The organism is Cohnella ginsengisoli, from assembly GCF_029525555.1.
Classification (GTDB): domain Bacteria; phylum Bacillota; class Bacilli; order Paenibacillales; family Paenibacillaceae; genus Cohnella; species Cohnella ginsengisoli.
In genome coordinates this window covers 92,789-150,459 of the sequence record NZ_JAPDHZ010000002.1, presented here as the reverse complement: position 1 = coordinate 150,459, position 57,671 = coordinate 92,789, and the positions used below count along the sequence as shown (strand labels likewise).

Genomic DNA, 57,671 nt, shown 5'->3' with positions numbered 1-57,671 from the left:
CACCGCGTCGGTCAACCGCCCGATCTGGCCGGCGTGCGCGCGCGCATCGGCCGCCTTCGGGAAGCCGCGCCGCTGCGCGCGCTGCTGTCCCCGATCAAGCAGAAGGAATACGAGGCATACCTGCAGTCGCTCGAGACGTCCTTGTCCGAGGACCGCAAGACGATCGAGTCGCTTCTTTTTCATTTTCTCCAATGGGTAGGCACGAGTCTGTACAATGACGGACAAAATGAAAAGACGCTGCTCATGAACGTCACGGGACAGCTCGAGGAGGCGGATTCGCTGCCCGAGATGCTCGATTGCGTATCGGTTTTTTTCGCGGAAATCGTCGAAGAGACGCGCAACCGCCTGCATATGAGCAGCGACATCACCAAAGCGATTCAATACATCAAGCAGCACTACAAAGAAAATATCAGCCTGCAGGCCGTCGCCGATCACGTGAACCTCAGCTTCAGCTATTTGAGCTTTTTGTTCAAAAAGGAGCTGCAGATTACGTTTATCGATTACCTGAACCGGTACCGGATCGAACGGGCCAAGGAGCTGATGGCGGCTACGCAGATGAAGTCCTACGATATCGCGGTCGAGGTCGGTTTTTCGCCGGAGTATACGTACTTCAGCAAGGTTTTTAAAAAAGTGACGGGATTGAACCCGAACGATTACCGCAGGCAGCGGACGAGCGGCCAGGCGGCCGCCGAATGAAGCTGCCGCACGCCTTCCGGAGCCTTCGCTCGCAGCTCGTGCTGTCGTACATGCTCATCAGCGTGCTCGTGCTGTCCGCCGGCACGTACTATGTGTATTCCTTTATGCTGAACCAGATTCGGGCGCAAAACGAACGCCTGCTGCTTCAGCAGTTCCAACAGGTCGATCACAACGTCCACGGCGTCGTCAGCGAAGTGGATCGGCTGTCCAACCTGTTCTGGGTTGACGAGCAGATTCAGTACTTGCTCCAGAATATCTCCGACAAGCGCAACGTCGACTTCGTGAACTATCAGAACCTGCTGCAAAACCGCATCGAGACGTTTATTTTTAACTACAACTACATCCACTCGATCTACCTAACCGCGGAACAGCAGGGCGTCGTCGGCGGCAATGCGGGGCAGACGCTCGTGCAGACGGAGGAGGAGTGGGTGCGGCTTTTTTTCAAGTCCGACGCCTACTTGCGCTCCCAACGCGAATTCCCGAAGCTCATCGTGCAGGGCAACGTGAAGGAATCGTATTACAACCCTTACAAGACGGGTCCGAACGACGCCACGCTGGTCAGCATGCTGCGCGGCGTACGCAGCATTTACGAGCCGCGGACGAGCGGCACGCTGATTTTCAACATCGACGAGCGCTATCTCGCCTCCATGTACGCGTCGGATCTCAGGCCCGAGGACGGGGACATGTTCATCGCGGACAAAGACGGCGTCATCGTCTCCAGCAACAACAAGGAGAAGATCGGATCGGCCAGCCCGTTCGTGCCGCAAAAGGAGGGCGCTCCCGCTTACGGCAGCCGCGACGAAAAGGGAGGCAGCGTCCAGACGGTCTATTACAAGCTGCAGGATGCGGATTGGTACATTTTGAAGGAAGTCCCGCTCGGGCTGTACGCCGACCAGATTTACAAAATGCAGCGGGCCGTCGCGCTCTTTTTTTATCGTCAGCCTCCTCATCATGTTCGCGCTCTCTTACGTTTGGCTTCGCAAGATCATGAACCCGCTGCAGGTGCTGTCGGGCAAAATGAAGGACATGAGCCGGGGGGAGCTGGGCGTCACCTTCGACCGCGTGCCTGACAACGAGCTCGGGACGGTCATCCGGCGGTTCAACGAGATGTCGCTCAGCATCGTGGAGCTGATCGACAAAAACAACAGCATGCAGGAGCAGAAGCGGGAGACGGAGATCGAATCGCTGCAATACCAGATCAACCCGCATTTTCTGTACAACACGCTGAATATGGTCCGCTGGATGGCGAACATGAAGAAGACGGACGATATTGAACGCAGCATCGTGGCGCTGGGCAACCTGCTCCGCCCGGTATTCTCGAACAAGGATCCGATGTGCGAGCTGCGCGACGAGCTGGCCTACTTGACGCACTATATCGGCATCATCAACATGCGGTTCAACGACAGCGTCCAGTTCGACATCGACGTCGACGAGACGACGGCCTCGTGCCTCGTACCCCGTTTCATCCTGCAGCCGCTCGTGGAAAATTCGATCGCGTCCGGCCAACGGGAGGAAGAGCAAGAAATTTTTATTTCCATTCACGCCGAGTCGGACGGGGGCGAGCTGCGGATCGTCGTCAGCGATTCGGGCACCGGCATCCCGCAGGACCTGCTGGAGGAGCTCAATCGGAGATTCGAAACGGGCGAAGCTTACGAATCGGCGGGCGGCGGCAGCGGCATCGGGCTTCGCAACGTGAACAAGCGGATCCGTCTCTACTTCGGCGATCGATACGGCTTGCGGTTCGTCCCGCGCGACAAAGGGGCGGAGGTCGTCGTCCGCTTGCCTTCCCTTCAGTCCCAAAAGAAGGATTAAGCCAATGAATGATCTCGCCCATCCGGGCGGGGTCATTTGCTTTTAATGCAGGGACTTGAACGAATTTAAAAATCGTTCAACCTGCGCCGGCTGCGTTTATGCCGTTTTTTCAAGCGGATCGCGAGATCGTTCATATGAACCGGCATGCGAAGCGATTATGTTGAAAAAGTCGGGGAGCCGGCAAGCGCAACCAGGCCAACGTCGAGTAGCGGAGGTGATCGGGCGGCACGAGTTGTAAGCGGTTACCGTTCATACACACCCTTTAAAGGAGCGATTCTGAGGATGATGATCAGGAAATCCAGGTTTGGCGCGCTTGGAGCCGCAACGCTGCTGCTATCCGCCCTGCTGCCGGCCGGCGCGGGCACGGGAAGCGCCGTTGCGGAGGAAACCGCGGCGGCCGAGAGCGTCACGGTGAGCATCGATACCGGCAACGTCATCAACGACGATTTTCTCGGCGTCGGCGTGAACGTCATGCCGCTCGCGCTAATGCCGAAGTCGGCAAGCTACGGCTACGACGGGCCCGAATGGGAGATCGACAAGAAGCGGATCGGCACGATCAAGCCGAAGGTCGCGAGGCTTTGGTTCCAGGTCGATTGGGTGGAAAAGGAGAAGGGCGTCTACGACTTCGACAGCGAGGAGATGGAGGCCGTCTATCCGTACCTGGACGCGCTCAAGGCGGCGGGCACCGAGATCGAGCTCAACTTCGGGTGGAAAAACGGCGAGGAAATTCATGACTGGTTCGGCTTGCCGGGCGTCGATCCGTGGACGAGCGCGCCGGCGGACGTCGACGACTTCGCCGAATCGGCATCGAATACCCTCCAGGCGCTCATCGACGAACGCGGCTACGACAATATCAAGTATCTGACGTTTTACAACGAACCGAACGGCAGCTGGGATTTCGAGACCGGCGGCGACAAAGCGAATCAGCAGCAGTACTACGCCAACATCGTCACGAAGGTCAGCCAGCGCCTCGCGGCGGACGGCTTGCGCGACCGGATCGGCATCTGGGCGCCGGAAGAGACGAGCGCCACGGACTGGACGACCGCGTTGCATACGCTGGCGGACGCGCATATCGACGGCTACAGCTTTCACATGTACGGCGCGTCGTACGAGAGCCTGGGCGCCGAGATCGCGGCCCGCAAGGCGGCGGTCGGACCGAAGAAGGTTCAGATGACGGAGTTTGGCTGGTCGGCGGACGACGCCAGCGGCTGGAACTCGGGCTTTGCCAACTACGTCATTCGCGGCGCAAACGAAGGGCTACAATCGGCGCTCGTCTGGCAGCTGAACGGCGTCTGGAGCACCGACCCGCTCGGCGACGTCAACGGCAACTACACGATGTGGGATTCGGTCGTGCAGGGGCTGACGGCGAAGCGGACGTTCTATTCGGCCGGACTTCTCAATCGGTACGTCCCCGCGCACAGCGACGTCGTCGAGGCGCTGTCGAGCTCGCCGGACGTGCGCGCGGCCGCCTTCAAGACGGACGGCGGCGACTATGCGATCCTCGTCGAGAGCAAAGCGGGCGCGCCGAAGGACATCACGTTCGACTTCGGCGGCGCCGCGATCGGCAAGACGTTCGTAAAGCACGCGTATAGCGATGCGGTGGCCAGAGACGGCAACGCGCTGCTGCCTCCTGCTTCGGGCAGCTTTGCCGCCACGGATGCGTTCCGCGACGAGAACGTCGGCGCCGACTACAACTTCGCGATCTATACGACCGAAGCGTCGCAGACGCAGGTCGAGCTGACGCCGGTCGAAGCCAAGGTGACGGGCGGCGATACGCTGCAGCTGTCCGCGGACGTCATCGACAACGCGGGCGGCGTAAACTGGAGCGTCATCGGAGCCGGCAACGGCACGATCGACGCGAACGGCTTGTATACGGCACCCGACGTGGACACGGAGCGCCAGGTGGCGATCAAGGCGGTCAGCCAGGCGGATCCGGACGGCTACAATATCGCTAGCATCACGGTGACGCCACGGTCCATGGCGACGCGCGTAGACGCGCCCGTGCTAAGTTTGCCTTACGGCGTATACGATTCTTCGGAGGCGGTGACGGTCACGACGGGAACGCCGGGCGCCGAGATCCGCTATACGATCGACGGCAGCGCGCCGACCGCGGCTTCGCCGCTGTACGAACGGCCGGTCATTTTGAAAACGTCCACGACGCAGCTTTTCAAAGCCAGGGCCTTTAAGGCCGGACTTGAACCGTCGGGCACGACTTCGGCGTTCTACCGCATTCTCGACGTGAGCGTTGCCCCGGACGGCTATCAGTTCTGCGCTTACGAAGGCGGCGAGTGCTACTACGAAGGCGAGGGCATCGTCGCGTACGGGGCGGACGGTCTCTTCAACTACAAAGTGGCGACGAACGGCACGGATTGCACGGTCGCGGTTTTCGGCGATCCGAACCCTGGCGCGGTCAAGCGCTGCTATTACAGCGCGGATGTGCCGGACGAACTGCCGCTGGTCACGTTTTACAATGCCGGCTTCGAAAAGCCGGCGGTAGCGAGCTACCGGAACGGACCGTTCACGAACGGCTGGGTGTTCAGCGACCATACGGGCGTGCACAGCAATACGAGCGCGTTCGCGCCGCCGCCCGCGCCGCAAGGATTGCAGAGCATGTACCTGAAAACCGACGGCGGCATCGACGGAAACTTCTACCAGGAGATCAACTTCAAGCCCGGCGAATACCAGGTTTCCTTTAAAGCCGCCAACCGAACGAGCTTCGGCGGGCAGCAGACGTTCGGCGTTTACTTCGACGATGAATTGATCGGCAGCTTCGCGCCCTCGGGCTCTTACACGACGTTCCGCACCGACAGCTTTGAAACGACAGGCGGCAAGCATAAGATCAAGTTCCAGGCCACCTCGCATACGGGCGACAATACCGCCTTTATCGACGCAGTCGAGATCGGCCCGCCGAAGCCGCCGGAGCCGGCGGCGCTGCTCAACGCGGGCTTCGAATCGCCGGCGGTCACGGCGGCGAGCGGCGTGAAGGCGGGCGCCTTCGCGGACGGCTGGTCGTTCAACAACCGGTCCGGCATCCAGAAGAACGGCTCGGCGTTCGGGGCGAAGGACGCGCCGGAAGGCGTTCAGACCGCGCTGATTCAGACGAACGGGGGGACTTGCGGGCGAGATCAAGCAGACGCTCGGCTTCCCCGCGGGCCGCTATAAATTGTCCTTCCAAGCTGCGCGCCGCGGCTACGGCGGCCAGCAGAGCTTTGACGTCTATTATGACAATGCGGTTATCGGCTCCTATTCGCCGACGTCGCAGGACTTCAAGGCGTTTAAGACCGGCGGCTTCGAGGTCGCGACGACCGGCAGCCATACGATCAAGTTCGCCGCGACGACGACGACCGGGGACAATACGGCGTTCATCGACGACGTCAGGTTGATCCTGGTCGAGGAGGTCGCCGACCAGACAGCGCTCGCCAGCAAGAAGAGCGAGATTGCGTCGGAAAACCTGCAGGCGGCCAACTACACGGATGCCAGCTGGACGGCGCTGCAAAATGCGCTGGGGGCGGCTGATGTCGTGTTGGCAGACGCGTATGCGACGCAAGCCGACACGGATGCGGCTTTGTCGGCGCTGATCGCGGCGCGCGAGGGACTTGAGTCGTTCGTGCCTGCGCTCGCGAACGGCGGCTTCGAGTCGCCTGCCGTCACGAGCTACCGCGTCGGACCGATGACGTACGATTGGACCTTTAACGGACTCGCGGGCGTGCAGAAAAACGGTTCCGTATTCGGCGCGCCGACCGCGCCGGACGGAACGCAGACCGCGCTGCTCACGTCCAAAAACGGCTCGCAAGGCGAGCTGTCGCAGACGATCCGCTTCGCGGGAGGCACCTATAAGCTCGCCTTCCAGGCCGCGCGACGGGACTTCGGCGGGCAAGTCGCCTTCGACGTGTATTACGATACGACACTGCTGGCCTCCTTCTCGCCGGCGAACAAGACAGGCTTCGCGGCGTTCGAGACGCCGATTTTCGCAGGAGCCGCCGGCAATCACGCGATTCGCTTCGTCACGACGAACGCCTCGGGCGACAATACGGCGTTTTTGGACGGGATCGTCGTGCTGCAAGCCGTGCCGCCCGCGGACCGGACGCAGCTGCAGGCCAAGTATGAGGCGATTGCGGCCGAAGGCTTGAACGAAGCCGCCTATACGGCAAGCAGCTGGTCCGCGCTGCAGACGGCGCTGAACTCGGCAGCCGCGGCGCTCGCTGACGAATCTTCGACGCAGAAGCAAATCGACGCAGCGCTCTCCGTGCTGACGACGGCGCGCGAGGGTCTGGCGGCCGAACCGCCGGCGGCGGCGAAGCCGGGCGTGCCGGTGCTGTCCAGCGACAACGGCTACGACACCGGGCTGCTCGACGGGGATTACAAGATCTCGATGAACCTGTGGTACGGCGAGAACGGAACCGTCTACAAGCTGTACGAGAACGACACGCTGATCGATACGCAGCGGCTCGCGAGCGCGTCGCCGGCGGCGCAGACGGCTTATACGCAGCTCTCGGGACGCGCGGACGGCACTTACCGTTACCGGGCCGAGCTGATCAATGCCAAGGGGACGACGTCAAGCGAAACCCTTGCCGTCGTCGTCAAGGACGCGAAGCCGGGCAAGCCGGTGCTCTCCGCGAATAACTGGGACGGCGACGGCAGCTACGACGTGTCGATGAACATGTGGTGGGGAACGAACGGAGGGACGTATCGTCTGTACGAAAACGGCACGTTGATCGATACCCAGCAATTGACCGTCGGCACCCCGTCGGCGGAAGCGGCGACGACGGCGATCTCGGGCAGGACGCCAGGCAGCTATGAATACCGTGCCGAGCTGTCCAACGCGGCCGGCACGACGACTGGCGACACGCTGATCGTGCAAGTGTCGAAGTAAGTTAAGGAAAGATCATAATAACGAGACTTTAACAGCTCAAGCAAACGAGCCGCTTTGGCACGCCGGCGTACCCGGTGGCCAAGGTGGCTTTGTGCATTCACCTACCAGAGTAAGAGGTCGCTCGAACCGCGCAAACCTCGCTAACAGCCCGCGATCCGCCGAATTGGCCCGCTGTAGCGGTGAATTTCTCGCATCCTGCACGCTCGCTAAGCGCCATCCCCGCGCCGTACAGCAAAAACTGCGGCTCCAGACACCAAAACTACCTTGCCCAGGGCTGTAACCGCATGTTTGCGGTTTCAGGCTCCGAATCTACTAATCCGCCTCCATGCTTTTGTTCAACCCGCCGCAAAATCGTTCAATCCGCCCGACTGCGCGCCTCTATATATTTCAACGAGATCGAGAGATCCTTCATTCGACCCGGTTCCGAAGCCTCCTATAATGAGGACATCACAAGAGAGAGATTACTGGAGCAAAGGAGAACCGCTATGGAAATCACGACCGCGAGTCAGACCGGCAAAAAGCGGCGCTTCAAATCGAGCCACCGGCGAAAGGACGGATACAAGCTGCTGCTTGCGGCGCTGCCGTTCGTCCTGATCGCCTTCGCTTTCAGCTATGTGCCGCTGTTCGGCTGGATTTACGCCTTTTTCGACTATCACCCCGGCATCCCGCTATCCAAAACGCCATTTTCCGGACTCGACCGGTTCCGAGAGATGTTCAGCGATCCCCGGATGGGGCCAGTGCTGATGAACACGCTGGCGCTGAGCTTTCTCTCGATCCTGACCGCGCCGATCCCGATGCTGTTCGCCATCATGGTATCCGAAGTGCGCAGCGGCTGGTTCAAGCGGCTCGTGCAGACCGTCTCCACGCTGCCGCACTACATCAGCTGGATCATCGTATACGCGCTGGCGTTCAGCATGTTCAGCACGGAGGGGGGCGGTCAACACGTTCCTGATGAAACTCGGACTCGGCGGCGCGCCCGTCGACGTGCTCGGCAACTACGAACGCGTGTGGACGGTGCAGACGCTGCTGCTCCTGTGGAAATCCGTCGGTTGGAGCGCGATCATCTATCTGGCCGCCATCGTCAGCATCGACAGCGAACAGTACGACGCCGCCAAGGTCGACGGCGCGGGCAGACGGCGCACGATCTGGCACATCACGCTGCCGAGCATCATGCCGACGTTTATCGTGCTGCTGCTGCTCTCCATCAGCAACCTGCTATCCGCCGGCTTCGAGCAATACCTCGTATTCAGCAACGTGATGGTCGCGGACCGCATCGAGGTGCTCGACCTGTACGTCTACCGGCTCGGGCTGGTCACGGGCGACTACTCGTACTCGACGGCCGTAGGGATGTTCAAGTCGATCATCAGCATCGTGCTGCTGTTCACCGTCAACCTGCTGTCCAAAAAAATTCCGCGGCCAAGGGATCGTCTGACCGGAAAGGAGCTTCCTCATGAATACGCACACCGCATCCAAGCCGGCGGCCGTCGCTTCGAAGCCGGAGCGGCGAAGGCGGCCGATCGACTACAAGGATCTGACGTTCAACTTTTTCAACTATTTGATTCTGACGCTGCTCGTGCTCGGCACCATTTATCCCTTTTACTACATCTTCATCTATTCGATCAGCGATTCGATCGAAGCGCAGAAGGGCGTCACCTTCTGGCCGGCGGGCTTTTCCCTGGAGGCTTACCAGACCACGGTGAAGCTGCCGGGCATTATGGACGCCGCCATCGTCTCGCTGTCGCGGACCGTCGTCGGCACGCTCATTACCGTTTTCTGCTGCTCGTTCTTCGCCTATCTGATCACGAAGGAAGAGCTTCCTTTTCGCAAAACGATCTACCGGTTCGTCCTCGTCACGATGTACTTCAACGCGGGCTTCATTCCCTGGTACCTGACGATGAAAACGTACGGCCTGCAAAACAGCTTCCTGCTGTACGTGCTGCCGACCGCGCTGGCGGGGTTTAACGTCATCCTGATCAAGACGTTTATCGAACAGCTGCCGGCCTCGCTCGAGGAATCGGCCAAGATCGACGGCGCGGGCTACTTCAAGATCTACACGAGCATCATTTTTCCGCTGTCGATGCCGATCATCGCGACGATCGCCGTGTTCGCCGCCGTCGGGCAGTGGAATACATGGTTCGACAACTACTTTCTCGTCGAAAACCCGAAGCTGCAAACGCTTCAGCTCGTGCTCTACAACTTCCTGAATCAATCGAGCAACCTGTCCAATGCGACGACGGAGCAGCTGAACCGCGGCGACCTGGTCCGGACGCTGACGCCGCAGTCGATCCGGATGGCGATCACGATGCTCGTGACGCTGCCGATCGTGCTCGTGTACCCGATGCTGCAGCGCTATTTCGTCAAAGGCATCATGATGGGCGCGGTCAAAGGCTGACCGGGGCGCAATGCCTTCCAACCCTAAAAAGACAAGCTTGGATTATCCGGCTTTATCGCCGATAATTATAAATCTCGACCATTCATAGGAGGGTTACAATGAGAAAGAAAGCTACCCTTAAGCTGGGGGCCATGATGCTGGCGACGACTTCGCTTCTGCTGTCCGCCTGTTCCGGCGGCAACAACGGCAATAACGGCAACAGCGCTTCGCCTTCCGCGACCGCGTCGGCAAGCGCAGGCGCAAGCTCGGCCGCGGCAAGTCCCAGCGCATCGAGTGAAGCAGCCAAGGATCTGGTCACGCTCCGCGTGCTGGTCATGGAGCCGGGCACCAAATGGAACAAGTACAACGAAAGCCCGGTCGCCAAAGCGATCGCCGACAAGATCGGGGTCAAGATCGAATACGTCGAAGCCGACGAAAACAAATTCAACGTCATGCTGGCCAGCGGTGACCTGCCCGACATCGTCCGCTCTGACGTCAACAAATACCAGAAGCAGCTGATCGAAGGCAACTTGATCGTCCCGATGGACGACCTGCTCGCCGATCACGGCAAGGACATTACCGCGAACATCCCGACCGTCGTCGACTTCAGCAAGAAAAACTGGAGCAACGGCACGGGCAAGCTCTACTTCCTGCCGCCGCAAGTTCAGGCGAAGTCGGGCAAGTTCGTCCGTCCGATCACGATCGGCCCGACGATTCGCTGGGATTGGTACAAGGAAGCCGGCGCGCCCGAGGTCAAGACGATGGACGACCTGCTGAACGTCGTCGATCAGATCGTGCAGAAGCATCCGAAGACCGACGACGGCAAAAAAGTATACGGCGTCTCGATGTGGCAGGATTGGGGCCTCTGGCCGTATACGATTCCGCCGATCATTTTCACCAACATCGCCGGCGTGACGAGCGACCTGACGATGCACGAGACCGGCAGCACCAAGTTCATCAGCACGCTGACCGACGAGACGTCCAACTTCTGGACGGCGATGAAGTTCTACTTCGACGCCAACCAGCGCGGCCTGCTCGATCCGGACAGCCTGACGATGAAAAACAACGATTATATGGCCAAGGCGACTTCCGGCCAAATCGTCGTCGGACCGGCTACGTGGGCGATGGGCGACTTCAACGCGCAGCATACGAACGACGGCAAAGGCTTTATCGTCATCCCTGCGGGCAAGTACGCCTGGACGGGCGAGATTCGCCCGCTCGGCTGGCAGGACAAATCGTACAGCATCTCCAAGAGCTCCAAAAATCCGGAGAAAGCGATGGAGTTCCTGAACTACATTTATTCCTACGAAGGCGCGAGAACGATGTACAGCGGCGTCGAAGGCCAGAACTGGAACCTGACGGACGGCAAGCCGACGCTGACCGAGGATTCGCTGGCGCTCAAGGCGACGGGGGGCATTCCGCTCGAGTCGTCCGGCATGTCGCTCGACCTGAACATCATCGGCCTCGGCGGCGACGTCGCCAATCCGCAGGACGGCCAGCCGCTCAACCTGTTCAATACCGAAGAGGCGCTCGTCAAGGCCGCGACGCCGCTTGAAAAGGACTTCGCCCAGCACTATGGCGCTTCCTACTCGGGCGAAGTATTCGGCAAGCTGATCAAAGAAGGTAAGCTCGTGTCCGCTACGACCTGGATGGACAACATGAGCGAGGATCAAGTGCTGAAGGAAAACACGGTGCCGGGCGTAACGCTGACGGACGACTGGAAAAAGAAAGAGGCTTCGCTCAAGGAGCTGGCCACGCGCCAGGCGGCCAAGATCATTCTGGCGAAGGACGAAGCGGCCTACAACAAAGCGAAAGCCGAAGCGCTCGACGCCTTCAAGAAAGCGGGCGCGGACGACTTCACGAAGTTCTACAACGACGAAGTCCAAAGACTGAGAGCGGAGCACGGCCTGCAATAAAGGCCGCCGCGCGCGGCATAGCCGCCTTGACAGGGAGCCGGGGGCCGAAAGGCGCCGGCTCCCTGTTTGCTCGAAAAACGAATTCGGAAGGGAAGCGGGACGGCATGACGGAACGATACTTGGACGACGTGCAGGACGAGGCGTACCGCAAATCCTCGTTATATGGGGACGCGGCCTGCGAGGCGGAGGCGTCTTTGCCTGCGCGAAAGTCGGCTGCGGAGGTACTCGACGGCGATGGAGAAGGAGACTGCGAGATTGACGGCCACGGGCCGGAGCGCATTTCTTTGTCGGGCAGCTGGCGCATGCAAGACAGCGAGCCCGCCGACCCTGGCGATCCGGCGCCGAATACCGGCTGGTTCGGCCGGAAGGCCAAGGCAAGCCGCGGGATGGCGGAGAAATGGTACGCGCCGGGCGCAGATCGAAGCGGCTGGCGCGAGGTGACGGTGCCGACGACGGTGCAGCGCGCGCTCGTCGGGCTTGGCGAGCTCGCGGATCCGTATTGGGACACGAATACGATCGACGAGCTGGAGACTTACGGCCAGCCGAAGGAAACGCCCGTTTGGTTCCGCCGGACGCGGGCGGAGCGCAGCGACTGGTGGTTCGCTCGCAGCTTCGAGGCGCCGGCCGACTGGCGGGGGCGCCGGCTCACGATGCGATTCGAGGGGATCGATTATTCAGGGACCGTGTTCCTGAACGGCATGTCGCTCGGCCATCACGCGGGCATGTTCGGCGGCCCCGACCTCGACGTCACGCAGCTCGTCGACTTCGACGGACCGAACGAGCTGGTCGTCCGCATCGATCAAGCGCCCGAGTCTTGGAACGGCATCATGAAAGGAAGCCCTGGCTTCGGCTGGCACTACGGTCATCTGATCTCGCTCGGCATCTGGAAGGACGTATGGCTCGTGGCCGAGCCCGACGTCGCGGTCTCCCAGCCGTATGTCGTGACCCGGTCGATCGGTCCGGAAGGCGCCGTGCTGGAGATCGCATACAGCGTAGACAGCTCGCTCGAAGAGCCCGTCCCGCTCGAGGTCCAGGCCGAGATTCGTTTGCGGGCGGGCCATGCAGAGAAGGGAGACGCTGACAAGGCTGAATGCTTCAGATTTGTAAGCAACGTTGAAGCGCCGCACGGACGCAGCCGTTATAAGACCGAGGTGACGCTTCGTAACCCGTCGATATGGTGGCCTGCGGGGTACGGCGAACAGCCGCTCTACCGGTTAAAGCTTGGTGCCAAGCGTGCCGCAGCGACCGATGCGGAAGGACGGGGCCGCGCGACGGTGAATGGGGCGCCTTATAGCGGAGGGGCAGCCAACGCGATCGCCGCCGCCGGCACGGAGACGACGTTCGGCGTGCGCACGATCGAGATGGCCGCCGCACCCGGCGCCCGCCCGGAAGTCGATTACCGCTGGCAGTTCGTCGTCAACGGCGTGCCGATGTTCATCAAGGGCGCGAACTGGTGCTGGCCGGATCCGATGCTCGAGCAGCGGGAGGCGCTGTACGCGCGTCTGATCGGATTGGCGCGGTGCGGACACGTGCAGATGCTGCGCGCATGGGGCGGCGGCATCGTGGAGGAAGACGCGTTCTACCGGTTGTGCGACGAGGCGGGCATCCTGGTGTACCAGGAGTTCCCGCTATGCTGGGGACCGATGGATGCGCCGCATACCGATCTTGGCGTCCTCGACCGGCAAGTGACCCGATCGGTGAAGCGGCTGCGCAACCATCCGTCGCTCGTCATGTGGGGCGGCGGCAACGAAAACGGCGAGCACGGCGGCGCGGACGAGGCGCTGCACCTGGTCGGCCGCCGCTGCCGCGGTCTCGATCCGTACAGGCCGTTCCACCGGACCGACCCGTGGGGCGGGAGCGCGCACAATTGGAACGTGTATCATGGCGGGGAGCCCCTCGATGCGGCAACGCTTGCGATGCCGTCGGTATTTTACGGGGAATACGGCGTTCCGAGCATGCCCGCGCGGTCGAGCTGCGTCAGATTCGTGCCCGAGGAGGCGCTGTCCGCTTGGCCGCCGACGGAGGAGAGCCGGGGCTGGCTGGCGCATTTCCATCAGTTCTCGCTGAAGGACGTCATCAAAGTCATGCGTTACGGCTCGTACGGGCCGATTCGGGATTTGGACACGTATATCGCGTATTCCCAGGCGGCGCAGGGCGAATCGATTCGTTTTGCCGCTGAAATTCAGCGTGCTGGCGCGTCGGAGGGGAAGACCGGCTTTTGGTATTACAAGTTCACGGATTTGTTTCCCGGCCATTCCTGGGGCATCGTCGATTTTTACGGGACGCCTAAACTGTCCTACTATCAGGCGAAACGAGCATGCAGTCCAAGGTCGGCGTTCGCGACCTATGACCGGATCGGCGGTTGGCGGGCGGGCGAGACGTTCGTGGCGGAGCTTCACGCGGCAAACGACACGCGCGATGCGTTGCGCGGCGCGGCGGCGGACGCGACCTTGTACGATAGCGGCCTATGCGAGCTATGGTCGGGCCGCTATGACGTCGAGCTGGAGGCGAACGGCCGGGTTAAGCTGGGCCGGATCGCGTTCGCGCTGCCCGGCGAGGCCGAGCGACTGACGCCTTTTTTGCTGGCGGTAAGGCTCCAGGACGAAGATGGCGCGGCGATCTCCGATCAGTGGTACGAATTCAATGCGCAGCCGAAAACGAAAGACCTGATCGCGTTCGAGCAAGCGCATCTGCATGACGGCAACGAGTATCCGGGCGCGGCCGCCGAGGAGGCGTTCGCGCTGTACGCAGGGCTGCCGGACGCGCCGATGCGCCGTCTTCCGAAGACATCGCTTGCGCTGTCGGCCGAACGTTACGACGGGGGAGGAATCATTCGCATCCGCAATACGGGCCTCGTGCCCGCGGTTCGCGCGACGATCGAAGGTTTCCCGGTCGATTGGGACTGCTACCTCGCGGACAATGAGATCGGGCTGCGCCCCGGCGAGGAGGTAACCATTCCGTACGAAGCGCCGGAAGGGACTGCGCTTGCCGGATTGACGGTTCGCGCATGGAATGCGCCGGCTGTTCCGGCTGACTTTGCGCCGGAAGCGACAGCGGCTGAGTCGCCGAATGCTAACAACCAGGGAGGTCACGGCCATGTCTAACCAAACAAGCCGAACCGCATTCGAAAAAGCGGTTTGGATCGCCGCGCCGGTCGCCGATCATCGAACGTGGAACGAATTTGCGATCGAATTCACCGTTGTTCCGGAGTCCGGCACGCTGGAGGTGCTGTTCGGCGTTCAGTCGGAAACGCGATACAGCGGCTGCGCGCTGGATGCCGCGTCCGGCAGCGTGACGTTGTTCGCGTTTGCGGACGGGGCGCGGCAGCCGCTGGCGCAAGCCATGGCGCCAGAGCTCGCGAACCGCGCAATCTCCATTGGGGTCAGGCTTGAGCGAAGCGCGGAGGAGGTCGCCGTCTGCATAGGCGGACGCACCGTCCTCTCTGCGAGCGAATCCGGGCGCACGCCCGGCACGATCGGATTCAAGACAGAGACGGGCGGGTCTGCCGTATGCCGGGACTTGCGCGTTTACTCGCCGGACGGACGCATCCTGTACGTCAACCGGTTTTACGATCCCGCCGCGATTCAGTTCGGCGGCGGACGCATCGACGGTTCGGGGAGCGGCTTGCGGATGGACGAGAATGTCCTGGCCATCTGCGAGGCGCCCGTCGCGCCCGACAGCCCGCTGCTGCGCAAGGACTTCGCCATGCCTTCGCCCGTCGCCCGGGCGGAGCTTCGCGTATATGCCCTCGGCTGGTACGAGCTTAGCGTCAACGGCGCCAAGCCCGATTCCCGCGTGCTGACGCCCGCGAACTCGCCTTACGACCGCAGGCTGCTGTATGACGTTTACGACGTGACCGGCATGTTGAAGAAGGGGACCAATGCGATCGGCCTGTGGCTCGGCAACGGCTATAATATGAATTATTCGCGTTGGGGCTGGAAGTGGAAACGAAGCAAGGCGGTCGCTTTGGAACTGACGGCGACGCTCGAAGACGGTTCGACGCTGACGGTAGCGACTGACGAGAGCTGGTTGACCAAGCCGAGTCCGCTGCTCGCGAACGACATATACGACGGCGAGACGTTCGATGCCCGTCTCGCGCAGCCGGGATGGGATTCGCCGGGATTCGCGGCCGAAGGCTGGATATGCGCGGCGCGCGCCGAGCCGCCCGAAGGCGAGCTTGCGCGAAGCGAGCAGCCGCCGGTTCGGGCATTTGCGCCGCTGCAGCCGGTTCGCGTCCTGCGTCCGCGAGACGGCGTCGCCGTTTACGACTTCGGGCAAAATATCGCCGGCTGGGCGAGAGCGGTCGTCCGGGGACCCGCCGGATCGCGGATCGCGCTACGCTATAGCGAGCTCATCGGCGCGGACTGCGCGATCGACCCGTGGACGAACCGCAACGCGAAGGCGACCGATACCTACATTTTGGGCGGCGGCATGGAGCGGGAGACGTACGAGCCCCGTTTCACGTATCACGGCTTCCGCTATGTCGAAGCGACCGGGGATGCCGAGCTGCTGGAGCTGTTCGCGGTACCGGTGCATGCTGCCGTCGCGGAAGCCGGTGAGTTCGAATGCTCGGACGAGACGGTGACCCGTATCCAAAGCAATCTCCGATGGTCCATCCTGAACAATCTGTACAGCATCCCGACCGACTGCTGCCAGCGGGACGAGCGAACGCCGTGCCTGATGGATTCGGCCGTCGTCGAGGAAGCCGCGATTCACAACTTCGGCATGCAGTCCTATTACCGCAAATGGCTCGGCGATATTCGCCACGATGCCGGCAATCCCGACTGGAGCGGAGACAAGGTGACGCTGCCCTGGTATTTGTACATGTACTACGGAGATCGCGAGACGCTGGAGACTTCTTATCCAAGCATGTCCGCTTACGTGGATACGCTCGCCGCGAAGTGGCCTGCCGGCATCGTCGAAGAGGGCTTCGGGGACTGGTGCGCGCCGAACGACGACGGCTGGGAAAATTACTTCAATGAAGTCGCGATCGTGAATTCGGCGCTGTACTGGCGCTTCGCGCGCATCGTATCCCAAGCGGCGGACGTTTGCGGTCATGCGGACGATGCTTTGCGCTTCTCGGCGCTTGCGGACCGTCTCGTCGACGCGTTCGAGTCACGCTTCCATGGAGGCAACGGTATCTACGGCAGCGGCTCGCAGACCGCGCAGCTGATGCCGCTCACGTTCGGGATGGTGCCGCCGTCCCGCGTCGGAATGGCGGTCGAGGGGCTGATCGCCGCGATCGAGGCGAAGGGCCGGCGTTTGGACACGGGCATTTACGGCACGCGTTATTTGATGGACGTGCTCGCGGATCACGGCCATATCGATCTGGCGCTGGAGCTGCTGACGCAGCCCGAGTATCCGGGATTCGGCTTTCAGATCGCGCAGGGGGCGACGACGCTGTGGGAGCAGTGGAACGAAAAGGGCGGCATGCACTCGCACGACCACGCCATGTTCGGCGGCATCGGCGCGTCCTTTTACACGCGTCTTGGCGGCATTGAGCCGCTCTCGCCCGGCTATGAAACGATCCGCATCCGTCCGCGCGTGTCATCGCGCCTCGAATGGGTACGGACCCGGTTGAAGACGGTAAAGGGCGAGATCGTCTCCGATTGGAGGAAGGAAGGGGACGCGCTCAAACTCGAAATCGAAATTCCGGAAGGCGCGACGGCCGTGATCGTCCTGCCGGAGCTTAGCCCAGGCGCCGCTTCGGCCGCGGATGAACGCCGGACCGGTCCGGGGCGCCATGCTTTTGTCGTCGCGGCGGTCCCCGAGGTGACAGATTAAACTTTACAAGACGATTCGATTCCTTTACGCTTGATTGCAAGAGCTGGCAATCGCACGGGAAGACGGGGATGCATGCCGCCCCGTCTTCTCCTTTTTATGGCCGGATAAGGAGGAGCGAGCATGGCATTGGAATATCGCAAGATCGAATCGATCGAGGATCCGTATTTTTTCAAGATGCATGATTTGATGGGGCGCGTGTTCCCGCCGGAAGAGGTTCTGGCGTTCGAGCTGTGGCGCGAGCCGCTGCTGGATCCGACGATCCAGGTATTCGTCGCCGTGCTGGACGGCGAGGTGGTCGGCGCGACCGAATACCGGTACCGGCCCGAATTCGCCGTGGCGATGACGGATTTTACGATCGTCGGGCGCCCGGGACTCGGGATCGGCCGGTTTTTGCTCGTGCAGCGCGAGGCGCACCTGAAGCGGCTGGAGGCGGAGAGCGGCGTGCCGATGCTGGGCATGTTCGCCGAGATTTACGATCCGGCGCAGCTGGACGAAGGGGAGGCCGCCGGTCCTGTCGGTCCGATGCATCCCGCGGTCAGGCGCGAGGTGCTGTCGCATCTCGGCTTCAAGCGTCTCGATATCCCGTACGTGCACCCGTCCTGGGATCACGAGGGCAAGGCGGTAGAAGGTCTCGACCTTTGCTTCCGGCCGGCGGACGATGCGCTGACTACGCTGCCTGCATCGCTTGCGGCGGGTTTTCTGCGCTGGTATTACGCCGCGCTGCCGAACAAGCCGGAAGCCTGGGAGACGATGGTCTCGCGTCTCGAGGCGATGGACAGCGTCGAGCTGCTGCCGATCTAAGCGGGTCCGCGCAGCGCGGAGGAACCGCTGTATAAGTCTGCGACATACAGAAAGAAGGTAAGCGAGTTGTCCGCATCTCATCATCAGGACTTGATCATCAAGGTGCTGGGGAACGGAGATTCCCTGGGCACGCCTCGCGTATACTGCGAGTGCGCAGTCTGCGAGGAGGCGCGCGGCGGCGGCCTGAACGTCAGGCGACGTTCGTCCATTTGGCTGAATACGGGCGAAGAAGCGCCGCTCCTCGTCGATTGCGGGCCGGACTGGCGCCATCAGATGGAGCGGCTCGGGGCGAGGCGTGTGGAGCGAGCGTTGCTGACGCATGCGCATGTCGACCATATCGGGGGCCTTGCCGAATGGGCAGACGCCTGCCGATGGCTGGAAATGACGGCCGAGCTGTTCGCGCCCGCCGAGGTGCTGCACGACGTGGCCACCCGGTATCCGTGGATCGGCGGACGGCTTCTTCATCGGCCGCTCGAGCAGGCTGGCGACCTGTTTTACGGCAGCTGGGCGATCCGCGCCTGGAAGGTGAACCACGGCAAAAACGGCTATTCGTACGCCTACCGCTTCGACCATCCTGACGGCGGATCGTTCGCGTATTGTCCCGATTCGATCGACCTGTCGGACGAGCAGAAGGAGCCGCTGCGCGGCTTGTCGCTGCTGATTCTCGGCACGAGCTTCTACGAGGAGCCTTATCCGATGTCGACGCGTTCCCTGTACGACGTCAAGGAAGGACTGCAGCTGACCGAGGAAGTCGGAGCGCCGTCAGTCGTGTTCACGCATATGTCGCACGATATCGACGCTAGGCGGGATTATGGCTTGCCCGCATGGGCGCGCTTTGCCGCCGAAGGCATGGAACTGCGGGTGTCCGCAGCAAAAAGAGGGGTCTAGTTCAAGACTAGCCCCTCTTTTTTGTTCGCCGTGAAACCGGCAATCCTGCGCCCCGCTTAAGAATCCAAGGCTGCGATCGCTTCGGCGGCGGGGCGGCTGCCCGACGCCACTTCGCCTGCCGTCTGTCCGAACATGCCAAGCGTCATGAGGAAAAGGTCGATGACATGAAGCGCGTCGAGCTCAGGCAGTTTGTTCCCGGCGCCGACGGCCCATACGTAGCGGTAATACAGCTCCCCCGGCGTCATTCAGGCTGAAATGTCCGAGCGGGAGACGGCTGTTGACCGCCATGAGCAGCTCGGCCAGACCTGCCCGAGCTTGCGATGCGACGACAGGCGCGACGACGGTGTAAATCTGCAGCAGGCGGATATCGCCGATATCCTCGTCATCGAGCGGCACGAAAGTAAAAGTCAAATAGCGTTCGCCGCTCTCGTCGTCGGCGTCGGGCGCGGCGAGGAGGGCGGGAATCGGCACGTCCCCGGTCGGTTCGAGCAGACGGCAGGGCAGGCCGGCTTCCTCCAGCGCTTGCTGCAAAAAGCCGAGCTCCGCCAGGTCGCGCGCATTCGAATAGTTGTCCATAAGCTCACCCTCTCGATTGGTGTTTATTGCAGATTAAATGGCCAGTGGCCGCCATGGCGCCCGATCAGCGCTGTTTCATGCCACCCACGAGCAGCTCGCGCTGCTTTTCGACGTTGCCGTTCAGGCGGTACAGCTCGGCCGTCGAGACGCCGCTCGCCGAGATGAAGTTTTCGACGCGCTTGTATTGCTTGAGGATGCTCTCGTCGCCTGGGCGGTATTCAGGCAGCGCGGCGACCATCTCCAATATCAGGTTGCTGTGCTGAATTCGCTTGGCCAGCTTGGCGGAGGAAGACTTGTCCGCGTTGAAAACGGCCTTGGTGACGCTCCAGGCCCCCCGGCTTGGCGGCGCGGTCGCGGCCCATCTGCTTGACCGTACGCGCCACCTTCATCGTCGCGCCGGCGCCTCCGGCGGCCGCCTTCAGCGGGATGCCGACCTGCGCACCAACGCCCGTGAGCGTCGCGATATCGCCGGCGATGTTGGTCATCTCCAGCCCGATCTCGATCGTGCCGCGAATCTGTCGCTTGCGGTTGATGTACTTCATTTCCTTGGCAAGCTCGTAATCCTGAATATCCTTAAGCTCCTGCACCTCGTCCGGCGATGCCGCCGTTCCAAGCGCGGTCAGCTCGTCCTTGCGCTGCTTGAGCTTGGCCGGGTCGGTGCCCGCGTTCGTCGTCCACAGGTGAACGCCGCCGAGGGTGCGCTTTTTGCCCGCCGTGACGTAATCCTTGTTTTTGCCGCCGGCGCCGTAAGCGGACTTGAACTCCCGCTTGGCCGTCGTCATCTTCATGGCGGATACGGTCGCCTTGACCGCATTGTACGTCTTGATCGTAATGGAAATGCCGCTGATGGCGATGCCGACGGCCGGAATGGCAGCGGCGAGGCCGGCGGTACCCATATCCAGTATATCCTTGATCGCCTTGACGGTCTTCAGGACGCCTTGAGCCGCTTGAAGGCTGTTTTCCAACGCGTCCAGCGTGCCGGCCACCGCTTCGTCCTTGCTCAGTCCTTCGTCGCTCATGCCCTTTTTGAACATCTCGTAGATGCCCTTGACGACGCTGAACGCGCTCTTGATGGCGGCAATCGCTTCTCCGACCGAGCCAGCCCAGTCGCTGACTGCGCCCGCGTCGCCGATATCGCCCGTGCCGTGGACGACGCCCGCATCGTTAATGAGGCCCGAGCCGCTTTCGACCATCTTCGTTCCGGACGCAGCGGTGTCGATGACGCCTTCGGCGACGTCCATTTTGGATTGCTCGGGATCTTTGATCGCGCCGATCGTTTTTTTCATGGCGATGAGGCCGCTCACGCCGGACATGGCGAATTCGAGCGGATTGGTGCCGACGTCCAGGTGGCTCTTCTGGTTTTCGAGCGCTTCCTTCTGGTCCTCAGCGCCCTCGACGCCCTTCAGATTGTCGATCGCGTCTTCGAGCTGTTCGGATTTGGTGCCTGGGACGAGGGTGCCGAGCTCTTTGAGGTTATCCGCGGTCTCGACGCGTTCTTCCGTTCCTTCTTCAGCTTGGGGATTGGAACCGATGGAGGACAGCGCCGCTCCGGATTGCTGCGCCTTGATGTCGGCCAGCTTGTCGCGCGCGCCGGCGATGCCGCCTAGCGCCTTCACTTTGTCCTTGCGGATAAAGCCGTAATCGGAGCCGAACTTCGCGAGCTTCCAGCCGCCCGTCTTGTCGTACACTTCGTATACGTCCAGCTCGCCGCGATACTTGATCTTGCCGCCGACCATCGTGCTCTCGTCGACCTCGAACGACTCGCCGCCGCTGGCGTCAAGCTCCTTTTTGAAGCTGCGCAGATGCGCGCCGGCGAGCGAAGTCTGCTTCGAAGCGTTCGGAGACGGCATCGAGGCGGGAAGCTTGGCCGGATCGGTCAGCATCTGGATCAGGGCGGCGTTGCCGAGAGCGCGCTGGAGCTGCAATATGCCCGCGGGCGATTGCATGCGTTGAAGCGTCGCGGCGGCCGGCGCGGCGGACGAACGCGAGGGGACGGACTTGGCCTGCGCGGCCTGCGAGGTCGCGGGTCCCGCGGAGCGGGACGCGGCTTGAAATGAGCTCATGAACGCACGACTCCTTAGCGATGGGCGAGTGGAAAAGAAAGATTGAAGCGGCAGATCAGGGTCGATTCCGAAGTAAAAGGACGGCTTTCACGAATGCTGTACCGGCGTAAAAGGGGCGACATGCTCGGGCAGCCCGGGCGTCGGGCGGTCGGCCATCCGTTGGATCGTCGGCGCGGCTTGATCCGGCGTCGCGGCAGCGCGCTCGCCAAGATCGTCCGCTTCCTTTTCAAGGGCGGGATCGTCGTTCAGGCGCATCCCGCTCTTCAGCTGTGCGGTCGGCAGCACGCGCCCTTGGCGCTGCTGAACGACGTGGGCGAGCTCATGGCCGATGATTTTCTGGCCGCTCTGCGTGTCGGGGCTGTACTGCCCGGGCGCGAAATGGATGTCGTTGCCCTGCGCGTATGCAAGCGCGCCTACGCTCGACGCCTGCGAGGAGTTGGCGTGGACGTTGACGTTGGAAAAATCGGCGCCCATCACTTTTTCCATCTTGGCCTGGACATCGAGCGGCAGCGCGCCGGGACGCTCCTGCTTGCGCTGGGCGGGGACTTCCGACTCTTCCGGAGAAAGCTCGCCTCCGCGCATCATCTGCAGGACGGCCCGGTTGCCGACGGCCCGCTGCATCGCGAGCATCTGGATCGGCTTGCCCTGCTGCGGCTTGTCGGCTTGGCCGGTGCGGGAGGCGGCGGGCTTGCGGTTATGGGCATAAAGGCGGCTCAAGGTCGCGACCTCTTTTCCGTTCTGAGATTTGTTTTCTATTATAGCTTAAAATTTCCCGCGTAAATACGATTCGTTTGCCATAAACGGCTATTTTTTTTGTCGGATTATGGTATGATACGCGTGAATAATAACGTCTTGGCATCGCCTGACGGCGGACGGAGGGAAGCCATTGACCGCTTGGAACGACATGGCGCACGAGGGGGGCGGACGCGGACGGTAGCAGCGCGATCGCGCTGGATGAAGGTTTGTCCGCGATCGATACGCTGCATCGCTTCATGGAGTCGGCCGGCGACCGGCTGGGCTGGTCCGAGCGCACGAAGCTTCAATTGACGCTTGCCTGCGAGGAGCTTCTGACGAATATCGTGTCCTATGGGTATCCGGACGGCGGCGATCCCCGGATTCGGCTGATCGTCAAGCCGGTTGCGGGCGGCGCGAGGCTCGTTCTGGAGGACAACGCCGCGGCGTTCGATCCGCTGGCCAAAGCCGATCCCGACCTGACGCAGGACCTGGACAGCCGCCCGATCGGCGGGCTCGGCGTTTATTTCGTCAAGCGGCTGATGGACGAGCTCCGGTACGAGCGGCTCCCTACGGGCAACAGGCTGACGATGATTAAATACGAATAGACGAGGTGCGACGGATGGAATTGAAGTCAGCGGTAATGGACGGCGTCGCCGTTCTTACGATAGAAGGACGTCTCGACGGACAAAACGCATCGGAGGCCGAAGCGGCGTTCGTCGGTCTGGCCGGCGAGGGGCATACCCGGTTCGTGCTCGATTTTGCTTCGCTCCAGTATATTAGCAGCGCGGGGCTGCGGGTTGTGCTCGTGGCCGCCAAAAAAACGAAGGCGCTCCAAGGAAGTTTGATTTGCGCCGGCATGAGCGAAGCGGTACGGGAAGTGTTCGAGATGTCGGGGCTGCTCGGCATCCTCGAGACGGCGGATACGGCGGCGCAGGCGACGGCGGCGCTGGCGGCCCGATAACGGCCGGCGTCGCAAACGGCGTCCGCCGGCCGGGGGCCGACGGATGCGGAGGGGGAGAAGACGATGGACATGCTGTGGGCGGCGGTCGTCCCGGCGCTTGCGGCGGGCGGACTGGCCGGCGGCGCGGCCGTTTATTTGGCGTGCCGCTCCCGCGTGCGGCAGGCCCGTACGCTGCTCGATATCAGCTTGCAGCTGAACTCTACGCTGAGGCGCGGCGAGCAAATCGAGCTGATCGTCGAGCGGGCCAAGACGATATTGCCGGTCGAAGCGGCCTCCGTGCTGCTGCTGGACCGGGACAGGCAGGAGCTGTTTTTTGAGGTCGCCACGGGCGGCAAAGGGGATGAAGTCAAGCGCATTCGCCTGCCGGTCGGCGAAGGAATCGCGGGCCTCGTCGCGCAATCGGGCGACAGCATCGTCGTCAACGATCCGGGCGCGGACCCGCGCTGGTCGAGCCGGGTGGCGAGCGCGACGGGCTTCGAGACGCACAACCTGCTGACCGTGCCGATCGTTAAGGGCGGCCTGGTGGAGGGCGTGCTGCAGGTCGTCAACAAGCGGGGCCGCCAGCCGTTTACCGACCGCGACCGGCAACTGCTCGAAGCGGTCGCCCAGCCGATGGCGGTCGCGCTCGAGAATGCCAGGCTGTACGAACAGCTGGAGAGCTCGATGCACGCGCTGGCCGCGACGACCAAGATCAAGGATCGGCTCGAGAGCGAGCTGCAGATCGCCGGCGGCATTCAGATGAGCTTTTTGCCGCGCACGATGCCTTCGGCCCAGGAGCCGTACGACGTGTGCGCGCTGCTCAAGTCGGCCAAGGAGGTCGGCGGCGATTTTTACAACTTTTACAAGATCGACCAGAGCCGTTTGTTTTTCACGCTGGGCGACGTGTCGGACAAAGGCATACCCGCTGCGCTGTTCATGGCGGTCGCGCTGACGCTGCTCAAAGGCAAGATGAAGCCCGACCTGTCGCCGGGCGAGCTGCTGCGCATGGTCAACGATGAGCTGGCGGCGGACGATCCGATGCTGTTCGCGACGATCGTATGCGGCGTGTTCGACGCCGACACCGGCGAGACGACGCTGAGCGAGGGCGGACACTGCACGCCGTACCTCGTGCGCGCGACGGGCGAGGTGCAGCCGATCAAGCTGAGGAAAAGCCTTCCGCTCGCGGCGATGCCCGAGTCGAGCTACTACGATACGGTCGTGACGCTGGCTGAAGGCGATCGGCTCGTGTTATATACGGACGGCATTACCGAGGCCGAAAACGGTACGCAGGAGCAGTACGGCGGCGGAAGGCTGCAGCAGTTTTTGCGGATGACGCCGGGGATGTCGAGCGCCGAGGTAATCGACGCGCTGCTGATGGACGTTTTCATGTTCGCGGACGGCGCCCCGCAATCGGACGACATCGCGGTGCTGAGCCTGATGCGGCGATAAAGAAGGAGGAGCGGTCTTGAGCGGCAACGGAACATATCGGGACGGCGCGCAGCTGCTCGCGGACGAGCTGCTGCTTCTTGAGGAGGGGATGCGGACGCTGCTCGGCCCGTCGGGAGAGGATCCGTTCGCCGATCCGCTGGCCGCGCTGCGGGGACTCGTCGTAACCCCGGAGGAACTGCTGCGCGATACCCCGGAGGACGAATCGGCTTCGGCGGGTTGGCGCGCGTTTGCCGCCCGGCGGCGCGAGACGGAGGCGGACATGACGGATCGAGAGCGGCAGAGCGCCGACGAGGGGATCGCGCTGCCCCTGGCCGTCCTGTCGGACAGGCTCGGGCTGTCTCGCTGGGAGCGGCGGCTCGTCGTGCTCGCGATCGCGGGCGAATGCAGCCGGCGCTATGAAAAGTGGTTCGGCTACCTGAACGACGACGTGACGCTGAAGGCAGCGACGCCGGATCTGGCGCTGCGGCTGTTGTGCGACACGGCGGCCGAGCGCGCCGAGGCGCGGCGCTCGCTCGCGAGTCCGCGGCTGCGGCGCCTGCTGCTGGATGCCGCCGAGGAGCCGCACGCGCGGACGCCCGGCTTCCGCGATCCGCTGCGCCTCGATCCGCGCATCGTCAGCTTCGTATTGGAGGCGGAGGCGCTGGACGCGCGGCTCGACGGCATCGCACACTGCTACGGGCCGGACGACGCCGGGCTGCCCGAGCTGCCGGAGGGAGACGAGGCATGGCGGATCCTGGCGCCCCTGTCCGAAGCGGGAGAGGCGCGAGCGCACGCGCACTGGCCGATGGTGCAGCTGTGGGGGCCGGCCGGCGCCGGCAAGCGGCTGCGCGTCCGCCGGCTGGCGGACGCGCGGGGACAGGCGCTGCTCTGCGCGCAGGTCGAGCGGCTGCCGGCGGAGCCGGCCAAGCTTGCCGCCGCGCTCGCCCGGCTCGTCAGGGAAGCGCTGCTGGCTGGGGCGGCGCTTTGCTTCGCCGAAGGAGAAGGCGCGAAGGCGCCCGATCCGGCGCTCTTGGGCGTTTACGGCGATGCGCTCGAAACCTATGCGGCACACGCCCGCCAGCCGCTCGTTTGCTGGTGCAGCCGCGAACGGAGGACGCCTCACAGCCTGCCTTCGGGCGACGGGCGGATGTTCTGGCAGGCGGAGGTCGGCCTGCCGGATGCCGCGCGGCGCGAGGCGCTGTGGATGGCGTCGGCGAAGGGAGGCCGCGAAGGCATATCGGGAACGATGCCCCGCCGGTACGAGGACGGCCTGTTCGAGGCGCTCGCCGACAAATACCGGCTCTCGCCGGGCCAGACCGAACAAGCTTGGCGCCAGGCGCGTACGTTTGCCGCGGGCGCGGGACACGCATGGCCCGAGGCCGGGGAGCTGGAGGAAGCCGCGCGCGGCCAGTTCCGCCACCGGCTGTCGGAGATGGCGGAGCGGATCGCGCCCAAGCGAAGCTGGAGCGACCTGGTGCTGCCCCCGGAGCCGCTCGCGCTGCTGCGGGAGGCTTGCGGGCGATTCGCGCATCGCGGGCGCGTGCTCGAGGAGTGGGGATTCCGCGACAAGCTGCCTTACGGCACCGGGCTTCACCTGCTGCTCGCGGGGCCGCCGGGAACGGGCAAGACGATGTCCGCCGAGATCGTCGCCGGGGAGCTGGGGCTCGACATGTACCGGATCGATCTGTCCCGCATCGTGAGCAAATATATCGGCGAGACGGAGCAGCGTTTGAGAGAGCTGTTCGCCGAAGCCGAGCAGAGCGGGGCCATCTTGTTTTTCGACGAAGGCGACGCCTTGTTCGGGAAGCGCACCGAGGTCAAAGACGCCCACGACAAGTACGCCAACATGGAGGCCGCTTACCTGCTCCAGCGGATCGAGGCTTACGACGGAGTGACGATATTGGCGACGAACCTGCTGCAGAACATGGACGAGGCGCTGTTGCGGCGGATGAGCGCGGTCATCAAGTTTCCGGCACCCGACGCCGCGGACCGCGAGCGCATTTTCAGGACGCATCTGCCGCCGTCCGTGCCGACGGCGGACGATCTGGACTTGGCTTTTTTTGGCCGCCAGATTGGACGTGGCGGGCGGCCATATCAAAAATATCGTGCTCACCGCCGCCTTTTTGGCGGCAGGCGAAGATCAGCCCGTCGGGATGCCCCACTTGGTGCGCGCGTCGGCGCAGGAATTGCGGAAGATGGGAAAAATCTGGGTCAAGGATAATTTTGCTCCCTATGACGGCGATTCCGACGCAAGTTTTGGATAGCCACTGCGCGCAAATGCCGATATAATGAATTTATTGGCGAAAAATGTAGCAATCTGCTTTTCGGCCAATGTTATCATTCTATCGCCTTCGAGAGGGGTGTCATCCATCGGCTCCTATACCGCGATCGCGGAGGTCGGCGCAAGTCTGTTGAAGCTGCTCCGCGAGCAGCTGTCGCCCGATCCGATCGCCCGTCCGGACTTAATCGGCCTGGCTTCGCCGGCGGACAAAGGAGACCTTAGCTTGTCTCTATATCTCGTCGGCGTACGCGAGAGCGGGGATGCCCGGAGAAACGCGATGCAGGCGCAGGGCGGCCAGCTCCGCTATCCTCCGCTGGCGCTCGATCTTACATATCTGGTCACCGCGCATTCGGCTGCGGAGCCGCTCGCCCGAACGTTGGACGAGCATCTCATGCTGGGCAAGGCGATGCAGACGCTGTACGACAATGCCGTACTTCGGGCGCCTTATCTCGAAGGTTCGCTCGCGATGTCCGGCGAGGAGCTGCGCATCACGGCGGAGAACATGGACACGGATCAATTGGTACGGCTATGGCAGTTCGGCGATCTGCCCTACAAGCTGTCTCTCGTCTACCGGGTCGGGCCGATTCTGCTAGAGTCGACCCGCGTGAAGCCGGGACCTCGCGTCGTCGAGCGGCGCATCACGCTGCGCGACATCGGCGAGGGAGAGCCGCGATGAGCGCCGGATCGACCTTCGTTTCGCGCTGCTCGCTGGTCGTGTATCCGGTCGACGCCTGGACGGGACGGCCGCTTGCCGGAGCCGAGGTGGCGGTGCGGCTCGACGGGCTTCCTTGCAAGCCGCTGCGTACGCCGGACGGCGGCTATGCGTTCATGGACGTGCAGGCGTCCGTTTGCAGCTTGACGGTGTCCGCGCCGTTGCGGCTGACCTCGCGGAGGACCGTCGATTTGGCAGCGCTCCCGAAGCGATCGCCGGTTGTCGTCGCGCCGTTGCTGCCGGGCTCGAGGTTCCCGGCGCCGCCGGGAGCGACGGGGCTCGGCCTGCTAGTGGCCGACGCGGACGGCGGACCTCTGCCGGACGTCGGGATTTACGCTTGGGTCGAAGAAGAGAGCTGCGGCCGGGGCCGGCTGGCGGACGATCTGCCAGCCGGCTCGGACAGGCTTCGCTGCGCGCCGGAGGGCGGGCGGCTGCTGCCGGGCGATCACTTTATCCTAATGGAGCGCGGCGGGCGGGCGACGGAGCGGTGCCGCGTCGGTCCGGACACGGGGCAGCCGGGACTGCTGTCGCTAGAGAAGCCGGCCGTACGCGATTGGCGGCGCGGCGCGCTGCTGCTGCCGGCTGCCGAGGCGCTCACCGACGGCGACGGCGCCGCGACGCTCGCGCTGCGCGGCGCTTATCCGCAGCGATTCCGCGTTCACGCGGAGCTTGCGCTCGGAGGCAAGCGCACGCGCGCCGAATGGTTCGCGACCGGCGGGACGATGACTCGGCAGGACCGAATCGTATGGCCCGCCGGATGAAGGCGGCGCCATGGCGGCCGAAGCCGGCGAGTAAGGCGGCGGCCGCGCAGACAATGGGCATGACGATGCCGCGCACGCGGCTACGGCCGCGTCGCGCGGCGGCGATTGTTATAGATTTTCGTAAGGCTGCGGTCAAGCGGGCATGCTTCGGACGCCGGCAGGGAGTCGACGTTCGTTAGATTCGGGCCGGCTGACGGAGTGGCCCGTTTGTCCCGCAGCGATTAACCCACCAGCAGAGAGGAGGAACTGGCCGCTGACGGATGCCGCATCAAAGACCGACATCAGGATGCATCCGTGAGGGAGCCGGGGAGTATGGCAGATTATTTGTCGCCTGGGGTATATGTAGAGGAATTCGAGAGCGGGTCCAGACCGCTTGAGGGCGTCAGCACCAGCACGGCCGGTTTTATCGGCCTTGCCCAGCGCGGCGCGGTAGAGGGGTTGCCTTTGCTCGTGACCGGCCCCGCCGATTTCCAGCGCGCGTTCGGTTCGTACTTGTCCGAGAGCGCCTTCGGCAGTTATCGCTATTTGGCTTACGCGGTCGAACAGTTTTTCATGAACGGCGGCTCGCGCTGCTATGTCATGCGGGTAGCGCCTTCGGACGCCAAGCCTGCTACGGGCGGCGATCAGCTGGCGGACGTGCTCTCCATCTCCGCCAAGAATCCGGGCGCTTGGGGCAACCTCGTCAGCGTTTCGCTGGCGCCGGCCAGCAAGGCCAAGACGCAAATTTACGAAGTGACCGACAAGCGATACCGCGTTAAAAACGCGAACGGCTTTTATGCGGGCGACGTCGTCTCCTTCGCGGCCGGCGGCGAAGTCCAGCTGGCCCGTATCGTCAGCGTCCAGGACAACATCATCGAGCTGGCGGAGCCGCTTGACGGCGACGTCGTAGATACGGCGCTGCTGCCGACGAAGGTGCTGTCGACGAGCGAATTTACGCTGAACGTCGTGTTCGGCGACGAAGTCGAGATTTTCGAGAAGGTATCCCTCAATCCCGAAGCGCCTTCGTACGTAGACAAAGTGGCGAGCCGTTCCAACCTGGTCGACGTATCCGCGCTCGTCACTTCGACGACGGCAACGGCTCCATTCGAACAGCTGACCGGCGACGCAGAAGGCGTAGTCCAGTTCGTATTGTCGGGCGGCAGCGACGGCACCGTCGGCAACCTGTCCGCCGCCGATTTCATCGGCGAGGACCGCGGACCGGGCCGGCGCACGGGCATCCAGTCGTTCATCGACAACGACGTGGTCAGCATCATGGCCATTCCCGGCGTGACCGATCCGAACGTCCAGCTGTCGCTCGTCGCGCACTGCGAGAATCTCGGCAGCCGCTTCGCCATTCTCGACATTCCGCGCGAAAAGACGAAGGTAGCCGACGTGCTGACGCACCGCGATCTGTTCGACTCCAGCTATGCCGCGCTTTACAATCCGTGGCTGTCGGTGTTCGATCCGCTCGACAAGCGGAATATTTTCGTGCCTCCGTCGGGCACGATGGCGGGCATTTACTCGCGCTCGGATACGACGCGCGGCGTACAGAAGGCGCCTGCCAACGAAGTGCTGCGCGGCGTCGTAGGACTCGACGTTCAGTACAATACCGGCGAGCAGGACATCCTGAACCCGGCAGGCGTCAACCTGATCCGTTCGTTCACCGGACAGGGCATCCGCGTGTGGGGCGCCCGTACCGCGTCTTCCAACTCGCTTTGGAAGTATATCAACGTACGCCGCCTGTTCATTTTCCTGGAAGGCTCCATCAAAGCCGGCACGAACTGGGTCGTATTCGAACCGAACAACGATCAGTTGTGGGCCCGCGTGCAGCGCACGATCGACGCTTTCCTGACGCGCGTATGGCGCGACGGAGCGCTCGTCGGCTCGAGCCCGTCCGAAGCGTTTTTCATCGATATCGGCCGTTCTACGATGACTCAGGACGATATCGACAACGGCCGCCTCATCTGCGTCATCGGCGTCGCGCCGGTCAAGCCGGCGGAGTTCGTCATCTTCCGCATCACGCAGAAGACCGGCTCCGAATAAGGACGGCAAGCAGCATAGCGCCGTCCGCCGCCCGGAGGCGCGCATGATATTCACGGAAGGGGATACCCATGACAGGAGAACGTACAGATCCGTACCGCAATTTTAGATTCCGCGTTGAGCTCGAAGGCTTGCAGCAAGCCGGCTTCAGCGAAGTGTCGGGCTTCGACGCTTCGTTCGACGTCATCCAATACCGCGAAGGCAACGAAGTCATCACGCCGCGCAAGCTCCCGGGGTTGGCGCGTTACGGCAACATCAGCCTCAAATGGGGCGCGACCGACTCCCTGGAGCTGTGGGAATGGATCCAGGACTGCGTGAACGGCACGGTCGAACGCAAGACGGTCACGATCATCGCCATCGACGAGGAAGGTACGGACGTGGCGACCTGGCAGGTCATCGAAGCTTGGCCGGTACGCTATACCGCGCCGAACTTCAACGGCCAAGGCTCCGAAGCGGCGATCGAGCTGCTTGAGCTTGCGCATGAAGGCATGACCCGCACGCAATAACGCAAGTCCCACGCCCCTTCGGGGACGGCTGGAGAGCTGACCGGCAGGTGCGATGTATCTGTCGGCAGCTTTCCCGCATTTAAGCCGAGCGATATAGGCTTTGCACGGTCCGTGTCTATTTATGTAGGCCGGTGCGGCGCATCGCTTATGTAGCCGGTTGCCAGAAGCGCAGGTCGCGTTTTTCGACCCGCTTTTCTTGCAGTCCGCCGTTACCGCCAGATGCATGCGCGCATCCGCGGACGATGCCGTCCGCATGGCTGATCGCGAATTTGAATTTATGACTGGAGGAGCATCATGGCCTTTCAAACCGAATATGAATTCGAACTTCCCCGCGGCTACGTCGACGAAGCCGGCAATTTGCACAAACGCGGCGTCATGAGGCTGGCGACGGCCGCCGACGAGATTTTGCCCATGAGGGATCCTCGCGTCCAGCAAAATGCCAGCTATCTGACCGTCATTCTGCTCGCGCGCGTCGTGACGCGTCTCGGCGAGCTCAAGCATATCGATACAAAGGTGATCGAAAAGCTGTTTACGGCAGACTTGTCCTATCTTCAAAATATATACCGTCAGATCAACGAGCTTGAAACACCGAAATTGCAAACGGCATGTCCGAAATGCGACCACGAGTTCGAGGTGGAAGTGGATTTTTTGTCCGTAGCGGAGGGCCTCTCGTAACGTACGCCGCAGACCGGTTGTACGAAGAGGTCGGCTTTATCGCTTATTACTTCCATTGGCCGCACGACGACATCATGAACATGGAGCATCGCGAGCGAAGACGGTGGTGCGACGAGATTTCGAAAATCAACAAGAAGCTGAACGACGAGCCCGATAAAAACAATCCGTTCGACGTATTCGGCAGGAGGTGACCGGCTCTATGGGGGCGAACGGCAATACCCGCGACGTGCTCGGCAGCTTCCGCTTCGACGTCGAGCTGGACGGGATGCTGGTAGCCGGCTTCTCCGACGTACAAGGGCTCGAATCGCAGACGGAGTACGAGGAATATCGCGAAGGCGGCGTGAACGGCTATACGCACCGTTTTCCAAAAGGGACGCGTTTCGCCCAAATCGTGCTTCGTCGCGGCTTTTCCTCGTCGTCGGCGTTATGGGACTGGTACGATCAGACCGTTCGCGGCTCGGTGACGCGCAAGAGCGGCTCGATCATCTTGTACCGTCAGGACGGCGAAGAGCTGTGCCGCTGGAATTTTTTCGAGGCTTACCCGGTTAAATGGACGGGACCGGCGCTCGATGCGAGGTCGAGCGATGTCGCGATCGAATCGGTAGAGCTGGTGCATAACGGCATCAAGGCGATATTCTCCAAGAAATAGAAAAGGCGTTCGCGTCATGCGGCCGCGCCGCTCGCAGGCGTTCCGCGCGGAAGGAGGAGGAGCATGAAGCGAATCAAAGGCGGGCTTCGCCGCATTTCGGCGGCCGGCGCGAAGCCGCAGAACGGCGCTTTCGCCGCTGCGATCAAGCGCAAATACGTTTCGCTTCGCGGTCAGGCGCAGTCGACCCGGCCCGCTCTTGTTTTCCGCGCGGTTCCGACTTCGACCAAGCGTGCGCGGCCGGGCCATGCGCCGCTCGAACAGAAGCGTTCGCGTTCGGCTCCTCCTTCAGTGCAGCCGTACGGATCGCCCATGCGCAGCGAGGTCCGCACGATCGTCAAGGAACGCGTCGTCGAACGGCATACCGTCGTCGTACGCGAAGTCGAACGCCTCGTAAGAGAGCAGCGGATCGTGCGGGAGCAGGCGGTCCAAGTGCCGTATACGCCTGCGCAGCCAAGACCGGATGCCGGACGGCTCGCGCCGGCAACGGATTTGCGCGCGCATGGACGACAAGCAAACGGGATGGAAGCAAGTGTCCCCCGGCATGGCGATCAGGCGCGGCCGTCAGAAGCGGAACCGCGCGAGCAAGGTAAGCGGAAGCGATTGCCGGTGGATGGTGGACGCGAGCGCGAAATGCAGAAGCGCCGGCCGAATTCGGACATACGCGAGCAGGGACATCAATGGAAACGACCTAACGCTAAAAGCGATGAGCCCCGGCGGCAGAATCGACTGGCTGCGCCGGACAGCCGCGATCGGGAGCGGAAGGAGCGCGTAAAGGACCTGCAGGACCATGCCGAATGGGATGAGGCATTGCTTCCGCAATCGGAGCGTACGCTTCAAGACGATCCGCTGATTGCGGCTGAGAATGGCGTGCGCGAACAAAAGTCCCAGGCAGTCGATGGCAGTCGCATCGGCGAGCGGCATGCCGACAAGAATACGGAATTGTCCAAGTCGCCGCTCCATCGCGACGGGGATGCCGCTTCGAACTCCAGTGCGTCGGAACGCGATTCGCCTATACCGGGCGTTCCACATCGCGGGAGTCTTGGTACATTAAAAGCCGCTGCCGACGCAAGGCGATTGCGTGCCCGGTTTTTACAGCGGTCTTCTGCGAAAAACTTCGGCTTGCCGAATGCCGATCGCCGCAAGCCGGTTCCGGTCAAAGGAAGCATCGCGTTATCGGCGCCTGCCGTGCGCCAGCTGCTGGCCCGTCTGGCTGCCGGTCCTGCGGGATTGGACTTTTCCGTTGTCAGACAGATGACGTTGTCCACGCCGGGTTTTGTGCATGCACAGGTCCGTCGGCAGCCGCGGGGCGCTAATCCTTCTCAGGATCGAACATCGGCAGTACCTTCCCGTGCGAGCACGGGACAACCGGGTAAGCCGGCTTCTATCGAAACGGGACAGCGACGAGACGTGCAGCCTGCTCCATCCGATGACCGGCAGTCTACTGGCTTCTTGCAGGCACGCGGTCAGAGCCGGAGGAGCGAATCGGCGCCCGTTCATCACCATGAGCCCGAACGCCAGGAGACGGCAGATCAGCCTTACGTCGGCCAGAGCGACTTGCATCGTTCGTTTGCGAAGAAGAACGGATCTATCGAGGAAAACGCACGCGAGGCGTCGAAAGCTGGCGACGTCGGGAATCGCGCAGAAGCTGACCGTGACTCGAATTCCGATTTCGCTGCCGGCGATCGGCGGGTGAAAAGTGCCGGGGGGCGGGCGGTCGAGCGCCATGTGGAGACCGGGCGTCACCTGCAGGACGACGACTTTGAACAGAAACTGCCGGAATCGCAGGGACCACCTGCAGTTAAGCGAGGTGATCTCCCTGCATGGAAGGCTGATGATCACCTTCGCGATGGAAGATACGTTCACGGCAGCGGCAGGCATGAGAGCGACCGCCGTCACGAGCTGTTTCCGGGCAATCGCGAGAGCGGGGAACCGTGGATTGACGGGGGCGAGTCCAGCAAAGCTTCGTTTCCCCTGGCAGCGCAGCCAGGCTCGGAACAATCGCAAGCATCGGATTCGATGCGCGAAAATAACTTGCCAGACATGCGTATGGCGCCTGTTTCTAACGAATCTCTCTATCATGAAACGCGAATTCAAGCGCCCCCCTTCCTCGCGGCCCTTTCGACTATCGTTGTCCGCGAGAGCGATTGAGAGAGAAGAGGCGCCGCGGCTGGGCGTATTGGTGCACAGCGTCGCGCGACGGGCGTTCGTGCCGGGGGCGACGTCAACCCGATTGAATCGTGGCTACGCTTCCCGTTGGCAGTCCGCTGAGGAGGGAGCGACGGCAATTCATTCCGGCGAGACGACGGCAGGGACGGGTCATTCCGATAGAGAGAACGGGCAGAAGCTGCGTGGCCGCGAATCCATGTCGGATTCGTCGGATCCTACAACGCGCAACGTTCATGAAAAGGCTGGAGGGCAAGAGGCGAACAGCCGCCGATGGGGCGGCATCCTTGCTACGCGGCATCAGGCAAACCAAGCGAACGAGAGCAGAGAACGGGAGGCGCGTATGCACCGCGGCGCGAAGCAGCTTCTCCGATCTTCGAGGCAGCTGTCGGTCGAAGCGACGAAGCAATTAAAAAAACGATGCGAATGCGAAGCTGCCTAGCGGCCGCCAAGTGCGCATGCAGACCGCAAGCCTTCGCAGCTTGGGCCGAACCCTTTCCAAGGAAGGCGGGCGCATAAATTCGGTGCCGGCGTTGGTGCTTAAACGCAATGCGCGGTTTGGTCTTCCTGTCGAAGGGCGAACCGTGGATGTCAGGCGCATCGATAGAAAGGACTTTATTAACGGGGCTAGCCCGCCACAAACAGCTAACCGCCGTGCCGCAGCCGTTCGTGATCCGATCGGCGAAAAGGCGCTTCCGCCTGAAGGTCCAAGTTCCTCCAACCGTGCATCGGGGGGACAGGCTCGCGCAGGTAAGGCGATTGAAGCGCCGCGGCTCGTCTTCAAACTCGGTGCCGTTCGCAGCCTGTCGTCCGATCGCGCCGGTCAAGCAAAGACGAGAGCGGGGCGCTTCGCAGCGGTCGGTTCGCCGGGCGGAACGGCCGATTCGCCGAGCGAAGCAGCCGAAAAGACCAGGCGAAGTGAAGGCGCGCTCGGAATGTCCAGTTTGCGGATTTCGGATCTGTGGTCCATGCATCGAGGCCGCAGCGTTCAGGCCGGCGCCCGTCTAATAAGATCGGGGATCGAACATCTGCAGCTTATAACGAACGCGGACGGACGTAATTCGGGGATACGCGATTCGCTGAGGATTTATGGCTCAATGAGGTCCTGGAAATCCGGTACAGCCGAAAAGACGGCTGACCGAACGCAACTTTCGATTCAGCGGCAGAAGCAGAATCTTCATGATTCCATCGGCTTCACAGCCGGCGCGCGTTCATCGGAGTTGAATCGCAGTCATCCAGGAGAACTCGCGCCATCGGCCCTTATAGCACGTCTAACGATGCAAGAACGTTGGAAACAAGTCGGGCGGTTGCGTGCAAGCGGAATGCAAGGCCCGCTGCCTGCGCAACGGATTGCAGGGAACCCTGCGATTGAAACATCCGGCAATGCGCCTTCATTCACGCGGAGACAAGGCGTCAACGATGTCGGCGTCGCGAATGCTCCCGTGGGTGGCGCCATTGCTCGGCGGAGCGATCGATTGGGTCAAGATGGCGCCAGGGATTCGGCTGCAAGCCCGGCGACGGACGTACGTTCGTCGCTGGGAGCCGCGAGCCCGCGAATCGTGCATGACGAGACGAAGTCGTATCCGATTCAGCGTGAACAATCGGGTCGACAGACGACACGGGCCGGCATGCTGCATACCGCGGCGATCGCCTATCGAACGAAAAAAGATACCAAGTCTGCTTCAAGCTCGCCTTCTGCTTCAAGCTCGCTGTCTGCTTCGAGCTCGCCGGCCGCGCGATTGCTTATGAGAGACCGATCAATGCCCAACGTATCTGGCGCACGGATGCCGCTCGCAGTGCGTTCCTCGATCGCGCAGCCGGTGCGTTCCATCCGGACGGAGCAGAACCATACGCTCCAGCGGACCGTGCAGACCTCGCCGCATTCCCAATCGGTCTCGGGTCGACAGCGAGAGATTGCACGCATGCCGGCATCCGCTCGTTCGCTCGGCATGCCTGCGCTCGCTGCCTCGGCCGACGCTGCGTCCGCTCAGATGCACCGGACAGCGCCTCGGGACGTATCGCTTCCCGAGCCGGCATTGGCGGCGGCGGCAGCGCGCCAGCTGACCAGCGAACAGCAGGCTAGCCCGCCAAGCGCGCAGCCACGTCCGGCGCCGGCCGCCGAATTGCGGCTTCGCCGGGCGCAGCAAGCCGGCGCCCCAGAGGCGCAGCCTCAGCCCGCGCCTGCCGCGGACCTGGAGCTGCGCCGCGCGCCTAAGGCAAGCGCGCCTGCGCAGCAGCAGCCGACGCAGCCAGCCGCGCAAGAGCCGCCGCGGCTGAGCACCGAGCAGCTCCAGCAGGCGGTGCGCGAGATGCCGGAGCTCGATCCCGAGCGGCTCGCCGACACGGTATACACGGCGCTCATGCGCCGCATGAAGTTCGAGCAGCGCCTTAGCGGATACTGACGGAGGAATTCACGATGGCCTTGTCCAAAGCCAAAATCGTCATCATCAAGAGCAATTCGCAAGAGACGGTCGACGTGCTGTTCAATCCCGGCGAATATATGCTGCAGGCCGGCAACAGTTATTCGTGGCATGCCGTGCCCGGCCTGCAATCGCCGATCGCCCAGTTCGTGAGCGGCGAGGCGACGACGCTGACGATGGATCTTTTTTTCGACACGTACGAAAAAGGAACCGACGTCCGGGCGCATACGGCGAAGATCAGCGGGCTGCTGCAGGTCGACAGCGACTTGCACGCGCCGCCCTTGTGCAGGTTCGTGTGGGGCTCGCTCAACTTCAAGGGCGTCGCGGAGAAGGTGTCGCAGCGGTTCACGATGTTTCTAGACACCGGCATTCCGGTGCGGGCGACGCTGAACGTCACGCTGCGCGCGGTGCTGAGCATGACGGAGCAGTACCAGCAGGTGCCGCGCCAATCGGCCGACCGCACGAAGCAGAAGACGCTGAAGCAGGACGAGCAGCTGTGGATGCTCGCCGCCGAGGAGTACGAGGATCCGTCCCGGTGGCGCGCCATCGCCGAGGCCAACGGCATCGATAATCCGCGGCGTCTGCCGGCGGGACGCAAGCTAATCATCCCGAGATTGGAGTGAGGACGGTTGACGGTCAAGTTCGATACGACGACGTACGAGCTGTCGCAGCTTGAGAGCAAATACCGTTCGTTTTTCGCTCCGGCGTTCGAGATCCTCATCGACGGGCAAAATCTCGTTCGGATCGGCGCGGCCGTTCAAAGCCTGCGCGTCACGTCGAGGACCGGGATGTTTTCGGACCACTTCAGCTTCCGCATCTCCAACGCCTTCGATCCGGTCGCCCGCTCGCTTAAGTGGCTCGGTTCCCTGGTCGACGTCGGCAAGTCCATCACGATCAAGATGGGGTATACCGATCGATTCGAGACGGTTTTCGAAGGCCTCGTGACCGGCGTCGGCGTCGACTACCCGACAGGCGGGCTGCCGGTCGTGAGCGTCAAGGGCATGGACAAGTCGATGCTTATGATGCGAAGCAAGCAATCGAGCCAATGGAAGGACAAGAAGGCGAGCGACGTCGCCCGGCAGATCGCCTCGAAGTACGGGCTTACGCCCGACGTCGACGATACGATGTCGCCGATCCCGCGCATCGAGCAGCATCGGGTGAGCGATTTTCACTTTTTGCATTCCCTTGCGTTCGACAACGAACGGGACTTCATGGTCGTCGGCTCGAAGCTCTATTTTAAAAAGCGCAATCCTTCCGCTGCCGAGGTGCTCACGCTTACTTACGGCAAGAGCTTGCTGAGCTACTCCGCGGAGGTTGACATCTCCAACCAGGTGACGCAGGTCGTCGTGAGAGGCATCGATCCCGACACGTACGAGCCGATCGAGGCGAAGTCGAAGGCGGTCGGCATCATCGGTTCGAACGGCCGATCGGGCCCGAATATCATGGGCGCGCTCTCGTCCTATTTGATCGAGACGGAATTCATGGAATATACGACCGTTGCGGCCGCGCAGAAGCTGGCGGACTCGATCATGAACGACAAGGCAATGGAACTGGTGACCGGGTCGGGCACGTGCATCGGCCTCCCCCGAGATTCGAGCGGGGCGGTTCATCAAGCTGCAAAACGTCGGCCGCCAATTCAACCAGCCGATGCTGCTGAGCAACGTGACGCACGCCATCGACACGAACGGTTACGTTACCAGCTTCAACGTGGAGGGGAACGCCATATGATGGGGCAAGACTACTCGGGCTCGCGGCCCAATGCGGGCAGCGTGAACGGCGTCATGGTCGCCACCGTCACGAACAACAGCGATCCGGAGAAGCGCAATCGCGTCAAGCTCAAATTCGCGGTGCGGGAAAACGATAACGAAACCGACTGGGTGCCGATCGCTTCGCTCATGGGCGGCGGCGACCGGGGGACGATGTTCGTGCCGGAGGTCGGGGACGAGGTGCTGGTCGCATTTGAGATGGGCAGCCTCAAGCTCCCTTACGTCATCGGCAGCCTGTGGACCAAGAACGCTTTGCCGCCGGCCAAGCACGAAAAAAACGATATCCGCAAAATCCGCTCGCGCGGCGGGCACGAGATGGTTTTTCAGGATACCGACGGAGACGGCAAGATCACGCTCAAGACCGCCAAAGGCTTTAAGGTCGACATCTCCGAAAAGGAAAACAAGGTCGAGGTGGCGACGAACGACGGCGTTCAATCGGTCGTGCTGACCGGAGGCGGGACGGGGACGGTCGTCGTCAAGTCGGCCGGCGCCAAGATCACGCTCGACAAGACCGGCAAGATCACGATCGAAGCGCCGAACGCCGTCGAGATCAAAGGCACCCAGTTGAAAATCGAGGCGTCCGCGCAGCTTAGCCTGCAGGCGTCGGCAAGCATCGATATGAAGAGCGACGGCATTATCAATATCAAGGGCTCGTTGGTCAAGATCAATTAGCGCGGCCGTCCGGCGTCTGCCGACGGCGCGCGGCAGGGAGGGAAGGACATGTCCGCTTCGTTTCTAGGCAAAGGCTGGCGCTTCCCCGTCGGGGTCGACGCCACGACCGGCCGCATGCTGATGTCCGAGGGCGAGGACGATATCGCGGAAGCGATCCGCATCGTGCTCATGACGTCGCGCGGGGAACGCGTCATGCGTCCGGGCTTCGGCAGCGGGCTGTCCGGTTATGCCTTCTCCGGACTTGACGAGACGACGCTGCGTCTGCTCGAGAGCGATGCGCGCGAGGCGATCGTCGTCTGGGAGCCGCGCGTCAAGGACGTGGAGGTTCGCGCCGAGACGGATCCGTCCCAGCCCGGACGCATCAAGCTGTCCGTGGACTACGTCGTCCGATCGACGAACAACCTGTTCAACCAGGTGTACCCGTTTTATCTGGACGAAGGCACCAAATAACGTGAAAGCGCAGCGGGAGGACTGTAGGGCATGAAGCCAGATGCAACGGAGAGGACGGGCATGCGCCTGCCTCCCCCCGATCGACGGCAGCGACGTCGCGGCGTTCGCGGAGCGCTTCAGAACGATGGCGCCTCATTATACGCCGGAATGGCGGTTTTCGCCGGACGACCCTGACGCGGGTACCGCCTTGTTTTTCCTGGCGGCGGAGATGCTGGAGGAAAACGTCAAGCGCTTGAACCGCGCGCCGCTAAACAACTTCATATCCTTCCTCGAGCTGCTCGGGGTCAAGCTTCAGCCTGCTCGCGCTGCGCGCGCGACGGCCGTGTTCCGTCTGGCTGACGGCGCCTACGAGCCTGTTTACGTGCCTCAAGGGACACCGCTTACGGCCGAGGCGCCGGACGGCGGCGAAGACCTATCGTTCGAGACCGAGCACGCGCTCCTCGTGACGCCTGCCAGAATCGTCGAATGGATCAACGTGCATCCGCAGCGCGATAGGATCGTGCGCGCTTCCGGCGCTTACGAGGACGAGGCGGCGGCAGGCGCCGCGCCGGAGATCGCGGTGTTCGGCACGGAGGGAGACGACCTTCAGCGGCATGAGCTATACATCCGTCACGACGGGCTGTTCGAGCTGAACCATCCGGCGCGGCTGACGCTTTCCTGGTATAATTCCGCCAAACGGTACGCGGAGCCGGAGTTTGCCCGCGGCATGGCCGACACGGAATGGTTCGAGTGGTCCTGGTATGACGAGTCTGCGGGCGGGTGGCGGTTATTCGACCGGGTGACGAGCGTTCGCAACGAAGTAACGCTGTGGAAGACGTCCCAGGGACGCGTCGGTACTTCCGCGGTGGGCGATGAGGAAGGTCGCTGGATCCGCGCGCGGGTCAAGCCCGACCGGGACGGCCTTGCCGTGTCTCCGGCGCTTGCCGGACTGCCCGAGGTCGAACGGCTGTCGCTCCGGGGCGAGCACGATCTGGCGGCGGATCCCGAAGGCATACCGCCGGCACTGCTATATTCGGGCGATCTGGAGCTGGACGCCACGGGCTTTTTCCCGTTCGGACAGCAGTTTTTCCAATACTCGTTGTTCCATCTGGCTTGTCCGGAAGCATTCAGCAAGCACGGAAGCCGGCTGACGCTGCGGTTCGACGCCCGCTGGGACCCCTGGGAGCTGCGCATGGCGCCCGATCCCGAGGTGCGCTGGCGCATGGTCATGCGTACGGCCGATTTCGCGCGCAAGCCGCCTCAGCGTCTGTATGTCCGCCGCGTGCTATGGGAGTATTGGAACGGCGAGAGCTGGATGCGCCTGCCCGGCAGCGGCCGCTACGAGGAGCTGTTCGCGAATTTGCCCGAGGAGAATGCCGGCAGCTTCGCGCTTGAGCTCGACTGTCCGGTCGACTGGGAGCGGACGTTCGTCAACGGCACTTGGGATTGGTGGCTTCGCGTACGCGTCGCTGCCATGGATACGGTCAATCAACCGGTCGTCGAATACATGACGCCGCATCTGTCGCGCATGTCGCTGACGTACGCCTATTCCTCCGACGTCCGGCTCGCGCCGGCGCATGGCTATACGCTCAACAATGCGGAATGGACGGACAAGACCGCGCAGCTGCGCCAAGGCGGAGAACCGTTCCGGCTCTTCCAGCCGATCGATTGTCCGTCGCCGGCCGTATACTTGGGCTTCGATCGGGCGCCGCTGAAGGGGCCGATCCGGTTGTCGTTTCAACTCGGCAGACAAGTGTCCGCGGACGGAGGCGCGCCTTGGATCGAGTGGGAAGCGCTCATCCGCGACGGGCTGCGCTTCGCATGGATACCGCTCAAAGGGATGGACACGACAAACGGGTTCACCGAATCCGGGACCTTTCAATTTGCCGGGCCGCCGGGGCTGGAGCCGGTACGCCTGTTCGGCGCCGAGCGAGTGTGGCTGCGCGCGCTGAATCGCGACGGTCGGTTCGGGAACAAAGGGGTTCCGGTTCCTACGGTGCTGCGCGTCGATCGGAATTCGGTCTCCGTCGTTCAGCGGCGGACGCTGCGGGACGAATATCCCGAGCGGACGAGCGACGGCTGGCAGCTATCCGCCGCGCCGGTCGTCTCGCAAGAAGTGTGGGTCGATGAGACGGGGTTCGTGAACGAGCAGACGCTGGCCGAAATGGAAGAAGACCGTTACGAGGCGCATCGGGACAGCGAGGGGCGCCAGACGCGCGTATGGATTCGTTGGCAGGCGGTAGAGACGCTCGCCAGTTCGCTGCCGCACGATCGACATTATACGATCGACGAAGCTTCCGGCCGGCTGCGTTTTGGAGACGGCAAAGCCGGCATGGGACTTCCGCTCGCGGGCACGGACAAAGTGCGCGTGACGTACCAGGTTACCGAAGGCGCGCGCGGCAACGTGCCTGCGCGGGCGATCCGGGGACTGCTGCAGCCGCTCGCCTTCGTCGACAGCGTCGGCAATCCGTCGGCGGCCGTCGGCGGCGGCGACGCAGAATCGCTCGCGCGCGCGATGGAGCGCGGTCCGCAGCATGCCCGTCACCGCGGGCGCGCGGTATCCGCCTCAGACATGGAGTGGATCGTGCGGGAGTCGGATCCCTCGATCGCGCAGGTGCGCTGCCTGCCGGGACGGGATGCGCGCCTCCAGCGCGCGCCGGGCAAGGTCGTCGTCGTGGCGCTGCCGCTCGGCGGCCGCGAAGGCGTCGCTTTTTTCCCGGAGGTCAAAAAGAAAATCGAGGCCGCGCTTCGGGACAAGGCTTCCAATCTGCTGCTGCACGGCGGCCGGTTGACGATCATGCCGCCTGCGCTGCTTGAAATATCGGTCAAAGCCGTCGTGCGGACCGGTACCGCGGACGACATCGTACCGACCGAAGCGGCCTGTCTTAAGGCGCTGGACCGGTACCTCGATACGCGCGGCGGACAGATCGACGGGCGCGGCTGGCAAATCGGGGAGACCGTCCATGCCTCAGCGCTGTACGGCCTGCTTCAATCGGTACGGACGGTGCTCGAGGTCGAACTGCTCCATATGAGCGTCGTCGTCATCGAGCACGGCGAGGCGCGAGAGGTGCCCGAATCCGCGTTACGCGACCTGCCCCACGGCATCGTCGTATCCGGCAGTCATCAGGTGACGGCGCGGCTCGGATAATCGGCTAACGCGCGACGCAAATCCGAAGCGCAGTTTCATAAGCTTAAAAGGAGGCAAGGCGCCGATGCTGCCCAAGCTGCCGCTTGACGATCGCACATACGAGAGCATCCTGCAGGAAGCACGCCAAGGCATTCAGCGGCGCCTGCCCGAGTGGACCGACGAGAACGCGCACGACCCCGGCATGACCATGCTGGAGCTGTTCGCTTGGATCAGCGAGATGCAGCAGTTTTATTTGAGCCGGGTGCCCGATCGCAACCGTCGCAAATTCCTCGAGCTGTTAGGCGAATCTCCGCGCCAGGCGACTTCGGCGGCGGCGCTCGCTTCGTTCGACGGCATCCGGGAGACGGTGCGGCTGCCGCAAGGAACGAAGCTGCTCGCCGAGGACCAAACCTTCGAGACCGCCTCGTCCACGACGCTCAGACCGATCGCCGTCGACCGTATCGTCACGCGCACCGAACGCGAAGCCAGCGACCGCACGGCGTCCAATACGCAGGGGGATGTCGCTTTTTATGCATTCGGCGCGGATGCGAGGACCGGGAGCAGGCTCTATGTGTCGTTCGACCGGGAGCCTCCCGTCGGGGAACCGATCGAGCTGACGATTTTGCTCGCGGAAGAAGGGGCGCACGGCGGCCCGGACGCTTGGCATCCGATTCCGTACGAGGGTGTCGCGGCGTCTTGGCCTGCAGAATCGGCGGAGGCGTACGCGCCACCCGTCATCGTGCCGTCCGCGAAAGTCTCCTGGAAAGGTTATGCGCTCGACGAACAGACCGGCGCATCCGGATGGCTGCCGCTGGATACGCTCAGAGACGAGACGCTGCACTTAAGCTTCAGTGGCCGCGTCACGATCCGATTGACCGCACCGCTTCGCCCGGTCCTCGTCCACCCCGCGAACGACCGGCCGCGCTGGTGGATCTGCTGCGTGCTCGAAGAGGAAGGTTACGAGGAGCCTCCCCGCATCGACCGGATTTTGCTTCACACGGCGCTCGTCGTTCAGCGAGATACGTTGAGCGAGACGATCGATTACGACGTGCCTGAAGAAGGGGCGGTTACGCTTTCCGCGGACACTTATTTGTCGAGGTACGGATTGCTGCGCGTGCAAGTGCGGGAGCCGGACGGCAGATGGCGGGAATGGCGGGAGGTGCCGGACACCGACGTTGCCGGGCCGGAAGATCGGGTGTTTTCAGTTCGCATGCCGAGCGAAGGCGGCGCCGTCATCCTGTTCGGCGACGGAGAGCGCGGCATGCGCCCGCAAGGAGGCCTCGGGTCGGCTCGCCGCATCCATGCGGACAAGACGTTTGCGGACAAACGCTTCATCGGGCGAAGCAACGGTTTGCCGATGCAGCGGTTTACCGTTTACGATCTGGCTTGCCGCCGCAGGGAACGCTTTTTGCTTCAGGTCGGCATCCCCGGCGAGCGTGCGGGCGAATGGCTATGGGAGGATTGGGCGCCGGTCGAGAATTTCGACCGTTCAGGACCGCTCGACCGGCATTATACATTCGATCCGGATACTTGCGAGATCCGTTTCGGCAACGACGAGCGCGGCGCGATTCCGGCGGCCTGCGAGGAGCCCAATTTATGCCTGGTCGTCTGCGTGCTTGGCGGCGGAGAACGGGGCAACATCAAGCCGAACCTGTTGACCGGCTGGGTGTCGGAGGAGCAGCGGTCCTACGGCGTGACCGTGGCCAATGCAGGCTACGGCTACGGCGGCGCCGAGAGCGAGAGCGTTGGCGATTGCATCGCGCGCTTGCAGCAGCGATGGCATGAGCCTTATCGCGCCGTCACGGACGAAGACTTCGCTGCGCTCGCGAAGTCGACGCCGGGACTTCGGGTCGCCAGGGTGCACGTCATTCCCGGATATGCGCCTGGGCGCTCCGATCCGGTTCCGCATGCGGTAACGGTCGTCGCGATGCCGTACAGCCGCCAGCCGACGCCGAAGCCGAGCCGCGGATTTTTGCGGACCGTCGCCCGCCATCTGGACGAACGACGGCTGATCGGGACCGAGGTTCACGTGATCGCCCCCGAATACATTAAGGTGACCGTCCATGCCGTCATCGTCGTCGAACCGCAGTTCGCGCACGAGACGAAGCGAATCGCCGCCGTTTTGAACCAACTGCTCAGTCCTTCGGGGAGTCCCAAGTCCGCTGGCGGCTGGCCTTTCGGAAGGCCGGTTTATCGCGGCGACGTCTTCGCCGCGCTCAGCCGGATCGGCGGCGTGGCGTACGTACAGGATCTGTGGCTGGATGGCGAAGGGCGGTACGCGAGCAAAAGTCAGGGAGGCGACGTGCTGCTGCCGCCGAACGGACTCGTCTTTTCCGGCGAGCATCGAATCGAGCTGCTCAGCCGTAACCAACTGTAAAGGCCGATAGGAACCGGAGAGGAGGCGAGTAGATGGACGATGGAGCATTATATTTTTCGGTGAACAGGCCCGAGCACTGGAGCCGCCGAGGCCGGACGGAAAATCTGGACATCGGCGACGCGGTGCGGCTGCGCAGCGATGCGAGATACGGCGTGCTGGATACTGCGGCTTTCGGGGAGCTCGAGGGCGTGGGCACGGTAAGCGCTTTTGCCGTCGGCCTGTTCGGTCGTCTCATTCTGCTCGACGACGCCGGCGACCTTTGGACCTATGATAGGCACAGCCGTCATCATGAGCGGCTATTCGTTTCAAGGCACGGCCTGTTTTCCGCCTCCGCGAGGCTCGCGGCTACCGGGGACACGCTGATCGTCGCCGATCCGGACGGCGAGCGAATGCTGGCCGCGTACGACGTGAATAGCGGACAGACGCGATGGAGCCGCACGGGGGAGTGGATGGACGGCGTCTATTGCCGGCCGCTGGCTCTCTATGCCGACGCACGCGGCGTATACGTGCTCACGTTCGCCGATCCGCCTTCGGAAGAAGAGGCGGCAGCTGCGCGGTTATCCGGCAAGGCGAGGCTGCGTATTCTGAGACTCGGCTTGTCGGGCGGACTGATCGCCGCAATCGAGGACGATCGGTTTGTCCTCAAGCTGCCCGCTGACGGAGGCGAGCACGGTCAGCCCTTCTTGACCGTATCGCCGCTCGGCGACATGTACGTCTACGACAGCTTGGGCCGCGCGCTTTTCGCTTTTTCGGCCGCCGGCGAATTGTTGACCCGAATGATGCTCCCTCCGCTTTCGTTCGCGGGTTTGGCCGTCGATTCGAGCCGTCAGATTTACGTGGGCGATTCGCGCAGCATGGAGTCCGAGGGCGAGGACGACCGCTTTATTTTGCAGTTCGGGGAGTCGGGCGAACTTATCGGCAAGGTGGGCGGTTTTCGAGGGAAAGCCGACGCGATTTTAATCGACGGCAAAGACCGGATGTACATCTTGAACGGCGAACAGCAGACGCTGGCGGTGCTCGACCTGCAGCCCCAGACGCTGGCGATGCCGGGCGGAGGCGCGCTCGAAGGCTTCTGGCTCTCTTCGGCGTTCGATAGCGCGGATCGGGAGACGGTGTGGCATAAGTTTACTTTAGAAGCCGACATTCCGGACGGGACTCAGCTGCGCGTCCGTTACTTCGCGGACGACTCGGGGGTCAGGACGATCGAGGGCGGCATTTGGCGGATCGACGATTGGATCGCGAGAACCGATCTAACCGCCGCCGAAAAGCTTCGCGGACTAAGCGGATTTTGGTCGGAGCCGGTCGTCAATCCGGGCGACGCCTTATTCTTCGGGGCCAAGGGACGGTACTTGTGGATGCTGGTCGAATGGATCGGCAGCGAACGCAGTACCCCGGCGCTCAGTCGAATGCGCGTCTATTTTCCAAGGCAGACGCTGCTCTCGTACTTGCCCGCGGTCTATCAGCAGGAGTCCGGCGGACGAGGATTCCTGGAGCGTTATCTGGCGTTGTTCGGCACGCTGTTCGACGAAATGGAGGAACGCATCGACGGCATGGCCAGGCAGTTCGACCGGGAGACGGTCGGCGGCGGGCAGCTGCGATGGCTGGCTTCCTGGCTCGGGCTCGATACGAACGAGTATTGGAGCGACGACGCCATTCGGCGGCTCATTCGCGCCGCGCCCGATATGTATCGGTATCGCGGCACGCGCCGCGGCATCGAGCGGGCGATCGAGACGCTGACGGGCATGAAGCCGATCATCGTAGAACCGGCGCAATACAAGGCGCTTCGCGAACGCGGAGATTGGCGCGCGGTCGTCGACCGGCTGTACGGCAACGATCCATTCACCTTCTCTGTGCTGCTGCATCCGGACCAGGCGCGCAGCGACATGGAGAAGGTGCTGCTCCGACAGCTGGTGGAAGACATCAAGCCTGCGCATACGGAGGCGAAGCTCGAGTGGCTGCAGCCGTGGATGTATTTGGACCTGCACACGTATCTAGGCGTCAACACGGTGTTGGCCGAGCCTTCGATATTCACGCTTGGCGACGATCGCTCGATGCCTAACGACACGTTGATCGTGGACGCGAACATGAATCGCCGGCTCGACGCGCACATGCGCCTTGGGATGGATTCGGAGATGGAATGACGACAGCGGAGCCGCCGCGCGGTCCGATGATGAGGAGGGGACTTGACGGATGAGAAAAGCGAGAATGTACCCGTTCGAGCGCAATCGGTATTTTTACGGCAAGCTGCTGACGGTGCGGGACTTCGAGTCGGAGCAAAAGTATTTGAACGATAAACGCAGACTGCTCAACCGGCTGCTGTTCGGAAGCGGCGTCGTCGCAGGCATGCAAGTCGTCGCCGTCGACGATAAGACCGTAACGGTGGAAATGGGGCTGGCCATCGACTATTCGGGCCGGGAGGTCGTCATTCCTTCGCCGGTGACGCTGAAGCTGTCCATGATCGAAGGCTTTACGAACAACGAATACAAGAAAAACGTCTATTTGTACGTCGCTTACGACGAAAAGGGGCGCGAGCCCGTTCATTCCGTCGGCAACTCGTCGATCCGGGGCGAAGAGGTCAGCGAGTACAACCGCGTGTTGGAGTCCTACCGGCTGTTCGTCAAGGAGGAGGCGCCGGCCCCGGCCAGCTTTGAACATGTACGCCTGTTGGAAGATGTCGCCGTGCTGTATCAGGACGCGCATGTCCGAATCTCCCAGCGCATTCCCAAATACGTCAATCCCGGCGACGTCGTCGACGTGACGCTGGTCGTCGAAAAAACGCTGCAGACGGCCAGAGTGGCGCTCAGCTTCGACTATGAATCCGACGGCTTCGATCCGGTCGGCGGGGACGGCAGACATGTCGAGTTCATGGAGCCGGGCGACGGTCAGGATACGGAGTACCGGCTGACGTATAGCGTCAAGGCGAAGGACCGGCCGGACACCGTCGCCAAGCTGGCTTTGCCTCCGCAGTCGGTGACGTTGACGATCGGCGACCAGCGCCTACCCATTGATCATGCCGCCGTCCATCACGTGAACGTTATTTCTCAGCCGGTCATGGAGCGTATCCTGAAAACCTGGTACGAACGCTCGCTGGATCAAGCGGCCGAAGGCTCGGCCGATCAGGACCTGTGCCTCGCGAAAATCGGTTTGCTTCAGCTCGGATCTACCTACATGATCGAGCAGGTCGAGCGGGTGCCGTTCGGCGAATACGTACCGAACGCTTCCTTGCTGCAGCGGCTGTCCCATACGGATCGGGCAGGCTCGCTTCACCGCTTTTTTGCCGAGTCGCAGGCTTACGATCTCGAATACGGCGCGAAGCCGAAGCTGGACGTCCATTATCATCCGGAACGGAATACGTTCGACTTCAAGCTTGGCATTCCGCGTCCGCAAGCGATTCAAGACGAGATCGCTACGGGGACGATCGAAGTACCGCTCGAGCTGAACGCCAAGACGGGATTGAAGTTTTTCTCGCGCGGCAGGCGCAATTACGTGACGGACGAGATCAAGCACGGACTCGGCTCCGGGCAGGTGACGATCCTCGTGGGTCTGGCGCCTCAGGAAACGCTGAAGGCTTCGATTTATTACGGCGTACAGGACGTGTTCAAAGGCACGGAATACGAATCCGACGTGCCCAACGTCGACTTCGGCACCATCGTCTACCCCGAGCATGGCAGCTTCCGCATCGGCATGCGCCTCAACGGCTCGGCCGAGGCGGACAAATTGAACATTCGCTGGTGGGCGTTCAAAAAGCTGCAAGAAGGCGCGGAGGGAACAGGGGAGTCGTCTGCGGAGACGGCCCTCTATCGCGAGGCTGCGCCGGGCAAGGAATAAAACGATTCTGTAGCGCCGGCTGTATCCCAGAGCGCAGGGGTATCGGCATCTTGCGCAAAAATAACGGATCCACAGTCCGTATAATGCATAGAGCTAACGGTTGTAGGGGAGAAGCTTAAAGCGTGACGCAAACGGGAGGTAGCAGATTATAATTCTGCTTCCTCCCGTGTTTTTGTTTGCATAAAAGTATCCCCTTGTGTCAGGAACAACGATCGTACCGGACGCAAGGGGATATCATAAGAGGATTCAGTTGCAGTTAAACCTGGAAAGGACCTATGGTTAATCGCACGGGCTTGTCGTTGTTGTAGTTGAAGCTGTAAAGGTAACCGTTCCATTCGTAGGACATCGTATAGAGATTTACGTTGCTCTCGGTCTTAACGCCTTTGATCGCCGCCTTCTGCAGACGGTCGAGAAGCGACGTCATGACGTATTTGTTCCAGGTCCGGACAAGCGTGACGGCATACGCTTCCGGATTGTCGGGGTCGGACTCCAGCTTGAAGCTGAATTGGACGCCGCTGTATACGAGTTCGATTGGCGCCGCCAGCACGGAATCGGCTCCCGGGACTTCGTTCAAGCCGTCGATCGAAGGGAGGACAACCTTCGTAGCGGCCTTATCGCCCGAACTTCCGTTGGCTGCGGTGCCGCTGCCTGCAGTCGAACTGTTGGCGGCAGTTCCCGTGACCGATTTGGAAAGCGCGACGACTTTATTCGCCGTTGAGCCGGATTTGGTTCCGGCGTCTGATTCCGTACCGGAGCCCGCACTCGCAGCCGCGCCGCTATCTTTGCCGGCCCCGGTATCCGCGCCTGTTCCGGCCCCGGCGTTCGCGCCGGCGGCAGCGCCGCTCTCGCCATTGCCTGCGCCGGAAGCGGCACCGCCGCTCGCACCGGCCGCCGCGCTGCCGTCGCCGCTTCCCGTGCCTGCACCTGAAGCGGCCCCGTTGCTGCCGGTCCCGTTGCCGGATGTCGCTCCTCCGCTAGCGCTTCCGTTCGCGCCAGCAGCCGTACCGCCGCTTGCGCCGCCATTCGCGCCTGCCGCCCCGTCGTCGCCGCCCCCAACGCCTGCACCGGCCGCCGCGCCGCCGTTCGCGCCTCCAGCCGCTTCACCGCCGGTTCCCGAGCCTGCGCCGGACGCGGCTCCGCCCGTCGCATCAGGCGCCGCGGCCCCGTCACCAGCTCCTGCATCGGGCACTGCGTCCGTCTCCGCATCCGTCCCCGCCGTCGGCGCATCCGGCGTCCCAAGCTTTTCCTGCAGCGTCGCCGCAGCCATCGAGAGGAAGCCGGCCGGGTCCGCTTGCCCGGCGCTGAACAATCCTTTGTAGACGACCGTGCCGTTTGCGTCGAGCAGCGCGCCGAAGCCCTGATATTGGTCGGCGCGAAATGTGCCCTTGTAGAGCGGCGTGCCGTCCGCATTGAACGCTTCGCCTTCGCCGTCGCGTTGGCCGGCTACGAAGGAGCCGGTATATAATGCGACGCCTTGCTCGTTTAGCAGCGAGCCCGTTCCCTGATAGCGTCCGCGTTCGAAAGTTCCTTTGTATACCGGCGCGCCCGAGGCACCGTATTCGGTTCCTTCGCCGGACAGCAGCCCGTTCGCGAACACCCCTTCATATAGCAGCGCGCCGCCTTTATATTGCTTGCCGGCGCCCGCGTAGAGGCCGCCCGCGAAGGCGCCTTCGTAAACGAGCTTGCCGTCGTCGCCGTACAGCTTGCCCGCGCCTTCATACAGTCCTTTGACGAAAGCGCCGGCATAAAGCTGCTTGTCCTTGGCGGCGTAGAGCGTGCCGTCGCCTTCGTACTTGCCGGCCGCGAAGCCGCCTTCGTACAATACGCTGCCGTCCGGCGCGTAGAGCGTACCCGTGCCGTCGTACGCGTCGGCGGCGAACCCGCCGCGGTACAATAGCGTCCCGTCCGCCGCATAAGCTTCGCCGGAGCCGGCTCGCACGCCTTTGTCGAAGTCGCCGAAGTAAATCAGCTTGCCGCCGTCGCCGTACAGCTTGCCGACGCCGCTGAACTGACCGCTGGCGAGCGGTCCGGCATAGACGAGGTTGCCTGCGCCGTCCACGATTTTGGCGTTGCCGGTGTAACCCTTCTCGAGCGCGGCGGACGCTTCCATCGAGGGCGTGCGCGAAAACCACCGGTCGACGAATGCGGGCGGATTGATGAACCCGAAGTAGGCGATCGCGAGGCCGATGAGCACGATCAGCACGACGAGCTTTTTCGCAATATAATAACTGCCGATCTTCCAATAGTTGTCGAGCGACCGCAGTCCGCTTCCGAGCACGGTTCGCGCCCATTGGATGAGCCATCTGAGCAGGATTTTCGGCAGTTTCGCGGACTGCTTGAGCGGCCGCATGATTTTCCGTTGGATCGGCTTGATAAAAGGCTTAAGTATCGTCTCGATCATAATTAGGGCACCTGTATCGTGAATTGGCCTGGCGAACTAATCTGGATGACGCCGCCGAAGTTGCACATGCACTTGGAGGCGTTATTTAAGGCGGGCATGCTGCCGATCATCACGGTCGGCGATCCCGGCGCCCAGGGCGCTGCCGTAACCGGCGTGCAAGGCATCGGCGTCAGTACGCCGAACGCCGCGGCGGTCGCTGAAGCGACAGCGGGATTGGCCATCGAATTGCACACGCCGAACGGCATGATATTCACGAACGGCTTGTTGTCCATAATGTTGGCGATCGGCATGGCGGTCATCGTCCGGTTGGCCGGCAGCACATTTAATACGGAGGGGGGCAGCGCCGAACGAGCATTGCATCGTCGCTCCGCCGCACACGAGTTGTCCCACGCCCGGTTCACGCTCTCTTTTCGAAAATGGTGGAAGCTGTCAAAGCTATATTCATAGTAACTCAATTCTCGAAATCTGTCATTTTGAGTTGTAAAGGGATGAATTAAGGAAGAACTTGTAGTACGATAAAAATAGAAAGAAACATTCGTGAGCTTCTATTGAATGAGAACAGTCGCACACAAAGGCGGGCGCCGATCTTCGATGAAAAAACTTGCTGTACTGCTGTTGTTGGCTTCGCTAGCGATGTCCGGCTGGTCGGGCTTCGTGCTCGCAGAGCGCGGGGGACCGGAGCGAGGCACCGTGGAAAAAGTCGGAGAGCCTGCTTAATTTATCGCAAGCCTCTGCCGGCGGGGACGGCTCGCTTGCCGTGGTGAGCGATTCCAAGCAAAAGATCAAACGGCTGGGCGCGGACGGGACGCTCCTCGGTCAGATGTCCTATGCGGCCGCCGAACGCGGGGCGCGCGTCGACTTCAACGAAGCGGTCGCGGACGCCGACGGCCGCATTTATGCGCTGGCGACGGTGCTCGATTCGTACGGCCTCTACGTACAAAGCGAGCGCATCGTCCGTTACGACCGCAGCGGCAACGGCGGCGAGGTGCTCTACGAGCGAAAAGGGGACGGCACGAGCAAGCGGATCGGACAGATCAAAGGCTTGCAGCTATCGGGCGGCTCCCTGTATTTTTACGAGGCGGAAGCCGACCGGCTGCAGTTGAAGCGGATCGTCTTGCCGGAGGGCGCGCCGGAGAACGTGTTCGCGTTCACGCTGCCGAAGGATCGCTATTTGTCCGAGATTACGGGCACGGAGCCCGGACAAATCTACTATACGACGCGCCGGGGCAGCATTTATCAGGTATCCCCCGAAGGCGTCAGCGCCAAGCTGTATCCAACCGCGTCAAACACAAAAGCCTCGAAAAATTTCCCCGAGCTGCCGACGCTGCGGACGGACGGCTCCCTGATGTTCGTCGACCGTCTCGTGAACGCGGTGACGACGCTGGACCCGCGCGCCCCCGAACGGACCAAGACGGTGCTGGACGATGCCGCGCTGCAGCGCATCGCTCCGGGGCTGGACAGCTACGAGATGATGGACGTCAAACAGACGCCGACCGGCTTCGCGGTCGTGCTGAACGATCGGATATTGCTGCTGTCCGCCGACTTCTCGCCGGCTGGCCAAGTCTCGAAGGCCGTCTTCGACCGCAAGACGCTATGGAACCAACGCCTGCTGTGGGGCGTCTTTTGGCTCGGATTGCTGCTGCTCGTGTTTTCCGTCCGGTTTTTCCATATTCACGTGCTCGAACGGCGCACGTCTTTATTTCTCAAGCAGGTGCTTGCCACCGTGCCCGCCATCTTGATCGCGATGATTCTGCTCTCGAACTTCATATATAACAGCTTTTCCGCAAGGATGGAAACGCAGATGCAACGCGAGCTCGCGCTCCTCGCGCGCAACGGCCAGAATTTGATCGACGGCGACCGGCTCGCGCGGCTGCAGTCGCCCTCCAATTACCGCAATGAAGATTACATGGCCATTCGCGCCAAAATGAACTTCCTGTTCGAAGGCGAGGACAGCGAGCAGCGGCAAGGCTTGTACAGCACGCTGTACAAATATGAAGACGGCCAGATTTATATCGTCATGGACGACGATGACGGCGTCAATATGTTCAAGCCGTTCGAAAAGAGCGAGGAAAACGAAGCCGTGCTGAATCAAGGCGTCGTCCGAACCGGCCAATGGGAGGACGCGGAGGGCAAGTGGCTGTACGCCATCGGCCCGGTCTACGACAGCGTCGGAACAATCGTCGGCGTTTACGAGACAGGGCGCGACCTTAGCGTGCTTCACCGCGAAAACCGGAAGATTTATTACAATATTATCGAAAATATATTGATGATAACGGCAGGCCTCGTGGTGCTCGTCGTGATCGTCACGTTCGTTTTGCTGTCGCCGATCCGCAAGCTGAGACGCAGCGTCATGGCGATGGCGAACGGCGACTGGGACGTCGAGGTTAAGCTGCGCAACCGCGACGAGGTCGGAGATCTCGGCGTGCAGTTCAACCGGATGGCCCGTTACATAAAGCAGCATATTGCCGACATTACGTCGTTCAGCGAGGCGTCGTACCGGTTCGTGCCGCAGCAATTTTTCCACTCGCTCGGCAAAAAAGGGCATTCTCGACATTCGGCTCGGCGACCAGGTTCAAAAAAACATGGCGGTCATGGTCGCCAATCTGCGCGAGTTCAGGCAACTATCGAAAACGCTTAGTCCGAAAGAAAACTTCGATTTCATGAACTCGTTTCTTCGGCGCTTCGGACCGATCGTAAGGCAGGAGGACGGGCTCATCAGCAAATATTTGGGCGCGGGCTTTATGGCGCTGTTCCCTGGCTATGCGGAAGAGGCGATCCAGGCGGCGGTGGCGATCCGCCGCGAGCTGTCGGCTTACAATCAGCACCGGCGCAACTCCGGCTACGCGACGGTCGACATCGGCATCGCGATTCACAAGGGGCCGCTCATGCTCGGCATCATCGGCGAGGAGCGCCGCTGGGAGGGCAATGTCATCTCCGACGACGTCCAGCGCACGACGATACTCGAGCAGATCTCGGAGATCGTGGGCTGCTGCATCGTCGTTACGCGCGACTATTACGAGCAACTGCGGTCGCCGGAACGGTTCATGCATCGCTCGCTCGGCCGGATCAGGCTCGAGAGCAGCGACGAGGCGATGGAGCTGATCGACGTGTTCGAAGGCGACCCCGAGCAGCAGCGGGCGGCCAAAGAGCGTACGAAGGCGCTGTTCGAACGCGGTTTGGCTCTGTGCCAGGCGGGACGTTTCTACGACGCGCGCGAGACGTTCGTCGAAGTGATCAAGCAAAACCGGATGGATAGAGCCGCCAAGCTCTACTTCTACTTGTGCGACGAATATTATCAGAAGGGCGCGGGCGCCGGCTGGAACGGCACGCTAGCGGTCTGACGCGACGTTGGCGCTTGACGCCTGGCAGATCGTCAGGCCAAGCTCCGACGGAGCCGAGAAGCGGAGGTTTCAATATTGGCTATAGTTGAGTTGACCGTGCGCCGTATCGATTCGCGCGAAGCAGCGGACGCGGTCGTCGCCTTCCTGATCTCGCCGCAGGCGTTCGATGACGAGCGCCCGACGCCCGGCGAAGAGGAGCATTTCCGGACGCTGCCTTATTTGGCGCTGGAGGGCAAGACGATCTATTGGTACATGACGGACAACGCCGGCGAAGTCGTCGCCGTCACGGGCGTCGCGCCGAACGAGCAGCGCACGGGCGGTTATACCTGGGATTATCTCGTCGTGCGCAGAGATTACCGTCGCGGCGGCGCGGCCTTGCGCCTCGCGGGAGCCATGCTTGAATATTTGCGCGAGCAAGGGGCCCGGTACTTGGTGACTTACACTTGCGATTTGCCGGTTTACGCGGGCGTGAGGCGCTTGTTCGAACGTTTGGGCTTCTCGATGAACGGGCGCCTGCCGGATTATTACTTTGACGGCGAGGACCGGCTGATCTATTATCTGGATCTTCGCAAGCCCGGCCGCCCGGAGATGCAACAGTAGAAAGAAGTGACATTCATGAATATGGCGCAAGCCCTCGGCAGATTGGGCGTTCGTGCGGAGGACCGGCGCAAGCTGCGGTTGATGACCCCCGTTTTTCTAATATGCGGCATCGCCGAAGCGCTTACTTACAACGGCTTCATTACCTTGTTCAGCCAACGGTTCGGCAGCGAATATTTGCCTTACTTGTACACGGGAGAAGCCTTCCTTTTGCCGCTTGAGGCGTGGTTCATGAGCTGGCTGGCCATGAAGCTGTCCAAGCCGGCGCTGATGAAAACGATGTACGCCGTCATGACGGCGATTTTGCTTGCGGATGCGGGGGTCCTGGCAGCGCTGAAGCTGGCGGATCTGGACGCGCGCTGGTTTTACCCGGTTTTGTTTCTCACCTCGAGCTTCGTCGTGCGCCAGCAGACGGTGCTGCTGTGGAGCCTGGCGGTCGATGTATGCCCGACGCAGCAGGCGAAGCGGCTCATGCCGCTGTTTGTCTCCGGCGCGACGCTTGGCGGCGCGGTCGGGGGGGCTTGGCACGCAGATGCTCAGCCCGCTCGGCGCTGAATGGGTATACGGCATGGGTCCCTTGCTGCTGATAGCGGCTTCGTTCAACTACCGCAAGGCGATCGCCCAATATTTAGTGCCGCTAGCACTGAAGGCACAGGCCGCTGAGGACGATGAGGGCGCGTCTTCGTTCGATTACATGAAACGCACGTTCCGGTCCCCGTTCTTGCTTGGCGTCATGGGGCTTATGACGTTGATGCCCGCGCTATACTATTTGGCGGAGTTTCTGTTTCTGAATACGGCGCATGCGTCTTATCCGGACGAGCAGCAGTTCGCGCGCATGTTCGGCATCGTGTCGACGCTGCTTTTTTTGCTTGCGTTCGCCGTGCAGCTCGTCTCGGGCAAGCTCGTCGCCTGGTTCGGCGCGAGCGGGATGCTCGTGGCGATCGCGGCGGCTTACGCGGCGGCGTTCGGCTTGTCGGCCGTGCTGCTCGGGAGCGAGACGGCGGCCGTGACTGCCGCTGCCGGCGCTTATATGCTTACGAACGTATTAATTTTTTATTCGGCGGAGCCGTCCTACCAGCTGTATTACAAGACGCTGCCGATCCGGCATCGGGACGGCTACCGGTATGCGGCGCAGGGCTTGGCCTCCTTTTTCGGCATTTTGCTCGGTGCGGGGCTGCAATCGCTGCATAAAGCGGCGGGCCTTGGTTTTCCGATTTTGGCGGCGGTCGGGGCCGGCGCCGCAGTGGTGCTGACGGCGCTCGCCTGGACGGTGCGGCGACTGTATATGCGAGAGCTGGTGAGAGGCGTCCAGACGCTGGGGCTGGACGACGGGGAGCTGATGGACTCGTACCGCGAGTTTTTCAGCAATACGAAGGCGATGGGCGCCGTGCTGACGCTGCTTAGGGACGAACAGGAAGGCGTGCGGCAGATCGCCGCGGATATCGTCGGGCGCACGCAGGACGAACGATATGTGCCGGAGCTGCTCGCGCTGCTGGGCGACGATAGCCCCGGGGTGCGGACGGCAGCGCTGAGGGCGATGAAGCTGAAAGGCGCGGACCTTCAAGCGCTCGTGCGGATCGGCGCCGTGCTGGAGGACGAGGATCCGGTCGTGCGGGCGGAGGGCGTCAGGCAAATGGCGCAAATGAAGCATTTGTCTTCGCAGGCTTTTTTCTTTTTGCGGATGAAGCTGCTGGATCCGCATCCCGCGGTCGTCGCAGAGGCAGTCAAGGCGATGTATGCGCTGGAAAGCGAATCGAGCTACGAAGCTTGCTTCGAGGCGATCGAGCGGCTGCTCGGACAGGGCGGCGAACCCGCCGCCCATGTGTGCGGCGTCGTGGCGGAGCTTCGGCTGGATCGATTCGGAGAATCGGTCGAGCGGCTGCTGCAGGACGCGCATCCATCCGTTCGGCTCGCGGCGACGTCTTGCCTCGGCAAGCTCGGCGCGGCGCACGTCGTCCCGCAGCTGCTGGAGCGCCTGCCGGCGGGGGACCAAGAGCTGATGCGCGTCACGGAGCAAGCGTTGATCGATATGGGCGACCCGTCGATTAAGCCGCTGCTCGCGGC

At 62.4% G+C, this 57,671-nt stretch carries 44 protein-coding genes and 1 pseudogene (2 of these 45 running past the window's edge); 38 read left to right on the top strand and 7 right to left on the bottom strand.

Features of this window, described 5'->3' with window-relative positions; translation table 11 throughout:
- From OMP38_RS00745 to OMP38_RS00690, 12 genes and pseudogenes are all read left to right on the top strand, one after another.
- Nucleotides 1-696 carry the final stretch of a response regulator transcription factor gene (locus OMP38_RS00745; protein WP_277563480.1) on the top strand. 924 nt of this gene lie to the left of the window's left edge, so only the last 696 of its 1,620 coding nucleotides appear in the window; its start codon lies off the left edge, out of view; its stop codon occupies nt 694-696.
- Nucleotides 693-1,766, top strand: a complete 1,074-nt coding sequence (locus OMP38_RS00740; RefSeq protein WP_277563479.1) for a cache domain-containing protein — start codon at nt 693-695, stop codon at nt 1,764-1,766. Before OMP38_RS00745 ends, OMP38_RS00740 begins: the two co-directional genes overlap by 4 nt.
- Nucleotides 1,684-2,508: a sensor histidine kinase gene (locus OMP38_RS00735; RefSeq protein ID WP_277563478.1), complete on the top strand. Its 825-nt coding sequence runs from the start codon at nt 1,684-1,686 to the stop codon at nt 2,506-2,508. Before OMP38_RS00740 ends, OMP38_RS00735 begins: the two co-directional genes overlap by 83 nt.
- A gap of 282 nt (nt 2,509-2,790) precedes the next feature.
- Nucleotides 2,791-5,670 (top strand): chitobiase/beta-hexosaminidase C-terminal domain-containing protein, encoded by a 2,880-nt coding sequence (locus OMP38_RS00730; protein ID WP_277563477.1) that lies wholly within the window; start codon nt 2,791-2,793, stop codon nt 5,668-5,670.
- Nucleotide 5,671: 1 nt separating this feature from the next.
- A complete protein-coding gene (locus tag OMP38_RS00725) occupies nt 5,672-7,381 on the top strand; it encodes a chitinase N-terminal domain-containing protein (RefSeq protein WP_277563476.1) in 1,710 nt (569 codons plus the stop codon).
- A gap of 951 nt (nt 7,382-8,332) precedes the next feature.
- Nucleotides 8,333-8,731, top strand: a pseudogene (locus OMP38_RS00720) (ABC transporter permease subunit); the annotation flags it as partial.
- A 100-nt stretch (nt 8,732-8,831) separates the two neighbouring features.
- Nucleotides 8,832-9,773: a carbohydrate ABC transporter permease gene (locus OMP38_RS00715; RefSeq protein WP_277563475.1), complete on the top strand. Its 942-nt coding sequence runs from the start codon at nt 8,832-8,834 to the stop codon at nt 9,771-9,773.
- Between the two features lie 98 nt (nt 9,774-9,871).
- Nucleotides 9,872-11,668, top strand: coding sequence for an extracellular solute-binding protein (locus OMP38_RS00710; protein WP_277563474.1), 1,797 nt, complete (start codon nt 9,872-9,874; stop codon nt 11,666-11,668).
- Nucleotides 11,669-11,772: 104 nt separating this feature from the next.
- Nucleotides 11,773-14,772 carry a glycoside hydrolase family 2 protein gene (locus tag OMP38_RS00705; RefSeq protein ID WP_277563473.1) on the top strand — a complete coding sequence of 1,000 codons (3,000 nt, stop codon included), beginning with the start codon at nt 11,773-11,775 and terminating at the stop codon, nt 14,770-14,772.
- A complete protein-coding gene (locus OMP38_RS00700) occupies nt 14,765-17,452 on the top strand; it encodes an alpha-L-rhamnosidase (RefSeq protein ID WP_277563472.1) in 2,688 nt (895 codons plus the stop codon). Before OMP38_RS00705 ends, OMP38_RS00700 begins: the two co-directional genes overlap by 8 nt.
- 126 nt (nt 17,453-17,578) lie before the next feature.
- Entirely contained in the window at nt 17,579-18,253 is a 675-nt protein-coding gene (locus OMP38_RS00695; RefSeq protein WP_277565124.1) for a GNAT family N-acetyltransferase, read from the top strand.
- A 66-nt stretch (nt 18,254-18,319) separates the two neighbouring features.
- Complete coding sequence (locus OMP38_RS00690; protein ID WP_277563471.1) at nt 18,320-19,141, top strand: MBL fold metallo-hydrolase; 822 nt, start codon at nt 18,320-18,322, stop codon at nt 19,139-19,141.
- 180 nt (nt 19,142-19,321) lie between these two features.
- Here the strand turns inward: OMP38_RS00690 and OMP38_RS00685 are convergent, their stop codons facing one another.
- The 4 genes from OMP38_RS00685 to OMP38_RS00670 all read right to left on the bottom strand — a co-directional run bounded on the left by OMP38_RS00685 (nt 19,322) and on the right by OMP38_RS00670 (nt 22,497).
- Nucleotides 19,322-19,717, bottom strand: coding sequence for a type III secretion system chaperone family protein (locus OMP38_RS00685; protein WP_277563470.1), 396 nt, complete (start codon nt 19,715-19,717; stop codon nt 19,322-19,324).
- Between the two features lie 64 nt (nt 19,718-19,781).
- On the bottom strand, nt 19,782-19,961 hold the full coding sequence (locus OMP38_RS00680) for a hypothetical protein (RefSeq protein ID WP_277563469.1): 180 nt from the start codon (nt 19,959-19,961) through the stop codon (nt 19,782-19,784).
- Nucleotides 19,936-21,780 (bottom strand): hypothetical protein, encoded by a 1,845-nt coding sequence (locus OMP38_RS00675; RefSeq protein ID WP_277563468.1) that lies wholly within the window; start codon nt 21,778-21,780, stop codon nt 19,936-19,938. Before OMP38_RS00675 ends, OMP38_RS00680 begins: the two co-directional genes overlap by 26 nt.
- Before the next feature lie 87 nt (nt 21,781-21,867).
- Nucleotides 21,868-22,497, bottom strand: a complete 630-nt coding sequence (locus OMP38_RS00670) for an eCIS core domain-containing protein (protein WP_277563467.1) — start codon at nt 22,495-22,497, stop codon at nt 21,868-21,870.
- A gap of 245 nt (nt 22,498-22,742) precedes the next feature.
- Between OMP38_RS00670 and OMP38_RS00665 the strand changes: the two genes are divergently transcribed.
- From OMP38_RS00665 to OMP38_RS00615, 11 genes are all read left to right on the top strand, one after another.
- Nucleotides 22,743-23,120: an ATP-binding protein gene (locus OMP38_RS00665; protein ID WP_277563466.1), complete on the top strand. Its 378-nt coding sequence runs from the start codon at nt 22,743-22,745 to the stop codon at nt 23,118-23,120.
- 14 nt (nt 23,121-23,134) lie between these two features.
- The gene (locus tag OMP38_RS00660) at nt 23,135-23,476 is read left to right on the top strand and encodes an STAS domain-containing protein (RefSeq protein ID WP_277563465.1); all 342 of its coding nucleotides are present in this window, start codon (nt 23,135-23,137) and stop codon (nt 23,474-23,476) included.
- A gap of 63 nt (nt 23,477-23,539) precedes the next feature.
- Nucleotides 23,540-24,904 carry a PP2C family protein-serine/threonine phosphatase gene (locus OMP38_RS00655; RefSeq protein ID WP_277563464.1) on the top strand — a complete coding sequence of 455 codons (1,365 nt, stop codon included), beginning with the start codon at nt 23,540-23,542 and terminating at the stop codon, nt 24,902-24,904.
- A gap of 16 nt (nt 24,905-24,920) precedes the next feature.
- A complete protein-coding gene (locus OMP38_RS00650) occupies nt 24,921-27,104 on the top strand; it encodes an AAA family ATPase (RefSeq protein WP_277563463.1) in 2,184 nt (727 codons plus the stop codon).
- A 139-nt stretch (nt 27,105-27,243) separates the two neighbouring features.
- Nucleotides 27,244-27,840 carry a Pvc16 family protein gene (locus OMP38_RS00645; RefSeq protein WP_277563462.1) on the top strand — a complete coding sequence of 199 codons (597 nt, stop codon included), beginning with the start codon at nt 27,244-27,246 and terminating at the stop codon, nt 27,838-27,840.
- On the top strand, nt 27,837-28,637 hold the full coding sequence (locus OMP38_RS00640; protein ID WP_277563461.1) for a hypothetical protein: 801 nt from the start codon (nt 27,837-27,839) through the stop codon (nt 28,635-28,637). Before OMP38_RS00645 ends, OMP38_RS00640 begins: the two co-directional genes overlap by 4 nt.
- 312 nt (nt 28,638-28,949) lie before the next feature.
- A complete protein-coding gene (locus OMP38_RS00635) occupies nt 28,950-30,659 on the top strand; it encodes a phage tail sheath family protein (protein ID WP_277563460.1) in 1,710 nt (569 codons plus the stop codon).
- Between the two features lie 68 nt (nt 30,660-30,727).
- Entirely contained in the window at nt 30,728-31,162 is a 435-nt protein-coding gene (locus OMP38_RS00630) for a phage tail protein (RefSeq protein ID WP_090112549.1), read from the top strand.
- A 294-nt stretch (nt 31,163-31,456) separates the two neighbouring features.
- Entirely contained in the window at nt 31,457-31,837 is a 381-nt protein-coding gene (locus OMP38_RS00625) for a phage tail assembly protein (protein WP_277563459.1), read from the top strand.
- On the top strand, nt 31,768-32,028 hold the full coding sequence (locus OMP38_RS00620; RefSeq protein ID WP_338130376.1) for a DUF6760 family protein: 261 nt from the start codon (nt 31,768-31,770) through the stop codon (nt 32,026-32,028). Before OMP38_RS00625 ends, OMP38_RS00620 begins: the two co-directional genes overlap by 70 nt.
- 8 nt (nt 32,029-32,036) lie before the next feature.
- Entirely contained in the window at nt 32,037-32,486 is a 450-nt protein-coding gene (locus OMP38_RS00615; protein WP_090112543.1) for a phage tail protein, read from the top strand.
- A gap of 285 nt (nt 32,487-32,771) precedes the next feature.
- Here the strand turns inward: OMP38_RS00615 and OMP38_RS00610 are convergent, their stop codons facing one another.
- Entirely contained in the window at nt 32,772-32,915 is a 144-nt protein-coding gene (locus OMP38_RS00610; RefSeq protein ID WP_277563458.1) for a hypothetical protein, read from the bottom strand.
- Here OMP38_RS00610 and OMP38_RS00605 point away from each other — a divergent pair, their 5' ends adjacent.
- The 9 genes from OMP38_RS00605 to OMP38_RS00565 all read left to right on the top strand — a co-directional run bounded on the left by OMP38_RS00605 (nt 32,916) and on the right by OMP38_RS00565 (nt 49,268).
- Nucleotides 32,916-34,634, top strand: a complete 1,719-nt coding sequence (locus OMP38_RS00605) for a hypothetical protein (protein WP_277563457.1) — start codon at nt 32,916-32,918, stop codon at nt 34,632-34,634.
- A gap of 1,490 nt (nt 34,635-36,124) precedes the next feature.
- Entirely contained in the window at nt 36,125-37,051 is a 927-nt protein-coding gene (locus tag OMP38_RS00600; protein ID WP_277563456.1) for a hypothetical protein, read from the top strand.
- Between the two features lie 14 nt (nt 37,052-37,065).
- Nucleotides 37,066-37,692 (top strand): CIS tube protein, encoded by a 627-nt coding sequence (locus OMP38_RS00595; protein ID WP_277563455.1) that lies wholly within the window; start codon nt 37,066-37,068, stop codon nt 37,690-37,692.
- Between the two features lie 6 nt (nt 37,693-37,698).
- A complete protein-coding gene (locus OMP38_RS00590; protein WP_277563454.1) occupies nt 37,699-39,507 on the top strand; it encodes a phage baseplate assembly protein V in 1,809 nt (602 codons plus the stop codon).
- Between the two features lie 48 nt (nt 39,508-39,555).
- Nucleotides 39,556-39,957 carry a GPW/gp25 family protein gene (locus OMP38_RS00585; protein WP_090112530.1) on the top strand — a complete coding sequence of 134 codons (402 nt, stop codon included), beginning with the start codon at nt 39,556-39,558 and terminating at the stop codon, nt 39,955-39,957.
- Between the two features lie 40 nt (nt 39,958-39,997).
- Nucleotides 39,998-43,084, top strand: a complete 3,087-nt coding sequence (locus OMP38_RS00580; protein ID WP_277563453.1) for a baseplate J/gp47 family protein — start codon at nt 39,998-40,000, stop codon at nt 43,082-43,084.
- A 64-nt stretch (nt 43,085-43,148) separates the two neighbouring features.
- Nucleotides 43,149-45,440 carry a putative baseplate assembly protein gene (locus OMP38_RS00575; protein WP_277563452.1) on the top strand — a complete coding sequence of 764 codons (2,292 nt, stop codon included), beginning with the start codon at nt 43,149-43,151 and terminating at the stop codon, nt 45,438-45,440.
- 32 nt (nt 45,441-45,472) lie between these two features.
- Complete coding sequence (locus tag OMP38_RS00570) at nt 45,473-47,581, top strand: phage tail protein (RefSeq protein WP_277563451.1); 2,109 nt, start codon at nt 45,473-45,475, stop codon at nt 47,579-47,581.
- A 49-nt stretch (nt 47,582-47,630) separates the two neighbouring features.
- Nucleotides 47,631-49,268 carry a hypothetical protein gene (locus OMP38_RS00565; RefSeq protein ID WP_277563450.1) on the top strand — a complete coding sequence of 546 codons (1,638 nt, stop codon included), beginning with the start codon at nt 47,631-47,633 and terminating at the stop codon, nt 49,266-49,268.
- 256 nt (nt 49,269-49,524) lie between these two features.
- Here OMP38_RS00565 and OMP38_RS00560 read toward each other — a convergent pair whose 3' ends face one another.
- Nucleotides 49,525-51,669: an MORN repeat-containing protein gene (locus OMP38_RS00560; RefSeq protein ID WP_277563449.1), complete on the bottom strand. Its 2,145-nt coding sequence runs from the start codon at nt 51,667-51,669 to the stop codon at nt 49,525-49,527.
- A gap of 2 nt (nt 51,670-51,671) precedes the next feature.
- Nucleotides 51,672-51,959 (bottom strand): DUF4280 domain-containing protein, encoded by a 288-nt coding sequence (locus tag OMP38_RS00555; RefSeq protein ID WP_338130460.1) that lies wholly within the window; start codon nt 51,957-51,959, stop codon nt 51,672-51,674.
- Nucleotides 51,960-52,260: 301 nt separating this feature from the next.
- Here OMP38_RS00555 and OMP38_RS00550 point away from each other — a divergent pair, with 301 nt between their 5' ends.
- From OMP38_RS00550 to OMP38_RS00525, 6 genes are all read left to right on the top strand, one after another.
- The gene (locus OMP38_RS00550) at nt 52,261-52,386 is read left to right on the top strand and encodes a hypothetical protein (RefSeq protein WP_277563448.1); all 126 of its coding nucleotides are present in this window, start codon (nt 52,261-52,263) and stop codon (nt 52,384-52,386) included.
- A 40-nt stretch (nt 52,387-52,426) separates the two neighbouring features.
- The gene (locus OMP38_RS00545) at nt 52,427-54,307 is read left to right on the top strand and encodes a HAMP domain-containing protein (protein WP_277563447.1); all 1,881 of its coding nucleotides are present in this window, start codon (nt 52,427-52,429) and stop codon (nt 54,305-54,307) included.
- Entirely contained in the window at nt 54,252-55,010 is a 759-nt protein-coding gene (locus tag OMP38_RS00540) for an adenylate/guanylate cyclase domain-containing protein (protein WP_277563446.1), read from the top strand. The genes OMP38_RS00545 and OMP38_RS00540 overlap by 56 nt, the downstream gene beginning before the upstream one ends.
- Nucleotides 55,011-55,085: 75 nt before the next feature.
- Nucleotides 55,086-55,610, top strand: coding sequence for a GNAT family N-acetyltransferase (locus tag OMP38_RS00535; RefSeq protein ID WP_277563445.1), 525 nt, complete (start codon nt 55,086-55,088; stop codon nt 55,608-55,610).
- Nucleotides 55,611-55,625: 15 nt separating this feature from the next.
- Nucleotides 55,626-56,162, top strand: a complete 537-nt coding sequence (locus tag OMP38_RS00530) for a hypothetical protein (protein WP_277563444.1) — start codon at nt 55,626-55,628, stop codon at nt 56,160-56,162.
- Nucleotides 56,140-57,671: the 5' portion of a HEAT repeat domain-containing protein gene (locus OMP38_RS00525; protein ID WP_277563443.1), read on the top strand. Its footprint extends 994 nt past the window's final position; 1,532 of the gene's 2,526 nt are visible here — the first part of the coding sequence; it begins with the start codon at nt 56,140-56,142; its stop codon lies off the right edge, out of view. The genes OMP38_RS00530 and OMP38_RS00525 overlap by 23 nt, the downstream gene beginning before the upstream one ends.

What these genes read in the sequence shown, in the direction of transcription:
- OMP38_RS00740 (WP_277563479.1), top strand. Translation starts at nt 693, where the DNA reads ATGAAGCTGCCGCACGCCTTCCGGAGCCTTCGCTCGCAGCTCGTGCTG.
- OMP38_RS00735 (WP_277563478.1), top strand. Translation starts at nt 1,684, where the DNA reads ATGAACCCGCTGCAGGTGCTGTCGGGCAAAATGAAGGACATGAGCCGG.
- OMP38_RS00730 (WP_277563477.1), top strand. Translation starts at nt 2,791, where the DNA reads ATGATGATCAGGAAATCCAGGTTTGGCGCGCTTGGAGCCGCAACGCTG.
- OMP38_RS00715 (WP_277563475.1), top strand. Translation starts at nt 8,832, where the DNA reads ATGAATACGCACACCGCATCCAAGCCGGCGGCCGTCGCTTCGAAGCCG.
- OMP38_RS00710 (WP_277563474.1), top strand. Translation starts at nt 9,872, where the DNA reads ATGAGAAAGAAAGCTACCCTTAAGCTGGGGGCCATGATGCTGGCGACG.
- OMP38_RS00705 (WP_277563473.1), top strand. Translation starts at nt 11,773, where the DNA reads ATGACGGAACGATACTTGGACGACGTGCAGGACGAGGCGTACCGCAAA.
- OMP38_RS00700 (WP_277563472.1), top strand. Translation starts at nt 14,765, where the DNA reads ATGTCTAACCAAACAAGCCGAACCGCATTCGAAAAAGCGGTTTGGATC.
- OMP38_RS00685 (WP_277563470.1), bottom strand. Translation starts at nt 19,717, where the DNA reads ATGGACAACTATTCGAATGCGCGCGACCTGGCGGAGCTCGGCTTTTTG.
- OMP38_RS00675 (WP_277563468.1), bottom strand. Translation starts at nt 21,780, where the DNA reads ATGAGCTCATTTCAAGCCGCGTCCCGCTCCGCGGGACCCGCGACCTCG.
- OMP38_RS00660 (WP_277563465.1), top strand. Translation starts at nt 23,135, where the DNA reads ATGGAATTGAAGTCAGCGGTAATGGACGGCGTCGCCGTTCTTACGATA.
- OMP38_RS00655 (WP_277563464.1), top strand. Translation starts at nt 23,540, where the DNA reads ATGGACATGCTGTGGGCGGCGGTCGTCCCGGCGCTTGCGGCGGGCGGA.
- OMP38_RS00640 (WP_277563461.1), top strand. Translation starts at nt 27,837, where the DNA reads ATGAGCGCCGGATCGACCTTCGTTTCGCGCTGCTCGCTGGTCGTGTAT.
- OMP38_RS00635 (WP_277563460.1), top strand. Translation starts at nt 28,950, where the DNA reads ATGGCAGATTATTTGTCGCCTGGGGTATATGTAGAGGAATTCGAGAGC.
- OMP38_RS00630 (WP_090112549.1), top strand. Translation starts at nt 30,728, where the DNA reads ATGACAGGAGAACGTACAGATCCGTACCGCAATTTTAGATTCCGCGTT.
- OMP38_RS00625 (WP_277563459.1), top strand. Translation starts at nt 31,457, where the DNA reads ATGGCCTTTCAAACCGAATATGAATTCGAACTTCCCCGCGGCTACGTC.
- OMP38_RS00620 (WP_338130376.1), top strand. Translation starts at nt 31,768, where the DNA reads ATGTCCGAAATGCGACCACGAGTTCGAGGTGGAAGTGGATTTTTTGTC.
- OMP38_RS00615 (WP_090112543.1), top strand. Translation starts at nt 32,037, where the DNA reads ATGGGGGCGAACGGCAATACCCGCGACGTGCTCGGCAGCTTCCGCTTC.
- OMP38_RS00595 (WP_277563455.1), top strand. Translation starts at nt 37,066, where the DNA reads ATGGCCTTGTCCAAAGCCAAAATCGTCATCATCAAGAGCAATTCGCAA.
- OMP38_RS00585 (WP_090112530.1), top strand. Translation starts at nt 39,556, where the DNA reads ATGTCCGCTTCGTTTCTAGGCAAAGGCTGGCGCTTCCCCGTCGGGGTC.
- OMP38_RS00580 (WP_277563453.1), top strand. Translation starts at nt 39,998, where the DNA reads ATGCAACGGAGAGGACGGGCATGCGCCTGCCTCCCCCCGATCGACGGC.
- OMP38_RS00575 (WP_277563452.1), top strand. Translation starts at nt 43,149, where the DNA reads ATGCTGCCCAAGCTGCCGCTTGACGATCGCACATACGAGAGCATCCTG.
- OMP38_RS00570 (WP_277563451.1), top strand. Translation starts at nt 45,473, where the DNA reads ATGGACGATGGAGCATTATATTTTTCGGTGAACAGGCCCGAGCACTGG.
- OMP38_RS00565 (WP_277563450.1), top strand. Translation starts at nt 47,631, where the DNA reads ATGAGAAAAGCGAGAATGTACCCGTTCGAGCGCAATCGGTATTTTTAC.
- OMP38_RS00560 (WP_277563449.1), bottom strand. Translation starts at nt 51,669, where the DNA reads ATGATCGAGACGATACTTAAGCCTTTTATCAAGCCGATCCAACGGAAA.
- OMP38_RS00555 (WP_338130460.1), bottom strand. Translation starts at nt 51,959, where the DNA reads ATGCCGATCGCCAACATTATGGACAACAAGCCGTTCGTGAATATCATG.
- OMP38_RS00550 (WP_277563448.1), top strand. Translation starts at nt 52,261, where the DNA reads ATGAAAAAACTTGCTGTACTGCTGTTGTTGGCTTCGCTAGCGATGTCC.
- OMP38_RS00540 (WP_277563446.1), top strand. Translation starts at nt 54,252, where the DNA reads ATGGCGGTCATGGTCGCCAATCTGCGCGAGTTCAGGCAACTATCGAAA.
- OMP38_RS00530 (WP_277563444.1), top strand. Translation starts at nt 55,626, where the DNA reads ATGAATATGGCGCAAGCCCTCGGCAGATTGGGCGTTCGTGCGGAGGAC.